The organism is Brevibacillus sp. AF8 (assembly GCF_021270385.1).
In the GTDB taxonomy this organism is placed as follows: domain Bacteria; phylum Bacillota; class Bacilli; order Brevibacillales; family Brevibacillaceae; genus Brevibacillus.
In genome coordinates this window covers 1-57671 of the sequence record NZ_JAGQDN010000025.1, presented here as the reverse complement: position 1 = coordinate 57671, position 57671 = coordinate 1, and the positions used below count along the sequence as shown (strand labels likewise).

54 protein-coding genes and 1 riboswitch (1 of these 55 running past the window's edge) are annotated in these 57671 nt (G+C 47.8%); of the genes, 47 read left to right on the top strand and 7 right to left on the bottom strand.

Annotated features, from left to right (window positions below; translation table 11 throughout):
- The 3 genes in view from fliD to KB186_RS24645 are tightly spaced (at most 15 nt apart) and all read left to right on the top strand, a layout consistent with a single transcriptional unit that may run on beyond the window.
- Positions 1-1161, top strand: partial view of a flagellar filament capping protein FliD gene (gene fliD, locus KB186_RS24655; RefSeq protein WP_232774567.1) — the 3' portion only. The gene continues 315 nt to the left of window position 1, outside the view; the window shows 1161 of its 1476 coding nt (coding positions 316-1476); its start codon lies off the left edge, out of view; its stop codon occupies positions 1159-1161.
- Positions 1162-1176: 15 nt separating this feature from the next.
- The gene (gene fliS / locus KB186_RS24650) at positions 1177-1554 is read left to right on the top strand and encodes a flagellar export chaperone FliS (RefSeq protein ID WP_173612203.1); all 378 of its coding nucleotides are present in this window, start codon (positions 1177-1179) and stop codon (positions 1552-1554) included.
- 10 nt (positions 1555-1564) lie between these two features.
- Entirely contained in the window at positions 1565-1921 is a 357-nt protein-coding gene (locus KB186_RS24645) for a flagellar protein FliT (RefSeq protein ID WP_173612204.1), read from the top strand.
- A 36-nt stretch (positions 1922-1957) separates the two neighbouring features.
- Here the strand turns inward: KB186_RS24645 and KB186_RS24640 are convergent, their stop codons facing one another.
- Positions 1958-2134: a putative motility protein gene (locus KB186_RS24640; protein WP_015893542.1), complete on the bottom strand. Its 177-nt coding sequence runs from the start codon at positions 2132-2134 to the stop codon at positions 1958-1960.
- Between the two features lie 157 nt (positions 2135-2291).
- On the opposite strand from KB186_RS24640, the gene KB186_RS24635 reads away from it, so the two are divergent.
- The 5 genes from KB186_RS24635 to KB186_RS24615 all read left to right on the top strand — a co-directional run bounded on the left by KB186_RS24635 (position 2292) and on the right by KB186_RS24615 (position 6014).
- Positions 2292-3101, top strand: a complete 810-nt coding sequence (locus KB186_RS24635; RefSeq protein ID WP_173612205.1) for a motility protein A — start codon at positions 2292-2294, stop codon at positions 3099-3101.
- Positions 3094-3876, top strand: a complete 783-nt coding sequence (locus KB186_RS24630) for an OmpA family protein (protein WP_232774566.1) — start codon at positions 3094-3096, stop codon at positions 3874-3876. Before KB186_RS24635 ends, KB186_RS24630 begins: the two co-directional genes overlap by 8 nt.
- 291 nt (positions 3877-4167) lie before the next feature.
- Positions 4168-4971 (top strand): basic amino acid ABC transporter substrate-binding protein, encoded by an 804-nt coding sequence (locus tag KB186_RS24625; RefSeq protein WP_221867384.1) that lies wholly within the window; start codon positions 4168-4170, stop codon positions 4969-4971.
- Positions 4972-5059: 88 nt separating this feature from the next.
- The gene (locus KB186_RS24620) at positions 5060-5734 is read left to right on the top strand and encodes an amino acid ABC transporter permease (protein WP_047069746.1); all 675 of its coding nucleotides are present in this window, start codon (positions 5060-5062) and stop codon (positions 5732-5734) included.
- Positions 5735-5816: 82 nt separating this feature from the next.
- Positions 5817-6014, top strand: coding sequence for a cold shock domain-containing protein (locus tag KB186_RS24615; protein WP_047070322.1), 198 nt, complete (start codon positions 5817-5819; stop codon positions 6012-6014).
- Positions 6015-6079: 65 nt separating this feature from the next.
- Here the strand turns inward: KB186_RS24615 and KB186_RS24610 are convergent, their stop codons facing one another.
- Positions 6080-7132 carry an HD-GYP domain-containing protein gene (locus KB186_RS24610; RefSeq protein WP_173612208.1) on the bottom strand — a complete coding sequence of 351 codons (1053 nt, stop codon included), beginning with the start codon at positions 7130-7132 and terminating at the stop codon, positions 6080-6082.
- A 209-nt stretch (positions 7133-7341) separates the two neighbouring features.
- Between KB186_RS24610 and hpf the strand changes: the two genes are divergently transcribed.
- From hpf to prfB, 4 genes are all read left to right on the top strand, one after another.
- Complete coding sequence (hpf, locus tag KB186_RS24605) at positions 7342-7899, top strand: ribosome hibernation-promoting factor, HPF/YfiA family (RefSeq protein WP_015893536.1); 558 nt, start codon at positions 7342-7344, stop codon at positions 7897-7899.
- Positions 7900-8097: 198 nt separating this feature from the next.
- Positions 8098-10617: a preprotein translocase subunit SecA gene (secA, locus tag KB186_RS24600; RefSeq protein WP_173612209.1), complete on the top strand. Its 2520-nt coding sequence runs from the start codon at positions 8098-8100 to the stop codon at positions 10615-10617.
- A gap of 245 nt (positions 10618-10862) precedes the next feature.
- The gene (locus tag KB186_RS24595; RefSeq protein WP_173612210.1) at positions 10863-11324 is read left to right on the top strand and encodes a hypothetical protein; all 462 of its coding nucleotides are present in this window, start codon (positions 10863-10865) and stop codon (positions 11322-11324) included.
- A gap of 113 nt (positions 11325-11437) precedes the next feature.
- Positions 11438-12551 (top strand): peptide chain release factor 2 gene (gene prfB, locus KB186_RS24590; protein WP_173612211.1). Its coding sequence is split into 2 segments (ribosomal slippage): positions 11438-11518 and positions 11520-12551, totalling 1113 coding nucleotides; the frame shifts between segments, so codons are not numbered across the junction.
- Here the strand turns inward: prfB and KB186_RS24585 are convergent.
- Positions 12541-13977: a PAS domain-containing sensor histidine kinase gene (locus KB186_RS24585; RefSeq protein WP_221867386.1), complete on the bottom strand. Its 1437-nt coding sequence runs from the start codon at positions 13975-13977 to the stop codon at positions 12541-12543. The two genes, prfB and KB186_RS24585, sit on opposite strands and share 11 nt — an antisense overlap.
- Positions 13978-14120: 143 nt before the next feature.
- Between KB186_RS24585 and KB186_RS24580 the strand changes: the two genes are divergently transcribed.
- The 10 genes from KB186_RS24580 to KB186_RS24535 all read left to right on the top strand — a co-directional run bounded on the left by KB186_RS24580 (position 14121) and on the right by KB186_RS24535 (position 25757).
- Complete coding sequence (locus KB186_RS24580; RefSeq protein ID WP_047069739.1) at positions 14121-14390, top strand: YciI family protein; 270 nt, start codon at positions 14121-14123, stop codon at positions 14388-14390.
- 76 nt (positions 14391-14466) lie between these two features.
- Positions 14467-14868 carry a c-type cytochrome gene (locus KB186_RS24575; protein WP_232774565.1) on the top strand — a complete coding sequence of 134 codons (402 nt, stop codon included), beginning with the start codon at positions 14467-14469 and terminating at the stop codon, positions 14866-14868.
- 136 nt (positions 14869-15004) lie between these two features.
- The gene (gene argC, locus KB186_RS24570; protein ID WP_173612214.1) at positions 15005-16045 is read left to right on the top strand and encodes an N-acetyl-gamma-glutamyl-phosphate reductase; all 1041 of its coding nucleotides are present in this window, start codon (positions 15005-15007) and stop codon (positions 16043-16045) included.
- Between the two features lie 13 nt (positions 16046-16058).
- Positions 16059-16904, top strand: coding sequence for an acetylglutamate kinase (gene argB / locus KB186_RS24565; protein ID WP_173612215.1), 846 nt, complete (start codon positions 16059-16061; stop codon positions 16902-16904).
- Positions 16867-18048, top strand: a complete 1182-nt coding sequence (locus KB186_RS24560) for an aspartate aminotransferase family protein (protein ID WP_173612216.1) — start codon at positions 16867-16869, stop codon at positions 18046-18048. Before argB ends, KB186_RS24560 begins: the two co-directional genes overlap by 38 nt.
- Before the next feature lie 147 nt (positions 18049-18195).
- Positions 18196-19302 carry a carbamoyl phosphate synthase small subunit gene (locus tag KB186_RS24555; protein WP_173612217.1) on the top strand — a complete coding sequence of 369 codons (1107 nt, stop codon included), beginning with the start codon at positions 18196-18198 and terminating at the stop codon, positions 19300-19302.
- Positions 19295-22537 (top strand): carbamoyl-phosphate synthase (glutamine-hydrolyzing) large subunit, encoded by a 3243-nt coding sequence (gene carB, locus KB186_RS24550; protein ID WP_173612218.1) that lies wholly within the window; start codon positions 19295-19297, stop codon positions 22535-22537. Before KB186_RS24555 ends, carB begins: the two co-directional genes overlap by 8 nt.
- Positions 22482-23453 (top strand): ornithine carbamoyltransferase, encoded by a 972-nt coding sequence (argF, locus tag KB186_RS24545; RefSeq protein ID WP_221867390.1) that lies wholly within the window; start codon positions 22482-22484, stop codon positions 23451-23453. Before carB ends, argF begins: the two co-directional genes overlap by 56 nt.
- A gap of 95 nt (positions 23454-23548) precedes the next feature.
- A riboswitch (cyclic di-GMP riboswitch) is annotated at positions 23549-23629 on the top strand.
- A gap of 255 nt (positions 23630-23884) precedes the next feature.
- Entirely contained in the window at positions 23885-24436 is a 552-nt protein-coding gene (locus KB186_RS24540; RefSeq protein WP_106785319.1) for a DUF5317 domain-containing protein, read from the top strand.
- Positions 24420-25757, top strand: coding sequence for an HD-GYP domain-containing protein (locus tag KB186_RS24535; RefSeq protein ID WP_173612220.1), 1338 nt, complete (start codon positions 24420-24422; stop codon positions 25755-25757). The genes KB186_RS24540 and KB186_RS24535 overlap by 17 nt, the downstream gene beginning before the upstream one ends.
- Positions 25758-25785: 28 nt before the next feature.
- Here KB186_RS24535 and KB186_RS24530 read toward each other — a convergent pair whose 3' ends face one another.
- Positions 25786-26325: a histidine phosphatase family protein gene (locus KB186_RS24530; RefSeq protein ID WP_173612221.1), complete on the bottom strand. Its 540-nt coding sequence runs from the start codon at positions 26323-26325 to the stop codon at positions 25786-25788.
- 276 nt (positions 26326-26601) lie between these two features.
- Here KB186_RS24530 and KB186_RS24525 point away from each other — a divergent pair, with 276 nt between their 5' ends.
- Together KB186_RS24525 and argH are read left to right on the top strand one after the other, a co-directional pair.
- Entirely contained in the window at positions 26602-27861 is a 1260-nt protein-coding gene (locus KB186_RS24525) for an argininosuccinate synthase (RefSeq protein ID WP_056487125.1), read from the top strand.
- The gene (argH, locus tag KB186_RS24520) at positions 27858-29303 is read left to right on the top strand and encodes an argininosuccinate lyase (protein ID WP_221867391.1); all 1446 of its coding nucleotides are present in this window, start codon (positions 27858-27860) and stop codon (positions 29301-29303) included. The genes KB186_RS24525 and argH overlap by 4 nt, the downstream gene beginning before the upstream one ends.
- 60 nt (positions 29304-29363) lie before the next feature.
- On the opposite strand, the gene KB186_RS24515 is transcribed toward argH, so the two are convergent.
- Entirely contained in the window at positions 29364-30275 is a 912-nt protein-coding gene (locus tag KB186_RS24515; RefSeq protein WP_173612223.1) for an acetamidase/formamidase family protein, read from the bottom strand.
- Positions 30276-30414: 139 nt separating this feature from the next.
- Here KB186_RS24515 and KB186_RS24510 point away from each other — a divergent pair, with 139 nt between their 5' ends.
- The 3 genes from KB186_RS24510 to KB186_RS24500 all read left to right on the top strand — a co-directional run bounded on the left by KB186_RS24510 (position 30415) and on the right by KB186_RS24500 (position 32616).
- Entirely contained in the window at positions 30415-31515 is a 1101-nt protein-coding gene (locus tag KB186_RS24510) for a GerAB/ArcD/ProY family transporter (RefSeq protein ID WP_232774564.1), read from the top strand.
- 168 nt (positions 31516-31683) lie between these two features.
- Positions 31684-32052 carry a hypothetical protein gene (locus tag KB186_RS24505; RefSeq protein WP_232774563.1) on the top strand — a complete coding sequence of 123 codons (369 nt, stop codon included), beginning with the start codon at positions 31684-31686 and terminating at the stop codon, positions 32050-32052.
- An 18-nt stretch (positions 32053-32070) separates the two neighbouring features.
- Positions 32071-32616, top strand: a complete 546-nt coding sequence (locus KB186_RS24500) for a hypothetical protein (protein WP_232774562.1) — start codon at positions 32071-32073, stop codon at positions 32614-32616.
- Between the two features lie 96 nt (positions 32617-32712).
- On the opposite strand, the gene KB186_RS24495 is transcribed toward KB186_RS24500, so the two are convergent.
- Positions 32713-33870 (bottom strand): iron-containing alcohol dehydrogenase, encoded by a 1158-nt coding sequence (locus KB186_RS24495; RefSeq protein WP_232774561.1) that lies wholly within the window; start codon positions 33868-33870, stop codon positions 32713-32715.
- Between the two features lie 331 nt (positions 33871-34201).
- On the opposite strand from KB186_RS24495, the gene ftsE reads away from it, so the two are divergent.
- The 6 genes from ftsE to KB186_RS24465 all read left to right on the top strand — a co-directional run bounded on the left by ftsE (position 34202) and on the right by KB186_RS24465 (position 41773).
- Positions 34202-34888 (top strand): cell division ATP-binding protein FtsE, encoded by a 687-nt coding sequence (ftsE, locus tag KB186_RS24490; protein WP_173612226.1) that lies wholly within the window; start codon positions 34202-34204, stop codon positions 34886-34888.
- Positions 34878-35774: a permease-like cell division protein FtsX gene (gene ftsX, locus KB186_RS24485; RefSeq protein ID WP_047069723.1), complete on the top strand. Its 897-nt coding sequence runs from the start codon at positions 34878-34880 to the stop codon at positions 35772-35774. Before ftsE ends, ftsX begins: the two co-directional genes overlap by 11 nt.
- 27 nt (positions 35775-35801) lie before the next feature.
- Positions 35802-37004 carry a murein hydrolase activator EnvC family protein gene (locus KB186_RS24480; protein ID WP_173612227.1) on the top strand — a complete coding sequence of 401 codons (1203 nt, stop codon included), beginning with the start codon at positions 35802-35804 and terminating at the stop codon, positions 37002-37004.
- A 92-nt stretch (positions 37005-37096) separates the two neighbouring features.
- Positions 37097-38566: a S41 family peptidase gene (locus KB186_RS24475; RefSeq protein WP_232774560.1), complete on the top strand. Its 1470-nt coding sequence runs from the start codon at positions 37097-37099 to the stop codon at positions 38564-38566.
- 15 nt (positions 38567-38581) lie between these two features.
- Complete coding sequence (locus KB186_RS24470) at positions 38582-39943, top strand: PDZ domain-containing protein (RefSeq protein WP_173612229.1); 1362 nt, start codon at positions 38582-38584, stop codon at positions 39941-39943.
- Positions 39944-40063: 120 nt separating this feature from the next.
- The gene (locus tag KB186_RS24465) at positions 40064-41773 is read left to right on the top strand and encodes a hypothetical protein (protein WP_221867396.1); all 1710 of its coding nucleotides are present in this window, start codon (positions 40064-40066) and stop codon (positions 41771-41773) included.
- A 63-nt stretch (positions 41774-41836) separates the two neighbouring features.
- Here the strand turns inward: KB186_RS24465 and KB186_RS24460 are convergent, their stop codons facing one another.
- Positions 41837-42769, bottom strand: coding sequence for a flagellar hook assembly protein FlgD (locus KB186_RS24460; RefSeq protein WP_173612231.1), 933 nt, complete (start codon positions 42767-42769; stop codon positions 41837-41839).
- 180 nt (positions 42770-42949) lie between these two features.
- Here KB186_RS24460 and uvrB point away from each other — a divergent pair, with 180 nt between their 5' ends.
- From uvrB to hisIE, 14 genes are all read left to right on the top strand, one after another.
- Positions 42950-44926, top strand: coding sequence for an excinuclease ABC subunit UvrB (uvrB, locus tag KB186_RS24455; protein ID WP_173612232.1), 1977 nt, complete (start codon positions 42950-42952; stop codon positions 44924-44926).
- Between the two features lie 15 nt (positions 44927-44941).
- Complete coding sequence (gene uvrA / locus KB186_RS24450) at positions 44942-47809, top strand: excinuclease ABC subunit UvrA (RefSeq protein WP_173612233.1); 2868 nt, start codon at positions 44942-44944, stop codon at positions 47807-47809.
- 66 nt (positions 47810-47875) lie between these two features.
- Positions 47876-48505 carry an HD domain-containing protein gene (locus tag KB186_RS24445; RefSeq protein ID WP_232774557.1) on the top strand — a complete coding sequence of 210 codons (630 nt, stop codon included), beginning with the start codon at positions 47876-47878 and terminating at the stop codon, positions 48503-48505.
- A gap of 39 nt (positions 48506-48544) precedes the next feature.
- The gene (locus KB186_RS24440; protein ID WP_173612235.1) at positions 48545-48913 is read left to right on the top strand and encodes a phage holin family protein; all 369 of its coding nucleotides are present in this window, start codon (positions 48545-48547) and stop codon (positions 48911-48913) included.
- 155 nt (positions 48914-49068) lie between these two features.
- Positions 49069-50004, top strand: a complete 936-nt coding sequence (gene hprK / locus KB186_RS24435) for an HPr(Ser) kinase/phosphatase (RefSeq protein ID WP_106785335.1) — start codon at positions 49069-49071, stop codon at positions 50002-50004.
- 15 nt (positions 50005-50019) lie between these two features.
- On the top strand, positions 50020-50526 hold the full coding sequence (locus KB186_RS24430; RefSeq protein ID WP_232774556.1) for an acyltransferase: 507 nt from the start codon (positions 50020-50022) through the stop codon (positions 50524-50526).
- Between the two features lie 182 nt (positions 50527-50708).
- Positions 50709-51884: an ATP phosphoribosyltransferase regulatory subunit gene (locus tag KB186_RS24425; protein WP_232774554.1), complete on the top strand. Its 1176-nt coding sequence runs from the start codon at positions 50709-50711 to the stop codon at positions 51882-51884.
- A 3-nt stretch (positions 51885-51887) separates the two neighbouring features.
- Complete coding sequence (gene hisG, locus KB186_RS24420; RefSeq protein WP_173612238.1) at positions 51888-52535, top strand: ATP phosphoribosyltransferase; 648 nt, start codon at positions 51888-51890, stop codon at positions 52533-52535.
- A gap of 19 nt (positions 52536-52554) precedes the next feature.
- Complete coding sequence (gene hisD, locus KB186_RS24415) at positions 52555-53853, top strand: histidinol dehydrogenase (RefSeq protein ID WP_232774553.1); 1299 nt, start codon at positions 52555-52557, stop codon at positions 53851-53853.
- Entirely contained in the window at positions 53850-54449 is a 600-nt protein-coding gene (gene hisB / locus KB186_RS24410) for an imidazoleglycerol-phosphate dehydratase HisB (RefSeq protein WP_017252226.1), read from the top strand. Before hisD ends, hisB begins: the two co-directional genes overlap by 4 nt.
- Position 54450: 1 nt before the next feature.
- Entirely contained in the window at positions 54451-55065 is a 615-nt protein-coding gene (gene hisH / locus KB186_RS24405) for an imidazole glycerol phosphate synthase subunit HisH (protein WP_173612240.1), read from the top strand.
- On the top strand, positions 55062-55811 hold the full coding sequence (gene hisA, locus KB186_RS24400) for a 1-(5-phosphoribosyl)-5-[(5-phosphoribosylamino)methylideneamino]imidazole-4-carboxamide isomerase (RefSeq protein ID WP_221867398.1): 750 nt from the start codon (positions 55062-55064) through the stop codon (positions 55809-55811). The genes hisH and hisA overlap by 4 nt, the downstream gene beginning before the upstream one ends.
- The gene (gene hisF / locus KB186_RS24395; protein ID WP_232774552.1) at positions 55801-56559 is read left to right on the top strand and encodes an imidazole glycerol phosphate synthase subunit HisF; all 759 of its coding nucleotides are present in this window, start codon (positions 55801-55803) and stop codon (positions 56557-56559) included. Before hisA ends, hisF begins: the two co-directional genes overlap by 11 nt.
- On the top strand, positions 56556-57200 hold the full coding sequence (hisIE, locus tag KB186_RS24390; RefSeq protein ID WP_232774551.1) for a bifunctional phosphoribosyl-AMP cyclohydrolase/phosphoribosyl-ATP diphosphatase HisIE: 645 nt from the start codon (positions 56556-56558) through the stop codon (positions 57198-57200). Before hisF ends, hisIE begins: the two co-directional genes overlap by 4 nt.
- Positions 57201-57671: the final 471 nt, after the last annotated feature.

The following is a 57671-nucleotide window of genomic DNA, read 5'->3' as shown; positions in this document are numbered from 1 at the left end:
GGAAAACCTGCTACTGCTGCGTTTACTTCAACTTTACCTGATACGAAGACAGCTATCGGGTCAACATTTGACTTAACACTCAAAAAGGATTCAAGTGCGGCAAGTACAGTTGTTAAAATTGAGGATAAAGATACGATTGAAACGATTATCGGTAAAATTAACAACTCTAACTCAGGTGTGAAAGCTACCTATTTCAATAATCAATTCGTATTGTCTTCAGATGATGGTAGTAATTTTACTGTACAGGCTCCAGCTGGGAATAGTTTAGGATTGAAGGATGCAACCGCGACGAAAACAGATGGCACACCTGCTTCCTTTAAAATTAATGGAGTATCCTACACATCTGATAAAAATACAATTACTTTCGATGGCATGGAAATTTCATTGAAGCAAGCCAACAAAAATGCGCCAATAACGATTAATACGAAGTCTGACGAAGATACGATTTACAACATGGTGAAAGATTTCGTCGACAAGTACAATGCTGTCCTTGAAACGGTTAATAAAAAGATTTCAGAACCAAAGTACAAGGGTTACCAGCCGTTGTTGGATGAGGAAAAAGAAGCATTACCTGAAAAAACGGCTGAGAAAATGGATCTCATGGCAAAAAGTGGTATACTTCTGCGGGATCCCATTCTATCAAGTGCCTTAAGTGAACTTCGCAGAGCTACAAGTACTCCTTTGCAAATCGATGGTGTAAATAAAGCTTTTGATACATTATCCGAAATCGGTATTGGCGGTCCACCAAGCGGGAAAAACGCATATCAAGAAAACGGAAAGTTGTTCATCAATGAAACCAAACTTCGCGAGGCAATTCGGAACAATGGCGAAGATGTAATGAAACTGTTTACAAGTTTCAGCAATGAAAAAAATGACCTTGGAAAAAAATATAATGAGAGTGGCGTTGCTGAGCGCTTGTACGGTCAATTGAGTGAGGTCATGGATAAAATAAAAATCGAAGCTGGGTCATCTGGATCTATTTACGACGATAGCTATCTTTCTAAAAAAATCGAGCAAACCAACAAAGACATAGATCGTTGGGAAGATCGCCTTAAAATGATCGAGAACCGTTATTGGAAACAATTCTCTTCAATGGAAAAAGCTATGTCCAAGTCACAATCACAAGGCTCATGGTTTGCACAAATGCTAGGCCAGCGTTAAGAAGGAGTGATGCAGATGTTACAGAATGCTGCTCAGGCGTACCAATCAAATCAAGCAACAACCGCAACTCCTGCCGATTTAACACTGATGCTCTATAACGGTGCGCTAAAGTTTATCAAACAAGCCAAAAGCGCAATCGAGGAAAAAAATGTAGCGAAAGCTCATGAGGCATCACTCAAAGTACAGAACATCTTGTACGAACTAATGTCTACCTTAAAAAGTGAATACGAAATCTCGAAAGAATTCGGTATGCTCTATGAATATATGCTCCAGCGTACAATCGAGGCAAACATTCGGAAGGATCTCGATATACTGAATGAAGTGGAAGATTTGTTCATCCAATTCCGTGATACATGGAAAGAAGCTATGCAATTAGCAAAAAGGCAAGGGTAAGGAAATACACATGGAAATGACAATAAATGCTCTCTTGGGGGAGTTGCTTCAGGCTACCCAACGCCTAGAGCAGACTGTGACGCTGAAAGATTCAGACGCTGAGGAATGGCTTGCGATACTCGACGAGCGAGAAGTATTGATCGGCACTTTGAAAGAACGTGTAGAAGAGGTGGAGTTGACACCCGCCCAACGTGTGCAAATGGTAGAGATTCACGAGATCAACCAACGCGTAATTCCTTTGATCGAAGGGCGGAAGCAAGGCGTCCAGCAACAACTTAACACCCTCCAACGCAGCAAGCTCGCAATGAATACGTACAACGAAGCAGGTCCAAACGGCTATGGTGCCTTTTTCGACCGCAAAAAGTAAAAACGGCCGGGGAACCGGCCGTTTTCTTTTCACCACTTATGCACGAATATCGATCGTTTTTCCAAGAGATGGATGACTTGCCTGAGCCGCTTGAACATTTTGCTGCGTCTTAGCAAAACCCTCCAACATGATGGAAGCTTGTGCTTGCGCAGTCTCCTGCACTTGCTTCGTCAAGCTAATAGTAACAGCTTGCTTTAATTGTACGGCATTCACAGATGATCACCTCTTTACTAGAATTACTTTCTTTATCATTATCGACATTTTCTATACCAAGCTTCACTATAACCATGACTCTATTCTCTCATCTTTTTACCACCATCTGCTATACTTTAAGAACAACTTGTTGAAAAACTAGGAAGGTGAAACACTTGTGTCCACAAAACGCCGCTCACTCGTCTTAATCGGAGCCGTCCTCCTCATCTTCATACACGCGGTCTACCTAAACGGAACCTTATCGGACCTCCTCAATGTAACCGCCATCGAGCTAGTCGCGCTCTCCGTAGTCATGTCTTACGCAGTCAAACGCAAGCATCTCGACTTGAAAAAAATCTGGCGCCTGCTCATCCACGGCCGGCAAAGCAACGTTGAAGAAACGATCAAGCGCTTTTACTACTACGCGCTCGTCCAGAAGGAACAGGGCTATATCGCGCTCGAAAAGGAACTGCACCAGGAACCCGATTCATTTGTCCAACGCGGATGCTTGCTGGCGGTCGAGGGTGTTCCGGAAGAAGAGCTGCGTCTGATCCTGGAGAACGAACTCAAGGGCGAGCAGTATCGTTACCAACAGTCAGCAGGGTTCTTCCGCCTCATTAGTTTGCTGGCACCAGGGATGGGGTTGGTCGGTACGCTCTTGGGGATGACGGGCGTACTGAAGTCGCTCGAAGACATGGCCTTGACCGGACACAGTCTGAGCGCAGCGGTCGTAGCGACGCTGTATGGCGCGCTCTTGGCGAACTTGTTCGCGCTGCCTTGCTACTACCGCCTGATGGACTTGTACGACCGGGAAATGTTTGAAAAGCGTCTTTTTATCGAAGGTTGTGTTGGTCTCCAGCGCATGGAGACACCACGCTTGTTGTTTGAAAAGCTGAACTCATTCTTGCCAGGTGACCAAAAGCTGGTGCTGATTAAAGAAGCAGGCAGCATGAAGGGCACGATTGAAAGGCAGGACCGCTATGCATGACGAACGGTTATACGACGAAAAAGAGCTAGAAAAAAGCTGGCTGCTTAGCTACAGTGACTTGATTACGCTGTTGTTCGTGATCGTGATTATTATTGCGGCGATGCAGACGAAGAGCATTCAGTCACAAAAGGAAGATGTCCAAAAGGAAAAAGCGAGCTTGAAGCAGGTGCATGAGAGTCTCGACCTGCTCAACCTGCAAAAGCTGGAGCTGCAGCGAGAGGTCTACCAATTGGAGGCTCGCCAGAAGGAGCTCAAGGGCGAAAAAGTAAAAGAAGGCTCCGAAGACACCGTAAACGTGCCGAAGCCGCCAATGGGCATGTCTGACTCGAGTGAGCGCGATATGGAGACGGTACGCAACCAGCTATCCTCCGCTTTGGCTGAGCTGAATCTCGACTACGAGGAGACCGAAGAAGGCTTGCGTATCCGTTTGCCGGAAACGATTTTGTTTACGAGTGGTTCGGCAGACCTACAGGCCCAAGGGAAGCAAGTCGTCGGGACGGTAGCGGGGGTGTTGAAGCGCTTTGAGCACAAGGTGCGAATCGAGGGCTATACAGATGATGTGCCGATCTCGACCAGTTCCTTCCAATCCAACTGGGAGCTGTCTTCGGCGCGTGCGATCTCTGTCATGCGTGAAATGGTGGATGCAAACTCCTTACCGGCGTCTCGGTTTACCGTGGCTGGCTTGGGTGAATACAAACCGCTTGTGGACAACTCCAACGCGGAGAACCGTGCGAAAAATCGTCGGGTAGAGATCGTGATTTTGGGGGAAAAATAATAATTCATTATTTTCAGATAAAAGCAGGATTTTTATATGCAGGATAGAACTATATCCCGTATATATGAATCCTGTTTTTTGCTGCTAGATCCACTTATTCTCCCATTTCGTTCTCCTTACTTTCGTACTAAAGTGGCAGAATATACAGGAAAATAGTTATACCCAGCTTGTGCACAAGGGTATGTGGATAATGTGGATAACTCTGTGGAGAACGCAAAAAATCCGTAATTTCCATGTGGACATTGCTGGGGACAAAATGGGCAGATAGTGAGTCACAAGGGGGATTTCGAAATGCGTATCGGGACAAATTGGTTCAAATCGCTCGCGTTGGTCGTCGGTGTGGGGGTACTCCTCGCAGGCTGTGGATCGGGTGGTCAGCAAACGTCTGGCAGTGGCGGAGCAAGTGGTGGCTCGGGTGACAAGGTGTACGTAGTCGGTACAGATGCGGCATATCCACCGTTCCAAATGCTTGAGGCTGACAAGATTAGTGGCCACGACATCGATGTGATGAACGCGATCGCAGAAGCTGGCGGATTCAAGATTGAGTGGAAAAACACAGGGTGGGACCCGCTTTTTGATGGACTGGACAAAGGGACGGTTGATATTGGGATCTCGTCCATTACGATCACGGAGAAGCGCAAGGAGAAATACGATTTTTCGGACTCATACTTTGAAGCGAATCAACTCATTCTGGTAGCGGAAGATTCTCCAGTGACGAAGCTGGCAGATTTGAAAGGAAAGAAGATCGGGGTTCAAGCTGCGACCACGGGTGAAGAAGTGGTCAAAAAAGCGTTTGGAGATACGTATGAAGGCTTGAAGGGCTATGACGATATGCCATCTTCCGTCGATGACTTCTTTAATGGTCGAGTCGATGCAGTGATTGGCGACAATGGCGTTTTGTCATACTACGTGAATAAAGTAAAAGATAAGAAGTTTAAGCTGATAAAAGATGATTCCTTTGAAAAGGAATTTTACGGAATTATCGTGAAAAAGGGCAATGCCGATGCGATGAACAAAATCAACGACGGATTAAAAAAGATAAAAGAAAATGGAAAGCTGCAGGAAATTTACACCCAGTACTTTGGCAATAAGTAGGAAGCAAAATGGCCGGGTGCGTCTGTCGACGTAGCCGGCGTTTGTTCGCAGCTTGGCTTGCTGACATGAAGAAGGGAGGATTTTGCCATTGGACTGGAGTGTCATCTACGACTACCGTGAACTGTTTATCCGAGGCATTATTAATACGATTTTACTAACGGCAGTGGCTACGGTTTGCGGAACTTTTTTGGGGTTGTTCATCAGCTTGGGCAAAATGTCCTCCAAGCGAATCTTGCGTTGGACCTGTTCGATTTACGTAGAGCTGTTTCGGGGAACTCCGATGCTGGTCCAAATTTTGCTGATTCATTTTGCGGTGATTCCTTCGATTTGGGGTATTCTGTACCCAGGAGCGAGTAGCCCTGAAGCGATTTATTCAGGCTTCGTCGCGCTTTCACTCAATGCGGCTGCCTATATGGCGGAAATCTTTCGAGCTGGTATCCAATCGATTGATCCGGGGCAAATGGAAGCGGCACGATCACTTGGCATGAACAAGGGGCTTGCCATGCGCCAAATTATACTTCCGCAAGCGTTTACGCGAATGCTGCCCGCGATCGGAAATGAGTTTATTGCTCTTTTGAAAGATTCATCCCTTTTGGCAGTAATCGCGACACCGGAATTAAACTATGCAGCCATGAACGTGGCAAAAAGTACATTTGAGCGCTACCCCCCGTATTTAACGGAAGCGGCAGTTTACCTGGTACTTACGCTGTTCTTGTCCCGTGTAGTCGTGAGAGGACTAGAGAAAAAATATTCCACGCGGTAATGCGTGTGTAGAATGATTCGCCTGAATTGGGGAAAGCTAGGCTTGATTTTTATTTTCACAAAAGAAAGGGTTGTGCTGTTTCATGCAAGGCAAAGTAAAATGGTTTAATGCAGAAAAAGGGTTTGGATTTATTGAGCGAGAAGACGGTGATGACGTATTTGTCCATTTTTCGGCGATTCAGTCTGATGGATTTCGTTCGTTAGATGAGGGACAGGCTGTAGAATTCGACATTGTGGAAGGGGACCGCGGTCCACAAGCGGCGAACGTCGTGAAGTTATAAACGAAACAATAGCAAAATCCCCCTGGTTCCTTGATCGGACAGGGGGATTCGTTTTTTCCACGTGTTTAACTGATCATTCTTTGAATGCGTAGGGAACGCTGGAGTCTCAGGTCTATAAAATCATTCCCTCTACGAACGAGAGGCCGCATAGGCTCATCAGTATGAATCATAATGATTTCGACGTGGTCGCCATTGTTCAAAAGCGCATGGGAGCCGACGTAAAGCAAGATAATGTAATGGATAAAACGAGATACAATCATCGGATTTAATTGGCCTGTACAAGCTGACTCCCACAGAACATTCGCGGCTTCAAAGGGAGAGGTTCCCTTCCGATACACGCGGTCTGTGCATATCGCATCAAATGTGTCTGCGACACTGATGATTTGGCATTCAAAAGGGATGCCATCTTTTTTTTGTCCGAGAGGATATCCACTTCCATCCCAACGTTCGTGGTGCATCAGAGCGCATTGTGCCAGCAAGTCGTCGGCATCGTCCATGGTGCGCAGGAGCTCGTAGCCGTATACGGTATGCTTTTTCATAATCGTATACTCTTCGTCTGTCAGACGTTCTGGCTTGGACAGCAGCTCATCGGGAATTTTCATCTTGCCGATGTCATGGAGAAGACCTGCAAGGCCCAAGAAATGAACATCACGTTGCGGCAATCCTATGATTTTTCCGATTAAGGCTGCCACGATACCTACATGCAGGGAGTGGCGATACGTATAACTTTCTGTTCCTTCATTCAAATAAATGAAGCGCAGAAACCTCATGTGATGAAGAACTTGGTCGAGCATCGGATGAACAGCGTCGCTAAATTGTTGCAGTCTGGGAGTATCCCCATTTGCGAGCTGGTTAAATAAATACTCGGTTTTTTGTACGGCTACCATATAGGCCTTTGCAGCCTCTGCCTCACTCCAATGAAGGAGAGGAAAAGGCATTTCGGGTGCTTCCGAGTCAGTCGTAACGTGTACGGCTTCCACTTGATGAGCCTCTAGCAGTCGGATATCACTAAGATGAAGGTTTGCACCAGCGGGTAATAAAAGCAGACCGTATTCATTGTAGACGTCTTGAGCGAGCGTTGTTCCGATAAGTGAATGGGAAGGTTTTACCTCGGCCATGAGGATTCCTCCAGTGCGATGTACGACCGCGATATAAGATAGGATGACTACCTCTCCTATTATAGCATAGGGAATCTAGTAAGTATTGGTAAAATAATGTCGGATATTGATGGTTTGTAAAAGATTTGCAAAGATTTTTTTAAGCAGAGTGGAAGGATTATTTACAGAGGTGGCGAATAAGTATGTATAGACGGAAGGAGGTTGGAACCATGAAATTTAACATTCGTGGAGAAAACATTCAAGTCACCGCTGCACTTAGAGAATATGTCGAAAAGAAAGTCGGCCGTCTGGAAAAATATTTTGAAACGCCACAGCCTACAGAAGTACAAGTCACCATGCATGTACATCGCGGAGAAGGCACGATCGAGGTAACTATCCCGCTGAGTGGGGTCATTATCCGAGCGGAGGAAACGCACGAAGATATGTATGCTGCTATCGATCTGGTAGTAGAAAAGCTGGAACGTCAGATTCGCAAACACAAAACGAAGCTGATGAGGAAGCTTCGAGTGGATTCGACAGGAAGAATCGCACAGCGTGAGAGTCAGCCAGTAGCAGTCATGATCCCTGATGTGGATGAGGAAGATATCGACATCGATATCGTTCGAACCAAACGCTTCGATCTGAAGCCGATGGATGCACAGGAAGCGGTCATGCAGATGGATATGCTGGGACACAGCTTCTTCGTTTTCCAAAACAGTGACACCAATGACGTCAGTGTGGTATATCGCCGCAATGATGGGCGTTACGGATTGATTGAACCAAAATAACGAAACTTTACACATTCTCATTCGTATAAGACTAGGGAGTTGCTATTGGCAACTCCCTTTACTTGTGTAGAGGATGCTCTATTTGATAAAATATCTTTTTAGAAAGTATTATTTTCGTAGAATCGGTATCCTTTTTTATTATTGGACTCATGCCGGCTTGTGCATTTTTGTTTGGCAGTATATGGAAGGGGTGTCCTCATGCTAGGACTCGTTAAAAAGATATTCGGCGACAGCAATGAACGTGAAGTAAAGAAAATGTTTAAGCGTGTAGAAAGCATCAACGCGCTGGAACCAACGATTAAAGCACTCTCGGATGACCAATTGCGGGAGAAGACAGCTGAGTTTAAGGCGCGCTTGGCAAATGGAGAAGAACTGGACAAAATTTTGAATGAAGCGTTTGCTGTTGTACGTGAAGCATCGATCCGTGTACTGGGCATGCGTCACTTCGACGTCCAAATGATTGGTGGTATGGTGCTTCAGGAAGGCCGTATCTCCGAGATGAAGACGGGTGAAGGTAAAACGCTGGTTGCGACACTGGCGACATACCTGAATGCCCTGATGGGAAAAGGCGTCCACGTCGTTACTGTGAACGAATACTTGGCTGAGCGTGACTCGACTATCATGGGTAAGCTGTATAACTTCCTCGGACTGACAGTCGGCTTGAACAAGAATGGACTGAGCCCTGAAGAAAAACGCGAAGCATACGCGTGTGATATTACGTATGGTACGAACAATGAGTTCGGCTTCGATTACTTGCGTGACAATATGGTTCTGTACAAGGAACAAATGGTGCAACGTCCACTCTTCTTCGCTATCATCGACGAGGTGGACAGCATTTTGATCGACGAAGCACGTACGCCGTTGATCATCTCCGGTTCTGCTAACAAATCGACAGAGCTGTACTACATCTGCTCGCATTTTGTGAAGCGTCTGGAAGAAGAAAAAGATTTCACTATCGATGAGAAGTTGAAAATCGTCAGCCTTACAGATGATGGTGTGAGCAAGGTCGAACAGGCATTCAACATCGACAACCTGTACGATACGGCACATACCACGTTGAACCACCACATTACGGCGGCGTTGAAGGCTCAAGTGTTGTTCAAGCGCGATGTTGATTATGTGGTGCAGGAAGGCGAAGTTGTGATCGTCGACGAGTTCACCGGCCGTCTGATGGTTGGACGTCGTTACAGCGATGGCTTGCATCAAGCGATTGAAGCCAAAGAAGGTCTGCGTGTCCAAAGCGAGAGCATGACACTGGCGACCATTACTTTGCAAAACTACTTCCGTATGTACGAGAAGCTGGCGGGTATGACTGGTACAGCGAAGACGGAAGAAGAAGAGTTCAAAAAGATTTACGGTCTCGATGTTGTGGTTATTCCAACGAATAAGCCAGTACAGCGTATCGATTCACCTGACTTGGTTTTCAAAACAGAGGCAGCCAAATATCGTGCGGTTGTAAACGACATTGTCGAGCGCCATAAAAAGGGCCAACCGATCCTGGTAGGTACCATCTCCATCGAAAACTCGGAGCGCTTGTCCCAAATGCTGAAGCAAAAAGGCGTACCGCATAACGTATTGAACGCGAAGCAGCATGAGCGCGAGGCAGAAATCGTTGCGCGTGCAGGTGTGTACGGAGCGGTTACCATTGCCACAAACATGGCAGGTCGCGGTACGGACATTCAGCTTGGCGAAGGTGTTGCGGAGCTGGGCGGTCTTCATATTATCGGTACAGAACGCCACGAGAGCCGTCGGATTGACAATCAGCTACGCGGTCGTGCAGGTCGTCAGGGGGACCCGGGTTCATCCCAGTTCTTCCTCTCGATGCAAGATGAGCTAATGCGTCGTTTCGGTGCGGACAATATCATGAATATGATGGATCGTTTGGGTATGGAAGAGGATATGCCGATCGAGAGCCGCCTGGTGACTCGTGCAGTAGAATCCGCGCAGAAGCGTGTAGAGGGATCGAACTTCGATGCACGTAAAGGCGTTCTCCAGTACGATGACGTCATGAATCAGCAGCGTCTGGTTGTCTACAAACAGCGTAAAGACATTCTGGAACAGGAAAACCTCAGCGAAGTTGCTTTGAATATGATTTATGCAGTGATGGAGCGTGCAGTGTCTCTGCATTGTCCAAAAGAAGAGGTACCTGAGGATTGGGATCTGCAAGCATTGGCCGATGCTGCCAATAATGGATTCCTCCATGAAGAAACGATTACGGCAAAAATGCTGAAAGGCAAGGAAGCAGAAGAAATTCTCGAGCTGTTGAAAGCAGAAGTCGATAAGCAATACAAACAGCGTGAAGAAGAAATCGGTGAATCGATTCGCGAGTTTGAAAAAGTCGTCATTCTGCGTGCTGTCGACAGCAAGTGGATGGATCACATCGATGCGATGGATCAGTTGCGTCAAGGTATTCACCTGCGCGCCTACGCACAAAACGACCCGCTTCGTGAGTACCAGTTCGAAGGATACGAAATGTATCAAGGTATGCTGGCTGCTGTTCAGGAAGAAGTCGCTATGTATATCATGAAGGCTGAAGTCAGCCAAAACCTGGAGCGCCAAGATGTCATTCGCGGTCAAGGAATCGATCCGAGTAACTTGCAAACCTCCGGACCATCTGATCGTCCAGATCCGGAGACCTCCGGTGATGCTGATCCGAAAAACCGTGCACAGCGTCGCGCTCAGGAGCAAGAACGCAAACGCCAAAACAAGAAACACTAAACAATAACAGAGCATTCTTCTCGTATCGGCAAATTCGGTACGAGGGGAATGTTTTTTTCTTGCCCATTCCTAATGCCTTGACAGTATTCGTCCTCATCTATTCTTCCTCGTCTGATAAAAACAATCTATTTGTCTAACACTGGTAAATGTGATCGAACGATTCAGGTGGTAATTATCTGAAAAATAAATAGAATCGTAAGTACAACACTTTTACCAAAAATTCACGAAGACGGGGGAATGAACAAATGAGAACGTCAGTGAACGTGATGGGGATACAAACAAAAAATATAATGGAGCGCATTGCCGTTACTTTAAAAGCAGTCCTAAAGACAGGAAAAGAAAATAAAAAAGTACAGCTCATTGAAAAGGAGGAGGGAATCGAATTACCGAGAGTCATCTCAGCGCAAAACCCGGTCTTTGAGGACAAGCGACTGATGGAGGAAATTCCGGAGCCGAATTGGAATGAGGCTTTGATCGCACCGCCGAATGGAATGGTGGATCGAACGCGTGAAAGTCCGCTAGCCAATAAATATCGAAAAACACACAACTGGAAGCGACAAGCTATCATCAAACGAGCATTCCAGCTAAAAGCAAGCGAAGCTCGGCGTACCCATCTCTATCTGGTTGCTGCACCGCAGGCGGAAAATAAACAACCACTTGAAATCCGAGACCTGAGATCCTCGCCATCACCACCAGTGGCAACGTGAAAAAGATAGCGGCAAAGTCCCTTTTCTAAACGTGACAAGCTGCCGTATTTGCGCATCCGGCAAATTACGTTACAATAAAACATAGCTTACGTAAAGAGAAGGTGATTCGCAACATGGCATTAATCGATATTGCGGACATCAAACAAGAGATGTCTAGTATGGCTAAGCGTTTAGCGGATATCAGGGGGTCTCTTTGACCTCCCAGTAAAACAGGAACGAATCGGTGAACTGGAAGAGCGTATGCTGGCACCCGATTTTTGGGATGACAACGATGCAGCGCAGAAGACAATCAGTGAACTGAATGCAATCAAAAGCCTCGTGGAGACGATGGCCAAGCTGGATTCCCAGTACGAGGATCTCCAGGTAATGTTGGAACTTGTCATCGAAGAAGGGGATTCCTCTCTCATTCAAGATCTGTATGACAGTACGCAGGAGCTGCGGAAATCATTTGAGAGCTTTGAGCTGGAATTGCTTTTGAGTGATGAATACGACAAAAACAACGCCATTCTGGAGCTGCATCCGGGAGCGGGCGGTACGGAGTCCCAGGATTGGGCGTCCATGCTTCTGCGTATGTATACACGTTGGGGGGATGCGAAGGGCTTCAAGGTCGAAACATTGGACTATTTGCCTGGCGATGAAGCCGGCGTAAAAAGTGTCACTCTCCTCATTAAGGGCTACAATGCGTATGGTTACCTCAAATCAGAAAAAGGGGTTCATCGTCTTGTGCGGATATCTCCGTTTGATGCCTCTGGACGTCGTCACACATCGTTTGTGTCTTGCAACGTCCTGCCGGAGATCGAAGACGATAATGCGGTAGACATACGTACTGAAGACCTGAAAATCGATACGTATCGTTCCAGTGGTGCGGGTGGTCAGCATATCAACACGACTGACTCCGCTGTACGTATTACTCACTTGCCTTCTGGAATTGTGGTGACGTGTCAAACAGAACGCTCCCAGATTAAAAACCGGGAGCGTGCGATGAAGATGCTGACGGCACGACTGTTTGAGAAAAAACGGGAAGAACAAGAGAAAACGTTGGCTGCTATTCAAGGGGAACAAAAGGATATTGCCTGGGGCAGCCAAATTCGTTCCTATGTCTTCCACCCATACAGTCTGGTAAAAGACCACCGGACGAATATGGAGGTAGGAAACGTTCAAGCAGTCATGGATGGTGAGATTGATTCGTTTATCGATGCTTATCTGCGCGCGCAGATTAATCGTTAAACGAAACAGTAGGCTTCAAGGCTTTTGGTATGGAGATCGATACGGTGGTTCCTTTGCCGACATCGCTTTCGATGTTGATTGTACCGCCGTGATCGCGAATAATTTTTGTGCTTACCATTAACCCGAGGCCAGTTCCTGTTTCTTTAGTGCTATAAAAAAGCTCTCCTAATCGGGGAAGTAGCTCAGCAGGGATACCTTGTCCTTGATCGCTGATTCGGATGATAACATCGGAAGAACGCTCTACAACCTTGATTGTGAGATTTCCACCTAACGGCATGGCTTCCATGCCGTTTTTTATGATGTTTATAAAGACTTGCTTGATTTGATATTCCTCACACAATATGAGGGACGTGACTTGTGGAAAATCAGTGAGAATGGATACATTTTTAAGAAGGGCTTGCGGTTCCAGGAGCTTAATGACAGACGAAAGCAATGGCAAAAGGCCGTTGGGAGCAAATCGCAACGCTTGCGGCTTCGCCATTATCAAAAGCTCACTGGTAATCGAAGTGATCCGGTCGATTTCGGATCGCATAATTTGCAAGTATTGCTGATTGGCGAACTGGTCCCCTTCCATGAGTTGAATAAATCCTTTCAAGGCCGTAAGTGGATTGCGAATTTCATGGGCAATACCCGCAGCAAGCTCTCCTAGAACGGACAGCTTGTCAGAGTAACGAAGCAATTCCTCTGATTGCCGACGTTCCGTAATATCACGTGCCACAAAAACCGTGCTGAGAATATGACCGTTTGAACAAATGTCAGGTGTCCCTTTCACATCGAACAGCAACATTCGACCGTCTGGGTGCAGGTAATGGTACTCGGCATCGAGTGTAATCTTCCGGTTCATCATTTGAGCAAAATCGCTCTTGGCGTTGGTTACTTGCTCAGGATGAACCAAGATCGAAAAATGCTGATTGATCACTTGATCAATCGTGAGACCAGTAACGGCCTGAACAGATGGGGACGCGTAGGTAATAATTCCATCCACATTTACTATAAAAATCAAATCCATAATGTTTTCGGATATTAACCGAAAGTTCTCTTGCATCTGGTGAAGAGCCTCTTCCACTTTCTTTTGCTGCGTGATGTTTTTGGCAATGGAATAGCGACTGATGATTTCGCCGTTTCGAAAAATGGGAAAGCTGGAAGCGATAATATCCACAACCTGCCCATTTTTATGTAGCAACTGATAATGCTTATCTTTTCTGATTCCTGCAGAGAGGATTTGTTGTTGTTTCTTATTGTCGAGACCCTCAGTAGAAGCGAGAATTTCCCAAATTTGCATGCGCAGCAATTCCTGAGAGGTGAATCCTACTAATGCTTCACCAGCAGCGTTTACGCCTGTGAATCTGCCCTGCATGTCGAACATGAAAACAGCGTCAGGATTGTTGTGGAAGAGAGATGTATATAACTGTATCTGCGTGTCCATACCTATCCGCCTCTCTGTTGCTACTTGCTACCTTTGAATCGTTCGCTGTAGAAAGGAAAAATCCTACCAGACCAAAGTCCGTATTCATAATTATGTTATACTTCATGAAAGAACAAGGTCATGAAAAAGGAGAGAAACCGTCCATGTTGTATGCCGCATTTTTGCCAATCGTGAATCAAGAGCTGAATGCTCAAGTAAGACCAGCGCATCTTACGTATATCAATGATTTATACAAGCAAGGAAAAGTGTTCATGGCGGGACCCTTCACAGACAAGCTTGGCGGATTGGTCATTTACAAAGCGGATTCTCTGGAAGAAGCCCGCAAATTGGCTGAGGCTGATCCAGTTGTCGTGGAAGGCGCACGGACGTTGGAGTTACGTGAATGGAGTCCGTTGGAATTTCCTTTATCCTAAATGGCTGTAGTAAGAATGAGAAGTGGTAGTTGGAGGCATACTTAGCGAAGAAATCCGAATAAAGGAGGGAACAGCCTTGAAACGTATTCCACTCGTTTTAACAGCGGCTGTACTCGCATTTTCGCTAAGTGCCTGTGGTACCAGCAAGCAAACACAGCCGCCAGCACAACAGCCATCCCAACAACCAGCGACAGAAACGCCGGCAACTGAAAAACCAGCGACAGAAACTCCTTCGACGACTCCATCCGGCAGCTATGATGCAGCAACTGCAGAAACCACGTTCAAAAATACTTGTTCAGCCTGCCACGGACAGACATTGGAAGGGGCAGTTGGACCGAACTTGCAAAAGATCGGTAGCGAGTTGAGCAAGGAACAGATATTGGCTATTTTGGAAAAAGGAAAAGGAGCAATGCCTCCGGGTCTCGTCAAAGGAAAAGATGCAGAAAACATCGCTGCATGGTTAGCGGACAAAAAATAAACAGGGCAACAAACCAGCGCTCGAGCAATTGGGCGCTTTTTTCTTTGGGCGTAAAAAAGTTTTTCTGTTGTATTCTATATGGATTTTTATTATTATTCATGTATAAAAATACAGAATAGGATAAAGGGGAGAGAGCATGGTTCGGGTCGGGATTGTTGGAGCAACGGGGTATGGTGGCGCGGAGTTGATCCGTCTTTTGGCTGGACATCCGCATGTGGAGATTGCCAATTTGTATTCAAGTTCATCAGAAGGAGATAGCTTGGAAAAATCGTTTCCGCATGCAGCTGGGCTCGGCTTGCCCACATTGTCACCAATTGATGCAGACAGCATGAGCGGTGTGAACGATTTGATCTTCCTCGCTACACCTGCGGGAGTAAGTAGCGGGCTATCTCCGAAGCTGGTCGAAAGAGGCGTGAAGGTCATTGATTTATCCGGGGATTTTCGTCTGGAAAACGGTGCGGTCTACAAAACGTGGTACAAACATGAGCCGGCTCCGTCCCAATGGGTAGAAGCGGCGGTTTACGGTTTAACCGAGTGGAATCAAGAGCAAGTGGCTGGTGCCAGTCTCATAGCGAATCCAGGGTGTTATCCCACTGCTACACTCCTCGCCTTGCTTCCGCTGGTAAAGACAGGCTGGGTACAGCCTAACAGTTGGATCGTTGATGCCAAATCAGGTGTGTCCGGCGCTGGGCGTGGAGTATCGCTTGGTGTTCATTACAGCGAGATTAATGAAAGCATCCATGCTTATAAAGTTGCGAGTCATCAGCATACACCAGAGATTGAACAGGAGCTGCAAAAACAGGGCGGGGAAGAGACGCTTGTTCAATTTACGCCACATCTGGTGCCAATGACCCGAGGGATTTTAGTCACGGCTTACGGACAACTAACAACTGACGTCACCCAAGCGCAAATCCAGGAGCTATACGAAGCTGCTTATGCGGGTAAGCCTTTTGTGCGTGTACGTCCTGCAGGCAGTCATCCACGTACCAAAGAAGTTCATGGCTCCAATTACTGCGATATCGCCATCCATGTTGATCAGCGCACGAAGCGTGTCATCTTGCTGTCGGTAATTGATAACATGATGAAGGGCGCGGCTGGTCAAGCTGTACAAAACATGAATGTTATGTTTGATTTGCCTGAGAAAACGGGCTTGCCGCTCGTACCTGTATACCCGTAGAGGAGGAGAGCGGATGCAAGGAATTGTTGTGATCAAATGTGGTGGAAGTACCATGGATCAGTTGCCTGACTCCTTCTTTCAGGCCATTGCCGGACTGCAGGCGCAAGGAAAAGAGATCGTCATCGTCCATGGAGGCGGACCTGCCATTAACAGTATGCTCGATCGAGTTCAGATTACTCCGCAATTTGTCGATGGGCTGCGTGTTACTTGCGAGGACACACTGCGTGTCGTAGAGATGGTCTTATGCGGCAGTATAAACAAGGCGCTGGTAAAAAGGCTGACGCAGGCAGGAGCCAAGGCTTGGGGAGTTAGTGGAATCGATGGTCAGACCCTTTTGGCAACAAAAACGTCAAAGCCACTCGGGTGGGTAGGAGAAATCAAGAAGGCTGATACGACTATTCCGAAAACGATTCTTGAGAGGGGCTACGTTCCGGTGATTGCTCCCCTTTCTGTTAGTGAAGACGGCACAGAGACATATAACGTCAATGCGGATGTAGCCGCAGGAGCGATTGCAGCAGCACTTAGCGCCGAAAAACTGATCATGGTGACAGATGTTCCGGGCATTATGCAGCCACAGCCAGACGGAACCAAGGCAGTAGTGCCAGCTACAAGTGCAGAAGAGATACAGGAAATGATTCGGACAGAGATTATTACTGGCGGAATGATTCCGAAGGTTCAGGCAGCTCTCGACGCTCTCGGACAGGGCGTAGAGCAGGTTGTCATCTGCCGGGGAACCGCTGAAGATTTGCTCGGTGTTTGTGCCGGGGAGGCAGTCGGGACAACAGTCCGTATGAAAATGCTCAATGAGGAGGGAAATGAATATGCATACAACAACAGCTCCTGTGCATCTCATGAATAACTATGCGAGATGGCCAATCAGTTTGGTAAAAGGACAAGGAAACCAGGTGTGGGATGATCAAGGCAAGCAATATCTCGATTTTACCTCAGGAATTGCCGTGACCTCGTTAGGGCATGTTCCGCCAAAAGTAACGGCAAAGCTGCACGAACAGCTCGATACGTTGTGGCATTGCTCGAATCTGGTGCATGTTCCTCAGCAAGAGATTTTGGCAGAAAAGCTGAGTCGTCTGTCTGGGCTGGATCAGGCTTTTTTCTGCAACAGTGGAGCAGAGGCGAATGAAGGCTTGATCAAGCTCGCCCGTCGCTATGCACAAAAAATAAAAGGGACCGACCGTTACGAAATCATTAGCTTTAAACAGTCTTTTCATGGGCGGACGTTGGCTACCCTGACGGCTACTGGACAGGAAAAGGTGAAGGACGGATTCGGACCACTGCCGCAGGGATTTGTCAGCGTTCCTTACAACGACCTTGATGCGGTCAAGTCAGCCATTACAGACAAAACATGCGCGATCATGCTGGAGCTGGTTCAGGGAGAAGGCGGCGTTCATCCAGCAGAAGAGGCGTGGGTGAAGGGGCTGCGTGAATTGTGCGATGCGCACGGATTGCTCCTGCTAATCGATGAGATACAGACCGGGATTGGCCGCACGGGTACATGGTTTGCCTTCCAGCACTATGACATGAAGCCAGATGCGATTTCATTGGCAAAAGGCTTGGGAAGTGGTTTCCCGATTGGAGCGGTCGTCGCGACCAAAGAAGCAGCAGAAGCGTTTGATCCCGGTACGCATGGCACTACTTTTGGCGGGAATCCATTGGCAGCAACCGCTGGAATCGCGACGCTTGCGACGATGGAAGAGGAGCAGATTTTGGAGCGGGTAGCCCATATCCATGGCGTATTGATCAAAGAGCTGGAGAAACTCAAGGCAGAGCATCCAGACAAAGTGGTTACGGTTCGGGGAAAAGGGCTGCTTCTCGGTGTGGAGCTAACGATTCCTGCTGGTGAGCCAGTCGCGTATGCACGGGAGAAAGGTGTCATTCTGCTGATGGCTGGCCCACAAGTAGTGAGACTCTTGCCTTCGTTTGTAACGACCGACGATGAAGTAAAGCAGGCCATTACTGTATTAAGCGAGGCGCTGTCGAAGGTTTAGAGGAAAAAGCAAAGAATGCAACGAGTGGAAGAGGTCAAAAAACTCGTTGCATTTTTATAATCCCAAATGTATATTAATACAAAAGGTTGCATAAATTTTCGGTAAGAGGATCAGGCCGGTGCCCATTGGAGAGGAGTGGCTTCATAGATGGATAGAGAGAATCAATCGTTAGGAACAGGATATTTAACGCTGGAGAGCGGTGAGGTTTTTACAGGGAAGCTGTATGGCGCCCCCATTAATGGATTCGGAGAAGTGGTTTTTCATACAGGAATGACGGGATACCAAGAGGTGATGACAGATCCCTCTTTTGCTGGGCAAATTGTTACCTTCACGTATCCCTTGATCGGAAACTACGGGATCAACGAAAAGGATTATGAGGCAGCCAAGCCAGCGTTGACAGGGATGATTGTCAGCGAGCTATGCACGGAGCCAAGCCATTACGAATCAAACATGACTTTGGCCCAAGCCGCAGAAGCATTTGGCTTCCCGATCCTTGCAGGGATTGATACGCGAACGATTACCAAGCGCGTCCGTCAAGACGGTACCGTATTCGGTGTCATTTCCGATCAGCCTATGCAGGTAGAGGAAGTGGTGTCACTGCGCTACAAGCACGCCAAGAAATCATTAGTTGCCAACGTATCCAGACAACAAGTGGAGCGTTATCCGGGAACAGGCGAGCATGTTGTCTTGATTGACCTCGGCATGAAGCAATCGATTTTGGATGCCCTTCTACAGCAGGGCTGCCGTGTTACAGTCGTTCCATTTGATACGAGTTTTGCTCAAATCAATGCTCTCGCACCAGACGGCTTGTTGTTTTCCAATGGGCCTGGCGATCCGGAGCACTTGCTTGCGTATTGCAGTGAATGGCGCAAAGCCGTGGAGCAGTACCCGACGTTGGGCATTTGTTTGGGGCATCAAGTATTGGCGCTGATGTACGGCGGCAAGACAGAAAAGCTCGCATACGGTCACCGCGGCAGCAATCATCCGGTCAAGGATCTGATGACTGGCAAAGTATATATGAGTTCACAAAATCACGGGTACGTGGTCAAGGAAGAGTCTTTGGATAAACGTCAATTAACGGTTTCCTACCGCAATGTCAATGACGGTTCAGTCGAAGGAATGCGTCACGTTAGTTTGCCTGTTTTCAGTGTGCAGTTCCATCCGGAGGCACATCCGGGCCCGAGTGATACATCCCACATTTTCCACCAATTCTTGCAGTCGATGCGCGTAGTAGGAGCGAAGAGATATGCCTAAATTGCCAAACATTCATAAAGTATTGGTCATCGGTTCTGGTCCGATCGTCATCGGGCAGGCAGCGGAGTTTGATTATGCAGGTGCACAGGCTTGCCTTTCCCTAAAAGAAGCCGGCGTGCAGGTCGTGCTGGTGAATAACAATCCGGCAACGATCATGACAGACGAACAAGTAGCGGACAAAGTATATTTGGAGCCGCTCACGGTGGAATCCGTGACAGCTATTATCGCAAAAGAGCGTCCCGATGGTCTCTTGCCTACGTTAGGCGGCCAAACGGGACTTAATCTTGCTGTTTCGCTGGCAGAAGCGGGGGTGCTGGAAAAGTACAGCGTCCAACTGTTGGGTACGCCGTTGGCTGCCATTCAAAACGGGGAAGACCGTGAGCTGTTCAAGCAATTGATGCAACAAATCGGAGAGCCTGTCCCAGAGAGCGATACAGTCGAATCTGTAGAAGCAGCCATCGAGTTTGCGAATACAATCGGCTATCCCGTGATTGTGCGCCCTGCTTATACGCTCGGAGGAGCAGGTGGCGGGATCGCGGGGGATGAAGCGTCCTTGCGAAAGGTTGCAGCAGGTGGTATTGCGGCTAGTCCAATCGGTCAGGTACTGATTGAGCGCAGTGTAAAAGGCTGGAAGGAAATCGAATACGAGGTCATGCGGGACGCAAATGATACCTGCATAATCGTGTGCAATATGGAAAATTTGGACCCGGTAGGTATTCATACGGGAGACAGTATTGTCGTTGCACCTTCTCAGACGCTGACAGATCGTCAGTACCAAATGCTGCGCAGCGTATCAACGAAAGTGATTCGTTCGCTTGGGGTAGTGGGCGGTTGCAATATACAATTTGCGCTCGATCCGAATTCCGATCGGTATGTGCTGATCGAGGTAAATCCTCGTGTAAGCCGTTCAAGTGCGTTGGCTTCCAAAGCGACAGGCTATCCAATCGCGCGGATCGCCGCCAAACTCGCATTGGGCTACGGGCTGGATGAGGTGTTAAATCCAATCACGGGCTATACGTACGCTAGCTTTGAACCAGCGTTGGACTACATCGTGGTCAAAATCCCACGCTTCCCGTTTGACAAATTCCCGCTGGCAGACCGCAAGCTGGGGACGCAAATGAAAGCGACTGGCGAGGTCATGTCGATCGCTCGCAATCTGGAAGCAGGGCTTTTGAAGGCAGTCCGCTCCCTGGAACAGGGCTGCACACATTTGACTCGACCAGAGCTGGCATCCTGGACGCGCGAGGAGCTTGCCCATTCCTTGCAAGAAGCGACTGATATCAGACTGTTTGTTTTTGCTGAGGCGATCCGTAAAGGCTTTACAGAAAGTGAGCTGCATAATCTGACTGGTGTCGATCCGTTTTTCTTGCGGAGCTTGCGTAAAATCGTGGACTTGGAAGTAGAGCTGTCTTGCCACGATAGCAAAACATTGACCCCAGAGCTGTTGTTGGAAGCAAAGCGTCGCGGGTTTGCCGATGAAACCATTGCTTCACTGGTTGGCGCTACACCTGCCGAAATCAAATCACTTCGTCAAGAATCTGGCATTACGCCTACTTATAAAATTGTGGATACTTGTGCGGCAGAATTTGATGCCCAAACCCCTTACTACTATTCGGATTGGCAAGGAGTAGATGAGGTTGAGTCACTGTCTGGCCGCAAAGTACTGGTCCTTGGCTCAGGTCCCATTCGAATTGGTCAAGGAATCGAGTTTGACTATTGCTCCGTGCATGCAGCCAAAGCGCTTCAGGCAAGGGGTATTGCGGCAGTCGTTGTGAACAACAACCCAGAGACGGTCAGCACTGACTATGAAACAGCCGACCATCTGTATTTTGAACCGCTTCACGTAGAAGACGTGCTCCATATCGCAGAGCGCGAACAGGTGGAGGGCGTCATGGTTCAGTTCGGTGGTCAAACCGCGATCAATTTGGCAGCCAAGCTGGAGCATGCGGGGCTGAAAGTAATGGGGACATCGCTTACAGCCATTGAACGCGCGGAGGACCGCGAGCTGTTCTACGCCATGCTGCGCAAGCTGGACATTCCGCATATTCCCGGAAAAGGAGTATCGTCCTTGGAGGATGCAACCGCGATCGCGGAGGAAATCGGCTTCCCTGTTTTGATGCGACCTTCGTATGTCATCGGCGGGCAAGGTATGGTCGTTGTCCACAATATCGACGAGCTGCAGGCTACCATTCACGACTGGTTGAGCCATCCGGACATGAGCATGTTTTTCCCACTCCTCGTGGATAAATACGTTCCAGGCAAGGAAGCAGAAGTAGATGCGGTATGCGACGGACATTCTGTCATCATCCCAGGGATCTTCCAGCATGTGGAGAGAGCGGGCATCCACTCAGGCGACAGTGTAGCCTTGTTCCCGGCTCCTCAGCTGACGGATGACATCAAGCACAAAATCGCGAGCTATACAGAAGCAATCGCGAAGGAAATGGAAGCGGTCGGGTTAATCAATATTCAGTTCGTCATTGATGGCGAAACGGTTTATGTACTGGAGGTAAATCCTCGTGCTTCACGGACAGTACCGATTACGAGCAAAGTGACTGGTATCCCGATGGTTCAATTGGCGGTTCGTGCACAATTGGGTGAGAAGCTGTCGGAGATGGGCTACGGTACAGGGCTTTTGCCAGAGATTCCGTTTGCCGTCGTCAAGGCGCCAGTTTTCTCCACGATCAAGTTGAACGGCGTAGACCCGGTACTAGGTCCAGAGATGAAATCGACGGGCGAAGTTCTCGGCTTGGGTCATTCTTTTGAAGAGGCTGCAGGCAAAGCCTTTGCTTTCAAAGACAATTTGTACGGCGACTGGCAAAAAGGTCAGTTGGTCATGATTTCTTTGGCAGATGGAGATAAGCAGGGCGGCGTGAGAGAGTCAATCGGACAAATACAAGCTGACGGTGCCAATCTGGCGGCGACTCCGGGAACGGCCGAGTGGCTGAAAAACGAAGGAATTGTCGTGAAGCATATCGTTGCAGATGAAGCAGCGTGGATCGATCTGTTGCAAGAGGAACAAGCGGCCTTTGCACTCGTTACTGCGACGAAAGGCAATCGTCATGGCCGGACCGGATTTGCTCTGCGAAGCCGGATGGTACAACAAGGTGTGCCATTGTTCTCCGCTGTCGATACGTTCGAGTTATACGTGAAGTCTATTATGAAGAAAAGAGGTGGCTCGCATGCAGCCAGTGAAGATATTGGAACACTTTCAAAACTTGCCGTTACAAAAGCATAAAGGAAAAGATTTCTTGCGCGTCGATGAATTCAATGGAGAAGAATTGATGGAGCTGCTCCATCTGTCTGCTCACGTCAAGCAATTGCAAAAGCTGGGACAGCCATTCCAGCCTTTGCAAGGCAAGACGTTGGGGATGATCTTTGACAAGGCTTCAACCCGCACCCGCGTCTCCTTTGAAGTAGGGATGCATCAGTTGGGCGGCTTGGGAATGTTCATGAGCGGAAAAGAGCTCCAGCTCGGACGTGGGGAGCCGATCAGCGACACAGCAAAAGTTCTCTCTCGGTACGTGGATGCCATCATGATTCGCACCTTTTCCCACTCCTATGTAGAAGAGCTTGCCGAGCACGCGTCGATTCCTATTATCAATGGCTTGACCGATCTGTACCATCCTTGTCAGGCTTTGGCTGATCTGCTGACGATCTGGGAGCATAAAGGCAAGCTGAAAGGAGTCAAGCTCGCTTATGTAGGAGACGGAAACAACGTGGCGAATTCACTGGTGCTGGGCGCAGCTCTGCTAGGTCTGGATGTGCGGGTAGCAACTCCGGTAGGCTACGAAATGGATGCAACCATTGTCGCAAAAGCTACGGGGTACGCGAAACAAAGCGGTGGAAAAATGATGGTGACCACCGATCCGATAGAGGCTGTCATGGGGGCAGATGCTGTATACACGGACGTTTGGACTAGTATGGGTTTTGAAGAAGAAAATGAGGTACGATTGAAAGCATTTGCCGACTATCAAGTGAATGAAAAATTGGTAGCAGCGGCAGATCGTGATTATCTCTTCTTGCACTGCTTGCCTGCACATCGTGGGGAGGAAGTGACGACCGGGGTTATCGAAGGATCGCGCTCTGTCATTTTTGATCAGGCTGAAAATAGATTGCACGCACAAAAGGCGATTTTGGCGGCGCTGGTGTGAACATAGTTCTAGTTAAATAGAACTAGCCGGAATTAAATCCAATAGACTATGAATCTATGATTGCCGAATTTTGTCACTTATGTGTAAAATAAAGGTAGGAAAGAAGCGAAGAAGTACGGACTGTATCTGGTCGCTTGGTCCGTATGGAGCCAGTAGCGAATCCAACCTTTTTCGTAATGGAAAAGGAAAGGGGAGCAGGGGCTGTACTTGGTCGCTTGGCCTCTGCATCACGGACAGTAGCGAAGCCAGCTTTCTCCACTATGCCTAAAGGGGGGAAAAGAAAATGAAAAAATGGTTCGCGGCAATTATGATGGTGGTAGCAATCGTAGCAGCTACTTCTGCAAACTTCCATATTGGATAAATAAGCGTATTGGAGAAACAAACACCGCTTGGCTGAGTGGTGTTTTTTCTTCAAGCTTGGAGGAAACAACATGCTATTGGATGTAATTGCCCTATCTTTTCTCGTAGCATTGCTGCGAGGGGGAAGAATCAAAGAATTACCTAAGTTCAACCAAAAGAAACTTCTTATCGTTACCATATTGCTGCAGGCTTGTGCAGCCTTCTTCCCTACGATCGGTGGCATTTTCATATCGATCGCGTATGTGTTTATTTTGGCCTTCCTCGTTTTTAATCGAGAATTTGAAGATATGCGGATTTTTTTAATCGGCTGGTTTCTGAATGCGATTGCAATTTGGTCTAACAATGGAAAAATGCCAATCGATTTAGTTCAAGCAGCAAAGCTCCCTTATGATTTAGAGCCAGTTATAAACGGAACGAATTTCAAGCATAGTGTATTGACGGAAAGTTCAAATTTTCCGTTTTTGACGGATGTCATTTACATGCCATCTTTCATTCCTCGGATTATTAGCATCGGCGATATTTTTATTATGTTAGGTGCCTTTTTACTTGTTCAGCGATTGATGAATAAACCGATTTCATTACTACAACTTCGCGAAGGTAAAAGTTATGCGACAAAAAACTGATTTTGCGGTTTGGATAAAAGGGATTGTTGTCAAGGTTGGCTTTGTCATTGCAGCAATCTATATTTTTTACACATCTTCATCGGAATGGGCTGCTCGTGAGCATTGGGGGGTAATATCTACCTACACCCTCCTGACCATTTTTTCCTGTTTTGCTCCCGTGCGTATATCTAATACGATTTTAACAGTGAACAATGCTGTCATCTTTTCGGGTATCTTGTTGTACGGAGTTTGGGTCGGAGTATGGGCTGCTGTTATTGAATCTTTAATCATTGCTTTCCTGGTAAGGTTCAATCCGCTAAAAGCAATTATTAACATTGGGCAATTGTTAATGACTATATGGACAGTAGCGTTTTTGAAGGATTGGATCGAGGGCTTTGGAACTGTTTCTCCCATTATTAGCGATTTGTTTTTGGCTGTTGTGTATTGGTTTGTGAACCTGACTTTATGTGGATTGGGTATCTCCTATTTTCATCAAATGACCTGGGCGCGAACCGTAAAGATGATGGCAAAAGGCTTTACCTCGACTTACTTGTTGCTTTTGATTCTTGCCGGGGTAGGTTCACGATTAGTAGAGTTATATGGTCCGTTAACACTAATTCCTATGATGATTGCGTTTATTACGATCAGCTACGTATTTCATCATTACTATGACAATCTTCAAAGGCTTCAGCAAAAAGTAGAAGAGGTCAAATCATTCAATCACAACTTCTTAACGACGATGGCTGCTTCCATTGACGCACGAGATCGATACACAAGTGGACATTCTCAGCGTGTAGCTTACTGGGGAAGAGAAATTGCGAGAGATATTGGTTTGGCCGAACGAAAAGTGGAGGATGTTTATATCGGGGGAATCCTGCACGACATTGGAAAAATCGGTATCGAAGACGAAATTCTTAATAAAAAAGGAAAGCTCACTCCCGAAGAGTATGACAAGATCAAGCAGCACACGGTCATTGGCTACGAGATCATTTTGCAAGCAGGGATGTTCAATGAATTGCTTCCTGCGATTCGCTCCCATCATGAGCGTATAGATGGCAGGGGATATCCGGATGGTTTAGCCGGGGATGAGATTCCGCTGATGGCGAGAATTTTAGCCATTTCTGATGCTTTCGATGCGATGGTTGCGGACAGGCCTTATCGAAAAGGATTGCCCGTGGAGGAAGCGCTTCAAGAAATCAGACGGGGTTCTGGTACCCAATTTGATCCGATATTGGCGGAGCATTTTATCAGAATCGTTCAGCGACTGCCGTGCGAAGAATTACAGAGCATTATCGGAATAGAGTCCATCCCACAAAAACAGTTACAGGAGGCAATCAGATGAGCTGCCCCTTGTAACTGTTTTTATTCGTTTACGACCATATGCGGACGATCTCTCTGGATTCTAAATGGCAGGTAAGTTTGAAGACATCTGGATTGCTTAATTTCTCCCAATCGTGAAAGCCAAAGCGGTCATCTATTGATTTCATGAGCAAGGCCAGCAGGCATCCGTGGCTGACAAGCACAATATCTTTATGCTCGTCTGCCAAAATCTCAGTGAGCAACGAATTTGCCCGATTTATAGCAGTAAGACTGGATTCGCCACCTTCGAATTCAAGAGTCAGATCATCGAACGTATCGCGCAGTCGCTCGAACCAATCCTCACGTGGTACTCCGCTAAGAACGCGCTCGACCAAACGGGTATCTTCTTCAATCACGATTCCGCGTTCCTGTGCAAGTGGTTGGATGGTGGCAACCGCCCGATGATACGGACTCGAAATGATTCGATCAACGGGGGAACCTGCGAAGAAGGTGGCAAGCTCCCGAGCTTGTACTTCTCCCTTTTCCGTGAGCTGGGCATCGGGTTCTTGGCCAGCAGCCTGACAATGACGGACCAAATAAATTGTTTTCATAATCCCTCCAAGAGCCTTCTCCTATGGAATTCCTCCTTTCACTCATTCGCTACCCTGGATAAGTTTCCCTTTTATCACGCAAACGTTTATGCATAAACAGATGATGAGCATGCATAAAAACAAGATAAGCTTTATACGAGAAGTGCATAATTTCTCTGCATCTCCGTTTTTGTCTGCGAATTCACAAGAAATATACAAGAAAAATAGTTGTATTTTTATTAGTTCGTTTGTATAATTACTCGCATAAGAGAAACTTTGAAACGGGGAGAGAGAATGATGGCAAAAGAAAAAATTGTGTTGGCCTATTCAGGCGGTTTAGATACATCGGTAGCAATTAAATGGTTGCAAGATACGTATAACTACGATGTCATTGCAGTTGCATTGGATGTAGGGGAAGGGAAAGACCTCGATTTCGTACAGAAAAAAGCATTGCAGGTAGGGGCATTGAAATCAATCGTAGTGGATGCCAAAGATGCATTCGCAGAGGAATTCGTATTGCCAGCCCTGAAGGCAAACGCGATGTACGAAGGCAAATATCCATTGGTGTCTGCACTGTCGCGTTACCTGATTTCGCGCGTGCTGGTTGAAATCGCGGAAAAAGAAGGCGCGGTAGCTGTCGCGCACGGTTGCACAGGAAAAGGAAACGACCAGGTGCGCTTTGATGTTTCCTTCACAGCGCTGAACCCGGATATCAAAATCGTTGCGCCGGTTCGTGAATGGGGCTGGACGCGTGACGAAGAGATCGAATATGCGAAAAAGAACAATATCCCGATCCCAATCGATCTGGACAATCCATACAGCATTGACCAAAATCTGTGGGGCAGGAGCTGCGAGTGCGGTGTTCTGGAAGATCCTTGGGCTGCTCCTCCAGAAGGTGCATACGATCTGACGAAGTCGATCACGGATGCACCAGACGAAGCAGAAGAAATTGAAATCACTTTCGTACAAGGGAAGCCAACTGCATTGAACGGCGAAGAGCTCCCACTGGCTGAGTTGATTCTCAAGCTGAACAAAATTGCTGGAAATCATGGTGTAGGCCGTATCGACCATGTGGAAAACCGTTTGGTGGGCATCAAATCTCGTGAAGTTTACGAGACACCGGCGGCGACTACTTTGATTTTGGCGCACCGTGAGCTGGAATTCTTGACCCAACCTCGTGAGGTCGCTCAATTCAAACCGATTGTCGAGCAAAAACTGGCGCAAGTGATTTACGAGGGTCTCTGGTATTCGCCAATTCGTAATGCTGTCCAGGCATTTATTGAAGAAACGCAAAAACACGTAACGGGTGTCGTACGCGTGAAGCTGCACAAAGGACATGCGATTGTTGTAGGCCGTACCTCTGCATCGTCTCTCTACAGCCATGAGCTGGCGACTTACAATGCAGGTGACCAATTCGACCACAAAGCAGCACTCGGTTTCATCAAGCTGTGGGGTCTTCCTACAAAGGTATATGCACAGGTGAACGAGGGTGTACTGCACGAAAATAAAAACACAGCCATTAAGATTTTGGATGAAAAGGATGCGATCAAGCAATGAAACTCTGGGGAGGACGCTTCACGAAGCCGACGAATCAACTCGTAGAAGAGTATACTGCTTCTATTTCTTTCGACCAGAAAATGTGGCGACAGGACATCGTCGGAAGCCTGGCTCATGTTGCCATGTTGGGCAAGTGCGGCATCCTGCCGATGGAGGAAGTAAGACAGATCATCGCTGGCTTGAAAAAAGTAAAAGAGAAAATTGAGCGCGGGCAAGCTGAGTTTCTCGTTGCGCACGAAGATGTGCATATGAATATTGAAAAGATGCTGATTGAAGAGATCGGTCCGGTGGGGGGCAAACTCCACACCGGCCGCAGCCGCAATGATCAGGTTGCGTTGGATATGCACCTGTACCTCAGAGAAAAGCTGATGGAGATTATCCAATTGGCGATGTATTTGCAAGAAGCATTGCTTGAGCAAGCCAGCCAGCATCTCGATACCGTCATGCCCGGGTATACACATTTGCAACGTGCGCAACCGGTATTGTTTGGTTATCACTTGATGGCGTATGTGTCCATGCTGCAACGCGATATCGAACGGATGACCGAGACTTGGAAGCGTGTGAATGTGCTGCCGCTTGGAGCAGGTGCCCTCGCAGGTACGACATTCCCGATCGACCGCACATTTGTAGCGGAATTGCTGCAATTTGACGGAATCTATCAAAACAGCATGGATGCAGTGAGTGATCGCGATTTCATCGTCGAATTTTTGGCAGACGCTTCTTTGGTCATGACCCATCTTTCCCGTCTGTGCGAAGAACTCGTCATCTGGAGCAGTCAGGAATTCTCCTTTGTAGAGCTAGACGATGCATTTTGCACGGGGTCCAGTATCATGCCGCAAAAGAAAAATCCTGATGTAGCAGAGCTGGTTCGCGGAAAAACAGGGCGTGTTTACGGCAATCTGTTTGGATTGTTGACCGTATTGAAAGGATTGCCGCTGGCTTACAATAAGGACATGCAAGAAGATAAAGAAGGCATGTTCGATACGGTAGCTACCATTCATGGTGCACTAGCGTTGCTCACGCCGATGATGAAGACGATGCAAGTCAAAGCAGATCGCATGCGTCAAGCAGTTACCAACGATTTTTCCAATGCGACAGACTTGGCAGATTACTTGGTTCGCAAAGACATGCCGTTCCGTCAGGCGCATGAAGTCGTAGGAAGAACTGTCTTGTACTGCATCGAGCAGCAAAAATATCTTCTCGATTTGACCTTGGAAGAATTCCAGAGCTTCTCAGAGGCTATTGGGGCAGATGTGTATGACGCTCTAGCTGTTGAGACCGTCGTCAATGCACGCAACGTGCTGGGTGGGACCGCTCGTAATCAGGTAGAAGTCCAAATAGATTGGTACCGCAAGCAACTGGTAGAAACACATGCTTGGGTGGACAAAAACAGTCAAAAGGTCATGATCGAATCCTTGATCGATGTCGGTTCACCTGCATAAAAACGTACATGAATGAAGAACAAAAACCCCAAAGCTTTGGGGTTTTTTTGCGTTCTATCCTTATCTACCGACTATTTTCGAATCAAAGCCTACTGCGGTTGCGTATGCAAGAGGCAGCTCCATGCGGGCTGTCTTTAAGGGATCGACGACCTGACAGATACGCAAATCGCCCGCAGCGGAGAGCAGGAAGGTGGCTTCGGCCTTTTCTACGCCCAGCTCTTCGTGTAGAAATTGTACCATGTTGATGACCGCTCGATCCGCAGCCTTGTCCAGCTCTTTTTCCGACGCAATCGTGATCAGGTGCTCTTGGTTGACTGCCATCGGTAACGGCCACTGTTTTCCTTTTATCACATCGAGCTTTACGGTTACTTCCCCTGCGATTTCCACACCACATACAGCTACTTCACCGTCAGCCATTGCAGCATGGAGGTCACCCAGGGCAAATAATGCGCCAGGAACATTTACGGGTAAAAGCAATGTAGTACCTTCCCGCATTTGCTTGCAGTCCATGTTGCCGCCGTGATCGCCAGGCGTACCGCATGAAATGGTTTCTTTGGCAGGAGCTGTTCCAATTACGCCAATCATGGGATTGATCGGAACTTGAAGCTTGTCTGACAAGACAGCTTTTCCATCTTGTATCGGTATCATTTTGATCACATTTTCTTGCAGGGCGAATCCCATTACACCCAGTTCTGGCCCAGTAACCATTACGCCTTGATTTTTAATCTCAATTTTCTGAATATGAACAACCAAAATATCGCCTGGTTCTGTTCCTTCTATATAAATAGGGCCGGAAGCAGGGTTGATCCGATTCCAATCAAGCTCTTGAAACACGGTGTCAGCCGATTGGATTTGGTCCTCGAAGCAATCGCAGGTTTCAAACGTTACGGTACTGCCTGCTTCCACCTTCAAGACCGGCCGATTCTCAGGAGACATGGCATAAATCACATCCTGCTTTTTTACTCTATACATGGTTGCAGTCCTCCAGTCCAATTCGGAATTTACATATATTTCTTTATCGTAGCATGAAATGCCTATGTGTTTAGCGCCGAATCATGGGGGAAATAATTGTACAAAAGGATCGAAGGCCTAAAGAGAGCAGGGAGCAATCATGCAAGAGAGCTATAAGATCAGTCCCCGTCAACTATTGATGCTCGTCACCCTTGTTACCATTGGGGACTCGGTTCTCGTCCTGCCTGGCATGACGGCTGCACTCGCTAAACAGGATGCGTGGATATCCGTCCTGATCGGGCTTTTGGTGGGACTGCTCAATATTGTCTTACTCATAGCTGTGGGGAAGCTGTATCGGAATCAAAGCTTTTTCACCTTCGTTGATCAAACTGTCGGGAGAGTACTGGGAACCATCATTACACTCTCGTTTATTAGCTATACCTTGTTTTCAGCAGGGGCGCATGTCATGGAGATTGGGGACTTTGTTGGTACGCATCTATTAGTTTCGACTCCAAGATTCGCGATACAGCTATTGTTTGTCATTGTGATTATGTTTGGTGTGCGTTTGGGACTGCAAACAGTCGCAGAATCGGCAGAAATCTATTTTGTCTGGTTCTTTTTCTTTTTTGGGTTACTCATGATTACCCTGCTGCCACAGGCGGAAATGTCGAGAATTCAACCTGTTTTTGAAAATGGGTGGAAGCCTATTTTGCAGGGATCTACTGCGGCATTCGCCTTTCCTTTTTCAGAGCTGGTCATTTTTATGGCAGTTCTTCCGTTTGTCTCGCCCATCCAAAAACGGATGAGAGCTTTTTTTCTGGGGACGTTGCTAGGGGGAATTGTGCTGTTAATCATCATGGTGATGTGCATCCTTGTTTTGGGGGCAGATCAGACTGCGCGGCATTTTTATCCGACCTATGTTCTCATCAAACAGCTGAAGCTCGGGGATTTCATTCAGCGGCTGGAGGCAATTATCGCGGTGATCTGGTTTATCGCGGTGAGCGTCAAAATTACGCTGTACTGCCTGTTTTTTCATTTGGGAATCCGCCACGTCTTTCGAATCGACAACTTCAAGGTTCTAATCTTCCCGTACATCGTTTTGCTCATGGTGATGTCTACGATTTTCTCGCCCAATATTGTCGTCTTTGGGGACATCATTGCGAAGTACTGGCCGTTTTATGATTTTACCTATAGCATCATTGTACCGTTGGTGCTGTTATGCGGAGATCTAATTCGGAAAAAATGGCTGAATCAAAACTGATGATGTAAAAAGAAAGCCGCACTCCTTAAGGGAGCACGGTTTTTTGTGTCGTCTTACAGGCGAGAATTATATGTAATAGAGTGGTGTTGGAAAATAACGGTTTTACAATAATTGGAATATAATATAAAATATAAATTGAGGTAAAAAATGTAAAAAGGAGAGAATTAAATGAAAAGAAAATTGTTTTTGACAGTTACTGCCTCTCTATTTGCTGTTACTGCGGTATCTTCAGTTGCATTTGCTGCCTTAGGGTTTAAATCGAGTCAAACTTTTACGGTAGTATCAGCAACATATGATGACAAATATATGAGTGCACTAGGAAGAACAGAAGGGAATTCCGATACAGTTAAGGCAAAGGTCTATGTAGAGATTTATAAAGATGGTAAGTTTCAAGATAGTGCTGTAGATGAAAGAGAAGGGGAATGGGCAGAAGCTCAAGTTGATGTAACTTACGGAAAAGGAAAATATACTGCAAAGTCTAACCACAAAATTTGGGACGCAGCAGGAAAAACAAAGACGACCACTACTAAAGGGTAAACTTTATGAAATAGAGATATGGAAAAGGAAAAATTATTAGGGTGGAATATATTCACTCTTTCTATATGTATTACTCTTGCTGCGGTTACGTCATTAATTTTCATCCATGTAAATTCTTTGAGCGCAGAAGAAACTTTCATTACACAAGAAAAAAAGACGTATATGAGGGACAAGCGATCCAAAGAAATTAATGATATGCTTGAGCAATCTTGGCAAAATGCAATCAATACTTTCGCGTTGAATATGGATGGTCTTGAAAAATTTGATTGGTTTGATAGCGATCATATAACTATGAATCTGCAGGATCCGGAGAGTACCTATTTTTCCGAAGATTTAACTAATGCGCTTAATAGTGTACGAAAACCAGGTGATCTTGTTCCATTGGTGTTGACCACATCAAATCTATCAGAGGTATATATTCTTTTTCAGAGGGAAGAAGGAAATGGGAATTTTGTTAAGATGAAATTAGTTTCGTATGTTAAGAAAGAGAAAATTAACCAGGATCAGCGAAATCCCAGAAATTGGGTGATATCTTCAATAGAAGAAAAATATCCAAGTAGATAGTGATAAACATAGAAAATATAAGAGAAGCCTTAGTTCCGTCTTATACTGGACTAAGGCTTCTTTATATATTTTTAAAACCGAAAAATGAAACTAGATTTACAAACTTAATCGAAGAATCTGTGCCACGTCATCACTCGTCAACGTTTTAAACTGACCAATCGGTCCAAACGGAGTAGCTTTTTCGGCCATGAGCTGCAAATGCTCGTCGGTGATACCGTAATCAGCCAAGCGAGTAGGGGCACCGATGCGCTCAAAGAAAGCTTCTGTAGCGGCAATCCCTTCCAAAGCGATCTCATCGTCTGTCTTGTCGGAAGGATCGACATTCCATACTTCTGTCGCGAACCGCACAAAGCGAGCGACGTTTTCACGGTACACATAGCGCATCCATTTCGAGAAGATGATCGCCAGACCGCCACCATGCGGGATGTCGTAAACAGCACTCACAGCATGCTCAATGGAGTGGGTTGCCCAATCTGTTGTGACACCAACCGGGAGAGTGCCGTTCAATGCCATTGTTCCGCAGTACATAATGTTGGCCCGCGCATCGTAGTCTTCCGGATTGGCGAGGACGCGTTCTGCATTTTCGATGACGGTTTTCATGATCGACTCGGCAAAACGTGTTTGCAATGGAATTTCGGTTGTATGCGTGAAGTACTGCTCGAATACATGGGACAAAATGTCGCTGATTCCGTAGATCGTTTGGTCTCGAGGCACGCTGAACGTATGCTCTGGATCTAAAATCGAAAACGCAGGAAACGTCGTGCCAGCCCCATGCTTTTCTTGTGTCTCCCAATTGGTGACGACACTTCCCCGGTTCATTTCAGAACCAGTAGCAGCAAGTGTCAGTACGGTACCGAGGGGCAAAGCCTCTTGTGCGACCGCTTTACGCGTATAAAAATCCCATACATCTCCCTCGTAAGGCACACCAATCGCGACTGCTTTGGCCGCGTCGATTACACTGCCACCACCTACAGCAAGTATCCAATTGACGCCCTCTTGACGGCATAATTCAATTCCTTTGTTCACGGTACTCAGACGTGGATTTGGCTCCACCCCCGGCAAATCATGCACGCGGCAGCCCGCAGACTGCAGGAGAGAAATAACTTTGTCGTAGAGACCAGTTCGCTTTATACTGCCACCACCATATACCAAAAGAACAGTGGGACCTAGCTGTCTTGCTTTTTCCTCGAGCTGGGCCAATTGACCCCGTCCAAAAATCAGCTGTGTCGGGTTATGGTAAACAAAATTTTCCACGTTATAACCAGCTCCTTTTTTATGATGCCCTCTTGTCACACTCATTGTAGCCAACTGTTTTCCATGATGCTAGTTGGGAATGTGCAGTCTTATTTTCTCTCAAATTCGTGACAGTTGTTAACAATCGAAGCTGTTTCGACAAGAAATGAGAGATTTAGTGGATACCATCCGTGAATCGTGGTGGTATAATGGATAAGATGGGAAATCACGCTGTTTTTCAACAAGGTATAGCAGCGGTTGCTAGAGGGTAGAGGGGTTTTGTCGATTTTTACTTTAAAATTCAGGATCAAGATACATAGACAAGGATCTGACGAAGTAGGATGTGATTGGCTTGATCGAAATGTTCGATGTATGGAAAACATACCCGAATGGAACGAATGCTTTGAAAGGTATCAACATTCGGATTGAGAAAGGTGAATTTGTGTACGTAGTAGGCCCCAGTGGTGCGGGTAAATCTACGTTTATCAAATTGATGTACCGTGAAGAGAAGCCGACGAAAGGACAAATCTTTTTGGGTGGCTTCAATGTCAGCAGAATCAAAGAGCGCCAAATTCCATTAGTCCGTCGCAGTATCGGTGTCGTGTTTCAAGACTTCAAGCTGCTGCCGACGTTAACCGTTTTCGAAAACGTCGCATTTGCGATGGAAGTAATCGAGAGCAATCCGAAACAAATCAAGCCGCGCGTGATGGATGTTTTGGGTCTCGTAAAGCTCAAGCATAAAGCCAAAATGCTGCCAAACGAGCTGTCCGGTGGTGAGCAGCAACGTGTTGCCTTGGCGCGCGCATTGGTGAATAGTCCGGGAATTATAATCGCGGACGAACCGACGGGGAACCTGGACCCAGAGACCTCTTGGGAAATCATGAAGCTGTTTGAAGAAATTAATCAACGTGGAACGACAGTCGTTATGGCTACCCACAATAGGGAAATTGTAAACACCATGAGAAAACGGGTGGTTGCGATCGAAGCAGGCCAAATTGCCCGTGATGAGCAGAGAGGGGAATATGGTTATGAAGATTAGGACGCTGGGGCGCCATGTCCGTGAAGGGGTCAAAAACCTCGGGCGGAACGGCTGGATGTCGTTCGCTTCAATTAGTGCCGTGACCATTACCCTCTTTATCTTGGGCGTTTTCCTCATTCTGGCGATGAACGTCAATTACTTTGCGCAGTCCGTGGAAAAGCAAGTAGAAATTCGGGTCTTCATGGACTTGCTGGCGACAAAAGAAAACATCACACAGGTTGAGAACAACATCAAGAAACTTCCGCAAGTAGAGTCTGTTTCATTTGTTCCGAAAGACGAAGGGCTGAAGCAATTTAAAGAGAGCCTTGGTGAAAAAGCGTATTTGTTCGAAGGATTGGAGGAAAGCAACCCTCTTCCGGATGCGTTTACCGTAAAAACGAAGCAACCGCAAGACACTGCTGCTGTTGCCGCTCAAATTAAAAATATCCAGTATGTCAAAAGCCTAACCTATGGGGAAGGCACTGTGGAAAAGCTGTTTTCCTTGACAGGAGCAGTCCGTAATGTCGGGATTGCCTTTATTATTGGACTTGGTTTTACAGCGATGTTCTTGATTGCCAACACGATTAAGCTGACAATTGTGGCACGTCGCAGAGAGATTGAAATCATGAAGCTCGTTGGTGCCACGAACTGGTTTATCCGTTGGCCATTCTTTGTGGAAGGGCTCATGATGGGTGTGGCAGGGGCATTGATTCCGACCATTATGCTAATGGTTGGCTATTACTACCTCCTGGATGCCATTCACTCCAGTTTTGAAGCTTCCCAACTGTTTAAACTGTTGCCGCTATTCCCGCTCGTGTATCAAGTGGCGTTGGCTTTGCTGGCGATTGGTGCATTCATCGGGATTTGGGGAAGCTTGGTGTCCGTACGTCGCTTCTTGCGAGTTTAATAATTTGAAGAGCGTGGGAGGAGTATCATGAGAAAGAGAATCCTGCTAGCACTCGTAATCACTGGGCTTGTAGTCGGTACTGTGCTCCCGACAAATGTGAGCTTGGCAGCGCCTAGTAAGGCCTCTTTGGACAAGATTAATCGAGAGCTAAAAGAGATCCAAAAGAAGAAGAAAAGCCAGCAGCAGCAAATGAAGAAGACAGAAGAACAGATCAATGTCGTGCAAAAAGAGAAAAAGGGCTTGGAAACGCAATTGATGCAAATCGATTTGCGTCGCAACGATACACAGAAAAAGCTGGACAAGCTTGAGCAGCAAATGGATGAAACCAAGGAAAAAGCAGCAAACGCGCAGGATAAACTGGATGAGGCAAAAGATCGCGTAGCGAAAAGGGATGCCTTGCTCAGAACACGTGTGACTTCCATGTATGAACGCGGTACGGTCTCCTATTTGGATGTCCTTCTCGGTTCCTCTGACTTTGGGGACTTTTTGACGCGTATGCAGGCCTTGCAGCTTATTTTAGAGCAGGACACGCGTATTTTAGAGGATAACATTCGCGATAAGGAAACCATCGAGACTAAAAAGAAAGAAATTGATCATCAACTGACTGTGTACGCCGGGATGTTCGATGAGGCTGAGGAGCTCAAAGTCGAATTGGACAAGCAGTACAAGCAAAGTATGGTGGTCAAGGCTGAACTGGAAAAGAAAGAATCTGCTCTTGAAGTGGATTTGGAGCAGTATGGACAGGAGCTTTTGACTATCACCAAACAAGAGTCAGCCAAATACGCGGAGCGAGTACGTGCAATGAGCGCATCCAGTACAGGGTACAAGGGTGGGAAGTTTGCCTTGCCTGTTGCAAGCGGACAATTTCGCTTCACTTCGGGCTTCGGAATGCGGTCAGACCCGTTTACAGGCCGCTCGGCTGGGCATAATGGTGTAGATATGGCAGCACGGAAGGGAACGCCAATTTTGGCTGCGGCTGACGGAATCGTTCTCTTTGCAGGATATAACGGCGGCTTCGGGAATACAGTAATGATCAAGCATAACGCGGAATATACCACTCTGTACGGTCATATTCGCGAGGGAGGTATCAAGGTTTCTGTTGGGCAATCCGTATCGAGAGGTCAAAAGATCGCAGAGGTAGGATCAACAGGTCGCTCAACCGGAAATCACGTACACTTTACCGTCTATAAAAACGACGTAGCAGTTAATCCAATGCCGTACTTGAAGTAGACCCTCGTGCGACCAGACAAATATTGTGATCGGAACATGCATACACTAGCAGCATATCTTTTTCCGGTAGCACAAAGGATGGTGACGTAACAGTGAGATGGAAAGGACGTACCGTAATCGCGCTTGTACTCATCTCGATGGTAGCCAGTAGTTTTATTACGATGGCGATCATGAAGACATCGGCTAGCGCCAGTTCGAGTCAAGGTGGTGCTTTAACAGCATCCAGCATGGCGCTGTTTTCTGGGAGCGGAGATTATCCGAAAGAGTTCCAGAAGCTGTACGAGGCGTTTTCAGCAATCAAGAAAGATTACATCCAAAATGTCACCAACGAGCAGTTAGTAGAGGGTGCAATTGGCGGAATGGTCGGGTCGCTAGAAGATCCGTACAGTGATTATATGGACCCTCGTTCTGCTGAGGAGTTCACATCTACCCTACACTCGACTTTCCAAGGGATCGGGACAGAGGTAACGATGCAAAATGGTCGGGTAACGGTTGTTTCGCCATTCAAAAACTCTCCAGCGGAGCGTGCAGGGCTGCGGCCAAACGACCAAATTTTGAGCGTAAATGATGAATCCCTTGAAGGATTGGACCTGCATCAGGCAGTGACGAAGATTCGTGGTCCAAAAGGAACGAAGGCGGTTCTCAAAGTAGTGAGAGCCGGGGTGCCAGAGCCTCTTACCATCGTGTGTGTGCGTGACGATATCCCGATTGAGACGGTAAACAGTCAGATTATCGAGAAGAACGGTGTTAAAGTAGGGTTGATCAACATTACCCAATTCTCTACAGACACGGCTAAACACTTCAAAGAACAGCTGGCTGCTCTCGAGCAGAAGGGGATTGGCGGTCTGGTAATTGACGTTCGAGGCAATCCGGGCGGATATTTGTTAGCTGTGAAAGAAATCGGAGAAATCCTCGTGCCGAAAAAAGGCAAGATCGTGCAGATCGAGTATGGAAATGGCGGACAGCAAAAAGAAGAGTATTTCTCGACTACAGAAGCTGGCAAGCCTTATCCAATCTCGGTACTGATTAATGGCGGAAGCGCCAGTGCATCGGAGATTCTGGCGGGTGCTCTGCGGGATAGCGGAAACTACAAGCTGGTTGGTGAGAAGACCTTTGGTAAAGGAACCGTTCAGAGCACTATGGAAATGAACGACAAGAGCCAATTGAAGCTGACGATTGCCAAGTGGGTCACACCGAGTGGTGAATGGGTCCATAAAAAAGGCATTAAGCCAGACTTTGAAGTCAAGCAACCAGACTATTTCAATGCAACTCTGTTGCCAGCAGATAAAGTATTGCAGCGCGACATGGCTGGTACTGATGTGAAAAACCTGCAGCTCATCCTGAAGGGCTTGAATCTGTCCCCAGGACGAGAAGATGGCTATTTTGATGAAAAGACAGAGGAAGCAATCAAGCAGTTCCAAACCTCCAACAAACTTGAGGTAACTGGCAAAGTAGATGCGAAGACACGCTCTTCGCTGGAAGAAAGTCTCCGTAAAACGATGACGAAGCCAGAGAATGACCTGCAATTGCAAAAAGCTCTGGATGTAGTCACGGGCAAGTAATGAATAATCAAGAAAATGGAAGCAGGTAAATACCTTCTATCCGTAGAAATGATAACCACGGCAAATCAAATGCCGTGGTTTTTCTTTCTTTTAGTTGAGGTGAGGCAATTGGCGATACAGGCAGATATGCTTACCATTGCATATGGCTTTGCCGCATTTTTTATCAATCCTGTCTTCTATCTCTTTCTGGTGTTTATTTATTTGCATTATCGCAGACAGATGAACCTGGAAAGACAGCTTTTTTCTGCACGCATTCAGTCCCCTTTGCTCTCGACGATACGGGCTGTAGGGATGGGCTTGGTGGGAGGCTTGCTGATTTCTCTTCTTAGTGCAGGACTCGGCGTGGTCGTGCAAGCACAGGATTTGTGGATACTATGGGGATTGGCGCTCATCTTGGCGCTGATTCGTTTACGGTTTCTCTGTTTTGCATATGCTGCAGGGGTATTGGCGATTTTACACGCGATCACACTGGTCATTCCACCGGTTACGGATGTTCCTGGATTGAGCTATGTCTGGGAATTGATTCATCAAGCGAAACCTTTGCCGTTGCTTGCGTTAGTTGCGGTTATGCATCTGATTGAAGCGATGCTCGTACGCTGGAATGGCGGGCGGGATGCTTCTCCGCTGTTTGTAGAAGGGCAACGTGGTCGGATCGTGGGTGCCTATTTGCTTCATTCTTTTTGGCTGACGCCAGTCGTGCTGTTCGTACAGATGGAGCCAAGTGCTATCAGTGGCGCGTTGTATCCAGGGTGGCCGTTCTTTTCACCGGAAGTCGCTTCTTTCGGATTGATGCTTTTGCCAACAGTGACCGGATTCTCTGACATGACGCAAACGATGACTCCGTATAGAAAAGCAACGCAGGTTGCGAAAAATTTGACGCTGTATGCGATTATTTTGTTGGGGTTGTGTGCTCTGGTAGTATGGTTTTATCCGTTGATCTTGCTGGCTGCGATCTTTGCACTATTCGGTCATGAGGCGCTGTTTTTCTGGAGTCAGTATCAAGAAAGAAAGCGTTCGCCTTATTTCATCCAGTCTTCGCGTGGTGTAAAAGTGATGGGTGTCATTCCGGGTACGAGAGCAGAGGAGATCGGTATCACGCCTGGTGAGATTATCGTGAAAGTAAATGGCATTGCGGTGCGGGAAAAAGAAGATCTGTATCCAGCGCTACAAGCCAATCCTGCCTTTTGCAAAATGGAAGTACTCACGCGTGAAGGTGAGCTGAAGTTCGTACAGTGTGCGGTCTATGCGGGCAATCATCACCAACTGGGGATCATTGTGGTTCCGGATGCAAATACCCGTGCATTTGTTGATTTGAAACGCTCCAGTGTAGTCGAGCTGATCAAGCAAAAGCTGGAGAAACTGAATGTTGGAGCTTAAGGATAGTGGGGAGAAGGTATGCAGACAAACATGCATACCTTCTTTTTTTCGAGAAAAGCTTGTCCATTCGGAAACTTACTGGTGGCTGTTGCGTCTCAATGTAGGAGGAAAAAAAAGGGAGTGGGGTCGGTGTTCAAGGTAAAAAGAACGGTCTCGTGGTTTTTGTCGGGTACATTAGCTGCTGCCACGGTTTTTGCCGCACCCTTATCAGGAGCTGGCGCAACGACTTCTGTGACCGTAGCACAGGCACAATCAGTTGTGGCTGTGCCGATGCATGTGACCAAAGGTGTCCAAAAGCTAGTCAAACTTTTACCGGAGTTGTCTTCGCGTTATGTCGTTTACGGTGGCGATGTGGATGGGCCTGGTGTGAGTGGGGTGGCGGTCACGTTTGCGCTGTCTGCGGCTGAGGCTGAATCGTCCATGGATGATGCGATTTTTGACGGACAAACAGGTGAGCTGCTCAGACTGAATCTTACCCCGAAAGCAGCAACAAAGCCTGCCTACCCGACTGAGCAGCAGGCAAAAGCACGTGCGCTGGCTTTTGTCGCTGGATTGCAGGGAACTGCCACAGGAAATGCTTACCAAGCAAGAGAGGTTTTTAAAAATAAGGACCTATTGACGGTTCGGTTGGTGCGAGTCCTGAATAATGTGGTGCTCGATGACGATTATGATTGTCTCGTCAGTTTTGATGCCTCGGGAAGAATCGTTTGGTTTTCTACGTTTGATGGCAGGCTATACGAAAAAGTAAGTCCCTCTTCACTCCCATCTCCGCAGCGCATCATCTCCCCCGAACAAGCTGTTCGAAAGTGGCAAGAAAGCCGTCCATTGGAGCTCGTTTATTTATTGCCCATTCATAATCAAAGCGATCAGGTAGAAGCAAAGCTCGCTTATGTCCTGAAAAATGGAATTATCACGCAACAACATACAGGTAGTGCATTGGATGCCTTTAGTGGCAAACGATTGGTCACAACGAATTCCCGAGCGACAACCAACCCCTCTCAGATCATCAATGTGACCGGAACAGGTGAGAGGTGGGTAGCGCAAACAGAGACGCAAGCGCGTGATTTGTTACGCATGTTGTTTAGAATCGAAACAGAAAAGCTGCCGCTGTCCATCTACGAGGCGAGTTACGATGATGGTCCAGCCCTTCGTTATTTCATATGGGGAAATTTTGGTGAAGGGGTTCCCGATGCTGACAAGATATCTCGAATGGCTACCTTTCCTGAGGGAAGCAATAACGGCGAGCAGCATCATCTACTCGTGACAGATGCAAAGACTGGTGAACTGCTTGAATTTTCCACAAAGGTGAACAATCCACAATGGTCTAATGTGAAAACGGATAAGAAGCGGGATCGGATGGAAGCGGATAAGCTTTTGAAAAGACTGGCTCCGTCTGGAAGCAATCAGATCCAAATAACGGAGGATGGAGATGAAAGGTACACCTCGATCATAGCTGATCCCCTTGTAAACGGCATTCCAGTTTATGGGGTCAATCAAAGTGTGGAGAACGGGATGTATACGATTCAGATCGATTCATGGACGGGTACATGGGAGCAGGTGAGCATAAACAAACCGGCCAGTGTCAAATACCCGGCCCGTTCCCAAGCCCTTAAAGAACAAGTGGCCATGACCCGATTACTGCAAACCTATCCACTTGAGCTGACCTATATCCACCAGCCAGATTATAAGAAAGGCACGATTACATGGAAGCTCGGCTATGACCTTTCGTTTCGCCAAACTCGCTCGCATTGCTTCTGCGGGGGAGAATTTAAAGTAGATGATACGTTTTATGTGGATGCGATAACCGGAAAAGTGATCGTAAACGAATAGGTATTTGCAAAAGAAAAAGCCGCCTTCTCCGATTTCGAAGATGTGCGGCTTTTTGTATAGGTTCTAGGCAGTTGCTTCGAATCCTGTGATTTGATTGAGAGCAACTTTCTTATCATCCTGGAGGACGAATTCGACGACTCCGTTTTTCATGCTGACAGCCTTAACTACTCCGGTAAGAGGAGTAGTGCTAGTGGTGCCATCCGGATTCGTTTGAGACTGGTTGTACGTGATGTTGTAGCCGATCATTTGCGCGTAGGCAAGGGAGTTGCCCATTGTTCTGTTTTCAGGTTTCACCGTCATGCCTACGATTTCTTCGGCTTTTACGGTTGATCCATTATCCAGTTGGAATTGTGCGGTACCGTTTTTGGTGGTAAAACCAGTGATGACGCCATTCAAGATTTCATCAACTTTGGAAATGTCGTTTTTGGTATCTGGATTGCCATCCCGGTCGACTTCCTTTGTTACTTTATAGGAAATCTCACGACCGATCATTTCCATGTACTTCACGCTGTTGTCGAGCGTATTGCCGGCCAGACCTTGCGATTCCAATCCGGAGACGTCTGCCAGCGGAATCGGCGTCGATTCGCCTGCAATACGGAAGTAGATTTTGCCTTGATCCATGTAGACGGCATCAAGTACGCCTTCTTTCTTCTCCGTCTTGGTTTCTCCCGTCATCTCGTCTTTTGTAGTAAGGGAATACGAGGCAGTACGACCTACCAGCTTTTCATACTTTTCCAAAGTGACCATGCTGTTGTTCGATTGCTCCATCAGCGTGGTCATTTTTGTGATTTTTTCTACCATGGTCAGCATACTTGTTTGTTGGATGAACTGAGAGTTGTCCATGGGGGACATAGGGTCTTGATGCTTTAACTGCTCCAGCATGAGCTTCATAAAGGCATTTTGGTCGAGCTCTGTGGAGAATTCTTTTTTGCCTTTATAGCTCATATGCGGTTGTATATAAGGGTTATTTTTGACGGTTGTTCCGGTATCTGACATGTCAATCCTCCCTGAAGGTGGCGAGTGTATCTGCGTATGTTTGTGCTTCCTTCATCTTATATCGGAAAAATTGGTGGAAAGATGAAGACAAACGTTTGTTCGAATTTTGGGCTTAAACTAGCCGGAATTGTGTTATAATGGAAGTAGAAACAGTCATGCTATGAGGAGATGAACGAGGGAATGGAGCGTTTTGAATTGGTATCGGAGTTTCAACCGTCCGGTGACCAGCCGACTGCCATTGCCGAGCTGGTGGCAGGGTTAAAGGCTGGCAAGCGACACCAGACATTGCTGGGTGCGACGGGAACGGGAAAGACTTATACGGCTGCCCAGGTAATTGCTCAGGTGAACAGGCCGACACTCGTGATGGCTCACAACAAAACTCTGGCCGCTCAGCTGTGTGCAGAGTTTAAGGAGTTTTTCCCGAACAACGCGGTGGAATACTTCGTCAGCTACTACGATTACTATCAACCCGAAGCATACATTCCCCAATCGGATACGTTTATTGAAAAAGACTCGAGCATCAACGAGGAGATCGACAAGCTCCGTCACTCGGCTACCAGTGCGCTGTTTGAACGCCGAGACGTGATCATCGTTGCCTCCGTCTCCTGCATTTACGGATTGGGTTCGCCGGAAGAGTATCGCGAACTGCTCTTGTCTTTGCGTGTTGGCATGGAAAAAGGACGGGACGAGATTTTGCATCGGCTGGTCGATATCCAGTACACACGCAACGATATCAACTTTACACGTGGTACGTTCCGCGTGCGGGGTGACGTGGTGGAGATTTTTCCTGCTTCACAGAGTGAGCAGGCGATTCGCGTAGAGTTTTTCGGAGATGAAATTGAGCGGATTACTTCGATTGACGTACTGACCGGGGAGATTTTGGGACAGCGTGATCACATTGCCATTTTCCCTGCCTCTCACTACGTGACGCGCGAGGAGAAAATGAAGCTGGCTATCCAAAGCATCGAGGCCGAACTGGAAGAAAGACTGAAAGAATTCCGTGATGCGGGCAAGCTTCTGGAAGCACAGCGACTGGAGCAACGCACACGGTACGATATTGAGATGATGATGGAGATGGGCTTTTGCTCCGGTATTGAAAACTACTCACGTCATCTGACGGGACTTCCTGCCGGGCATGCTCCGTATACCTTGCTGGATTACTTCCCAGAAGATTTTATCGTCATGATGGATGAGTCGCATATGACCTTGCCGCAGGTTCGGGGGATGTATAACGGTGACCGCGCACGAAAGGATGTACTCGTCGATCACGGATTCCGTCTGCCTTCTGCACGCGATAACCGCCCACTCAAGTTCGAAGAGTTTGAAGGAAAGCTGAAACAAGCGATTTACATTTCAGCTACGCCTGGTCCTTATGAGCTGGAGCACAGCCCGGAAATGGTGCAGCAGGTGATTCGTCCGACAGGCTTGATTGACCCAACAGTTACGGTACGTCCGATCAAAGGACAGATTGACGATTTGATTGGCGAGATTCAGGCTACGATTGCAAAAAATGAGCGAGTTCTCGTCACGACTCTGACGAAGAAAATGTCTGAGGATTTGACGGACTATCTGAAAGAAATCGGAATCAAGGTCCGCTATCTTCACTCGGATATTAAAACGATTGAGCGGATGCAGATTTTACGTTCGTTGCGTTTGGGCGAGTTTGACGTGCTTGTCGGGATCAACCTCTTGCGGGAAGGTCTAGACCTGCCGGAGGTATCGCTTGTGGCGATTTTGGATGCAGACAAGGAAGGGTTCCTGCGCAATGAGCGCTCGCTGATTCAGACGATCGGTCGGGCTGCGCGGAACGCAGAGGGACGCGTTATCATGTACGCGGACAAAATGACAGATTCGATGGCTTCTGCGATTCGAGAGACAGAACGTCGTCGTTCCATTCAGATGGCGTACAATGAAGAGCACGGCATCACGCCGCAAACCGTGAAAAAGTCCGTCCGCGACGTGATCGAGGCGACCAAGGTAGCGGAGGAAAAAGCGGATTATTTGCCACATGCAGACTTCAAAAAAATGCCGAAGAAGGATCGCGTAGCTGTCATAGAGCGTATGGAAGAAGAAATGAAGGAAGCGGCACGCAACCTCATGTTCGAGCGTGCGGCCGAATTGCGTGATTTGATTCTCGAGCTGAAGGCGGAACTCTAAGGAGAGGTTTTTTTCATGCCATTAGAACATATTGTCGTAAAGGGTGCACGTGCCCACAATTTAAAAAATGTTGATGTAGTCATTCCGAGGGACAAATTCGTCGTTCTGACGGGTTTGTCTGGCTCGGGTAAGTCCTCGCTTGCTTTTGACACAATTTACGCAGAGGGGCAACGACGCTATGTCGAGTCTCTGTCTGCATACGCCCGTCAATTTCTTGGGCAGATGGACAAGCCGGACGTGGACTCGATTGAGGGACTTTCCCCTGCGATCTCGATTGACCAGAAAACGACGAGCCGCAACCCTCGTTCCACGGTAGGGACGGTTACGGAAATCTACGACTATTTGCGCCTTTTGTATGCGCGTGTAGGTAGAGCGGTTTGCCCGGAGCATGGTATCGAGATCCAATCCCAGACCATCGAACAAATGGTCGATCGACTGATGGAGTATCCTGAGCGCACGAAAATGCAGATTCTAGCTCCCATGGTGCAAGGTCGCAAGGGAGAGCACGTCAAGCTGTTGGAGGACATCCGCAAGCAAGGCTTTGTCCGCGTGCGGGTCAATGGTGAAATTACCGATTTGTCGGAAGATATCAAGCTGGAAAAGAACAAGAAGCATAACATTGAGGTTGTCGTTGACCGGATCGTTGTGAAGCCGGATGTGCAGGCGCGTCTGGCAGACTCCTTGGAAACGGCACTTCGCTTAGCAGATGGCAAGGTCATCGTCGATGTGATGGAGCAAGAAGAGCTGCTGTTCAGTGAAAAACATGCTTGCCCGGTGTGCGGATTCTCCATCGGAGAGCTGGAGCCGCGGATTTTCTCCTTCAACAGCCCGTTTGGTGCCTGCTCGGAGTGCGACGGATTGGGTGTCAAACTGGAGGTAGACCCGGATATGGTCGTTCCTGATGCGACGAAGACGCTCAATGACGGGGCGATTGGCGCATGGGAGCCGAAGACTTCGACTTACTATCAACAATTATTGGAATCAGCTTGCCGCCACTTTAACATTCGGATGGATGTACCTTATGAAGAGCTTACTGCAGCGCACCGACAAATCTTGATGTACGGTAGTGAAGGCGAAAAAATTCACTTCCGCTATGAGAACGAGTTTGGGCAAGTGCGCGAGGCGGTCGTACCGTTCGAGGGTGTCGTCATCAACCTGCAACGACGTCATCTGGAGACCAGCTCGGATTACATCCGCGAGCAAATCGAAGGCTTCATGAGCCAGAAGGCGTGCCCTGTCTGCAAAGGTCAACGTTTGCGTCAGGAGAGCTTGGCGGTAAAGGTAGGGGAGCGCAGTATTTCCGAGCTGACTACGCTGTCGATTCTCGATGCGCATCAATTTGTCGATGGACTGGAATTGACAGAGCGGGAAACAAAGATCGCGAACCTGATCGTAAAAGAAATCAAGGCACGACTGAACTTCTTGATTGATGTCGGACTGGATTACTTGACGCTGAGCCGTGCGGCGGGAACACTGTCCGGGGGAGAAGCGCAGCGGATTCGACTGGCTACGCAGATCGGTTCTAGTCTGATGGGCGTTCTCTACATTTTGGATGAGCCGAGTATCGGACTGCATCAGCGGGATAACGCGCGTCTGATCAAGACGCTGGAGCATATGACCAAGCTGGGGAATACATTGATCGTCGTCGAGCATGACGAGGATACGATGATGGCCTGCGATTATATTATCGATATTGGACCAGGAGCTGGCATACATGGCGGTCAGATCGTAGCGGCAGGGACTCCGGAAGAAGTCATGAAGGACCCTAACTCTTTGACGGGTGCCTATTTGAGCGGACGCAAATTCATCCCTGTTCCGATGGAGCGTCGCAAGCCTTCGGACAAATGGATCAAGATTGAGGGCGCGAAGGAAAACAACCTGAAAAACGTCACTGCGAAGCTCCCTCTAGGCGTTTTTGTTGCCGTAACAGGTGTATCTGGCTCAGGAAAGAGTACGTTGATCAATGAAATTTTGCAAAAGACATTGGCTCGCGACTTAAATAAGGCAAAGGTGAAGCCTGGAGAGCATCGCCGCATCCTGGGACTGGAGCATCTGGATAAGGTGATCGACATCGACCAATCTCCAATTGGACGTACACCACGTTCCAATCCGGCGACATATACAGGTGTCTTTGACGATATTCGCGACCTGTTTGCTTCCACTAATGAAGCCAAAGTGCGCGGCTATAAAAAAGGTCGCTTCAGCTTTAACGTCAAGGGCGGCCGTTGTGAAGCATGCAGCGGTGACGGGATTATTAAAATCGAGATGCACTTTTTGCCGGATGTGTATGTGCCTTGCGAAGTTTGCCACGGCAAGCGTTACAACCGCGAGACGCTTGATGTGAAGTACAAAGGCAAGAGCATTGCGGATGTTTTGGAAATGACGATCGAGGATGGGGTAGAATTTTTCCGCAATCTGCCGAAGATCGAGCGCAAGCTGCAGACCATCGTAGACGTGGGGCTGGGATATATGAAGCTTGGGCAACCTGCTACCACGCTCTCTGGCGGGGAAGCACAACGCGTCAAGCTAGCCTCTGAGCTATATCGACGCAGCACAGGACGTACCCTGTACATCTTGGATGAACCGACAACCGGTCTGCATACAGACGATATCGATCGTTTGCTAAAAGTACTGCAACGATTGGTGGATAACGGTGATACAGTGCTGGTCATCGAGCATAATCTGGATGTCATCAAAACGGTTGATTACATCGTAGATTTGGGGCCTGAAGGTGGTACCCGTGGCGGAGAAATTGTCGGTACGGGAACACCGGAAGAAGTGGCAAAAATGGAAGGCTCTTATACGGGTATCTATTTGAAGCCGATTTTGGAACGCGATAGAGAACGGACGAATGCCAAGCTAGAACAATTCGTTGCGAAGTAATCGAGAGGCTGCCTCCCTGAATCAGGGGGGCATCTTTGCTTGGTGAACGCAAAGGGGGAGGAAAAGATGGATTACGTGAAAGATTCTCTTGCCGCACTGCCTGCCGATCTGGTGGCAGAAGCACAGAAGCGCTTTGATGGACAAGATCCTGCACATGATTGGCAGCATAATTTGCGTGTGATGGCGATGTGTGAGCGGATTGGCCGCGAGGAAGGAGCGGATATGGAAGTGCTGCGCCTCGCTGCTTTGCTGCATGACATCGGGAGAGCAGAAGAACGGCAAACAGGAGAGTGCCATGCCGAAATCAGCGCAAGACTAGCAGGGGAATGGCTCTCCGCACGCGGTATGACGGAAGCATTCATCTCACGTGTACAGTCTGCAATTCTCGCCCATCGTTTTCGTAAAGAACGACCTCCACATACCTTGGAAGAAAAGGTCTTGTTTGATGCAGACAAGCTGGATTCGATTGGGGCTATTGGAGTAGCTCGGGTTTTTGCTTATACTGGGGTTATTGGGCAACCCATACAATCGGATGACCCCAATCAGCATACACCTTATAAGGAATACACTTGGAAGCTGCAGCGCATCAAAGACAAGCTTTTCACCAAGACTGCCCAGAAAATCGCCGAAAACAGGCATCGATTCATGACAACGTTTTTTGAGCAATGGGAATGGGAAGTAACGGGGATTCGTTAATCGTTGCGCGAAGGCTAGACTGTACAGGGGGAATGCACCATGAGCCGCTGGATAATCAAAATGCTTTTAAATGGGGCTGCGCTGCTTCTGATCAGCAATTGGTTCCATTCCATTTATGTCGCGAATTTCACAGTAGCATTATGGGCTACGTTGATTTTGGGGATGGTGAACACAGTGATTCGGCCGATTCTGCTGTTTTTTACTTTTCCCTTGCAAGTATTAACGATCGGCTTGTTCTGGTTTGTCATTAATGCCGTGACGTTTGCGTTGACTGCCTACTTTATTGATGGATTTGAAGTGGGGCCATGGCCTGACAACATTGGCACTGTCATCGTGGCAGCAGCACTGATGAGTATTTTTGGCTACCTCATTGAGGTTGTGGTAGGCATGAAAAGAGAAAAGAGGTAGTATGTGCGAAAAAGCCCCGTATTCTCTCAAACGAGTCGCGGGGTTTTTGCCTAATAAGGATGCTCGGTCTTATTAGGTTGTCGTAAGCACAGAGGTTTCGATACAATAGAGACACAACCATCGGGACAGAAAATCCCATGTGAGGGGGAAGCTTCATGCGTAAGACGAATGTGAGCCATTTAGTGGACCATTTCAATATGACGATCTTGAGCGGGGAAGAGGGCTTGGGGCGTGAGATTACCGTTACGGATTTGAGTCGTCCGGGCCTGCAGTTAGCCGGTTACTATTCGTATTATGCGCAAGAGCGGATTCAATTGTTCGGCTTGACGGAAATCAACTTTTTTCAAACGCTGACTCCAGAGGAACGGCTGGAACGGATGAATTTTCTCATGCAAAGTCAGGTTCCCTGCTTCTGTGTGACCCGTAATCAAATGGTGCCGGAGGAGATGATTGACGTTTCCAATCGGTTGGGGGTACCTGTACTTCAGTCCCCGCTGGCAACGACTACGCTAGTCGGGAAAGTAACCAACTTCCTGGAGAATCGTCTTGCACCAACGACGACGATACATGGGGTACTCACAGACATCTACGGGGTCGGCGTTTTGATTATGGGATCGAGCGGGATCGGGAAGAGTGAGGCTGCACTTGAGCTAGTAAAGCGCGGACACCGACTCGTAGCAGATGACGCAGTAGAGATTAAGCAGACACAGGGCGGGCAGCTAAGCGGTAGTGCCCCTGAGCTGATTCAGCATCTTTTGGAGATCCGCGGCGTGGGAATTATCAACATTATGACGATGTTTGGGGCAGGTGCTGTGCGCAATGTGAAAAACATCGAGATGGTTGTTCAGCTAGAGCTGTGGGAGCCTCATAAAATGTACGAGCGGTTGGGGCTCGATGAGGAAACATTGAAGATCATGGATACCGAAATTCCGATTATTACCGTTCCTGTTCGACCAGGACGAAATTTGGCAGTCATCATTGAGGTTGCAGCGATGAATTTCCGTTTGAAACGGATGGGTTACAACGCAGCGATGCACTTCACACGGAAACAGTCGAATGCCATTTTAGAAGATGCCGATTCTGACTTGTAGGAGAAAGAGACGCATATGAGGAAGACAACACGTTATCCCGTAAATGGGGTAAACCCGCTTTGGCACATGTATCGAACGGTAAGCTTCTGGAAAGTCATGAAAAATTTTATTGTCATCCAACTCTCCAGGTATACGCCGATCGTTTCGTGGAAGAACTGGATGTACCGCACATTTTTGCGTATGGAAGTAGGACAGCATAGTGCGGTTGCGTTGATGGTGATGATGGATATCATGTTTCCCGAGAAAATCAAGATCGGTCGTAATTGCGTGATCGGGTACAATACGACCATACTTGCCCATGAATATTTAATTGATGAATACCGTTTGGGAGAAGTGGTTATTGAAGATGCTGTCCTGGTGGGGGCCAACACTACCATTTTGCCGGGAGTAACGATTGGCAAAGGGGCCATTGTCGCCGCGGGAACGGTTGTTCATAAAGATGTCCCGCCTGGCGCCTTTGTAGGTGGGAATCCCATGCAACTCATTCGAACGAAAGCTTCAGAGGAAGAAGAAGGCATGTAGCGTCTCTTCCCTTGTGATCAGCCGTCAGGTGTTTATCCTGGCGGTTTTTTGTTTTGTGTTAAATTTTCCGACTATTCTTATCTTGGTTGACCTAAGATTCTCGACGTGGTAATCTTCTTCATAACACTTTAGTTTGTTACCATATTAGCAGAGTAAAGCGAATGTTATGGAGGGGAACAAGGATGGCAAAACCCTTGGGATTCGAAAAGCCGCTCGGGATGCGGGATATACTGCCGGAATCGCTGGCGAAACAACGGCACTTGGAGCGGGAGCTGCGGCAGTGTATCGAGAGGTGGGGCTATGACGAAATTTCCACACCCTCTCTGGAATACTTCGATACGGTAGGAGCAGCAAGTGCGACACTGACAGACCGGATGTTTCGCCTCCTGGATAAACAAGGTCACACGGTAGTTCTGCGTCCGGATATGACAACGCCAATTGCAAGGGTTGTTTCCTCCCTTTATAAAGATGTTCCATTGCCAATACGGTTGTATTACCAGGCAAATGTGTTTCGGGCACAAGAAAAGGAAGCGGGGCGGAATGCAGAGTTTTCTCAAACCGGGATTGAACTGATCGGAGATGCGTCTGTCGATGCGGATGCGGAAGCCATTGCACTTGCTGTCTTTTGCTTGCGGGCAGCGGGTGTGGAAACGTTTCGTATTGCCATTGGGCATGTCGATTTCGTAGACGGTCTTTTGGAGGAGGAGATTGAGGATGAGCCTATTCGCAATCAATTCCGCCAGTTTTTGTACGAGCGGGACTTCGTTGGCTTCCGGCAACTACTTGCGACAGTAGACATTCCGACAGAGGCAAAAAGCCGATTGGAAGCCTTGCTGCGGCTGCAAGGGGGAAAAGGGAAAATCGAAGTAGCCCGTGATTTGGCAGGCAACGGAAAAGCAGGGAGGGCAGTCGAGACGATTGCTTCCTTGTGGGAATCGTTAGAAGCCTACGGGGTGACGGAAGATTTGTTGATCGATTTCAATCTGATCATCAATTTGAACTACTATACAGGGGTCGTTTTTGAAGGATACGCGGCAGATTTGGGCTCCCCGCTATTGGGCGGAGGACGCTACGATCAATTGCTCTCCCAATTTGGGCGGGCTGCATCCGCCACAGGCTTTGCGATCAAGATGGATCGGCTACTTCAGGTCACTCCTTCCGTAAAAAGGCAAGCACCTGCGCGCGTTTTGCTCGTTTACACGGAAGATTGCAGAAGCGCCGCTTTGGCAGAGGCACAGCAATTGCGTGAGGAAGGGCTCGTAGTAGTGACACGTCTCGTCTCCAAAATAGATGAGAAACAGGTTGGACAAGAAGCGGGATTTACCAAAGTCATTTGCATAACACAACAGGAGGAGTAGGAGATGGCACTCACGAGAAACGATCAAAAGCTGACGATCGCCATGCCAAAAGGGCGGATTTTTGAAGAGGCTGTCCACTTCCTTCAACAGGCTGGCTTGCAGGTCACTGCGGATCTACAAGATTCACGCAAACTGATCATCCCTGTGGAAAATGCCAAGCTTGAATTCATTATGGCGAAGCCTACCGATGTTCCTACTTATGTCGAGTATGGGGTGGCTGACGTTGGCGTGGTTGGCAAGGATGTTTTATTGGAAGAAGAACGAGATGTTTACGAGCTATTGGATTTGCATATCGGCTATTGTCGCATGATGGTAGCGGGTCTGCCAGACTGGAAGCCGACGGAAGCTCCCCGTGTTGCGACGAAATATCCGAAGATTGCGTCACGTTATTTTCGTGAGCGTGGACAGCAGGTTGAGGTAATCAAGCTGAATGGTTCAGTAGAGCTTGCACCGATGATTGGGCTGGCTGATCGTATTGTGGATATTGTTTCGACAGGTAGGACATTGCGGGAAAATGGCTTGGTCGAGCTGGAGAGCATTTGTGAAATTACGACGAGGCTCATTGCTAATCGAGCCAGCTATCGGATGAAAAGTGAAGCAGTGGATGAGATCGCCGGAAAATTTTTAGAGGTCATTCCTCACGGGAACTAGAGAAAAAGGGGAGACAGCTATGCGTATCATGTCAGCCAGTCAGTATGACGGGAAACGATCAGTAGATGCAGGAACGAGAGAACAGCAAGAAGCGGTGAAGGCGATCCTCACCTCGGTTCGCCAGCAAGGAGACGAAGCGCTGCGCTATTACACGGAGCGATTTGATCGTGTGCTACTACAAAACTTCCGTGTGAGCGAGAGCGAGTTTGCTGAAGCAAGTGAGCTCGTGTCTCCACAAGTAAAGGCGGCATTGACGGAAGCAGCCGAAAATATTCGGGCGTTTCATGAGCGGCAAGTGCGTCAGTCCTGGTTTACCACCAAAGAAAGTGGCACATTGCTAGGCCAACTAATACGTCCATTGCAGCGCGTAGGTCTGTATGTTCCAGGCGGAACGGCAGCTTATCCTTCCAGTGTTTTGATGAATGCTATCCCTGCCAAAATTGCAGGTGTTCCTGAAGTAGTCATTACAACACCTCCAGGAGCGGATGGGAAAATCAATCCGGCGATACTCGTTGCAGCTCAAATTGCAGGAGTAAGTGAGATATACAAGGTAGGCGGAGCGCAGGCGATTGCGGCATTGACCTATGGGACGGAGCAAATCAAAGCGGTTGATAAAATCGTTGGTCCCGGTAATATTTTCGTGGCACTGGCAAAGCGAGAAGTTTTCGGATTGGTCAGTATCGACATGGTGGCAGGGCCCAGTGAAATTGCGGTGATCGCAGATGAGACGGCCAACCCGCGTTACGTCGCGGCAGACCTTCTTTCTCAAGCCGAGCATGATCCAATGTCAGCCGCTATATTGGTTACGACATCGCAAGCGTTGGCGGAGCAGGTATCACAGGAAGTCGAGCGACAGCTTGCCGATCTTCCACGCAAATCAATTGCAGAAACGGCGATACGCGACTACGGTGTTATTTTACTCGTCGACGATTTGGACGAAGGTTTTGCCGTAATCAACCGCATCGCCCCCGAGCATTTGGAAATCATGATAGCCGAGCCTTTTGAGCGTCTCGGAAAAGTGGAAAATGCAGGTGCAATTTTCCTCGGCCCATACAGCTCAGAGCCAGTCGGAGATTATTTTGCCGGAACCAATCATGTGATTCCTACGAATGGAACGGCGCGTTTTTCCTCGCCATTATCCGTCGATGATTTTATTAAGAAGTCGAGTGTTGTTTCCTACAGCAAACGAGATTTGCGGGAAAATGGACATAAAATTGTGGCGCTGGCAGAGCAGGAAGGATTGTCTGGACACGGTCGAGCGATCCTTGCGCGATTGCAAGATTTTGAGACAGAAGAGCAGGAGAGTGAAAAGAGATGAGTGAAGGGAAACAACGTGCAGCACAGATCGAACGCAATACGAATGAGACGCAGATCGCGCTTTCCTTTGGTGTAGACGGCGCGGGTGAGAGCAAGCAAAACTCGGGTGTTCCATTTTTAGATCATATGCTTGACCTGTTTACCCGCCATGGACATTTTGACCTGACTGTAAAGGCAAAGGGGGATATCGAAATCGACTATCACCACACGGTGGAGGATATCGGGATTTGTCTTGGGCATGCTCTACGGGAAGCGTTGGGAGACAAAAAAGGCATCAAGCGTTATGGAAATGCGTTTGTCCCGATGGATGACGCACTCGCGCAGGTCGTCATTGATATCAGTAACCGTCCTCATCTGGAATATCGCGCTACGTACCCTACGAATATGGTTGGTCAGTTTCCGACGGAGCTGGTGCACGAGTTTTTATGGAAGCTCGCACTGGAGGCGCGGATCAATCTACATGTGATTCTGCACTACGGTCACAATACGCACCACATGATCGAGGCGATTTTCAAAGCGCTGGGCCGTGCACTGGATGAAGCGACGACGATCGATCCGCGTGTAAAAGGGGTCCCGTCAACAAAAGGGGTTTTGTAACATGATCGGCATCATCGATTACGGCATGGGGAATCTGTACAGCCTGAGCAAGGCGTTGGAAAGATTGGGCTATTCGTACGAATTCGTCTCTCAAGCAGAGCGTCTGCAAGAATATAGCGGAGTGATTTTGCCGGGAGTCGGGGCGTTCGGGGATGCTATCGTCAACATACGTGAGCTTGGATTAGAGCAAGCGATCAAGGGATACGCAGCAACAGGTCGCCCGATCTTGGGCATTTGTCTCGGCATGCAGCTTTTATTTGAGAAAAGTGCAGAGCATGGCGAGCATACAGGCTTGGGATTACTTGGTGGTGAGGTCGTTCGTTTTCGCGGGGATTACAAGGTTCCGCACATGGGCTGGAATCAATTGATAATAAAGCAAAAGCAACCGTTACTAAACGGTGTACAGGATGGCGATTACGTCTATTTTGTCCATTCGTATCATGTCTTGTGCCAGTCTGATGTCTTGCTCGCGACGAGTGACTATCACCAGGAGGTCACAGCTATTGTGAATCGTGACAACGTATACGGTATGCAGTTTCACCCGGAAAAGAGCGGAGAGACAGGAATGCTGCTGCTACGTAATTTTGCCGTTCAATGTGAGGGGGTTTTGACATGAGCTTTATCGTTTATCCGGCGATCGATATTCGCGGGGGCAAGTGTGTTCGACTTTTCCAAGGAGATTACGGTCAAGAGACAGTGTACGCTGATTCACCGCTCGCGATGGCGAAACGATGGGTAGAGCAAGGTGCGTCCTGGGTCCATCTCGTAGATTTGGATGGGGCAAAGGAAGGCAAGCCTGCCAATGCAGCGCTCATCAAGGAGATAGCGCGCTCGATCCCTGTACCCGTGCAGGTTGGAGGCGGCATTCGAACAGAAGAGCAGATTGCGGACTATTTGGAAGCAGGTGTCGCGCGAGTGATCGTCGGGACTGCTGCTATCGAAGACGAGCCTTTTACGAAGCGAATTCTTCAAAACGATGGAGACAAGATTGCGATAGGTCTGGACTGCCGGAATGGGCTGGTGGCTACCAGAGGTTGGTTGACCACGACAGATGTGCAAGCAACGGAGCTTGCCAAGCGGTTGGTTACGTATGGCGCGGAGACGTTTATTTACACCGATATCGCTCGTGATGGCACGATGACAGGACCCAATGTAGAAGAAATTGCAGCCTTGGCGATGGCTACAGGAAAATCGGTGATAGCTTCGGGAGGTGTCAGTCAACTGGACGACTTGTTGACACTGGCTACCCATGCTTCGGACGGAGTCTCTGGCGCCATTGTTGGCAAAGCACTCTACACGGACGCTTTTACATTGGAAGAGGCGCTCCAGCGTATGGAGGGGCGTGAATCGCATGCTGGCTAAACGAATCATCCCGTGTCTCGATGTAAAAGACGGACGGGTAGTAAAAGGTGTGCAGTTCGTGGGACTGCGCGATGCAGGCGACCCGGTTGAACTGGCAAAAAAGTATAGCGACGAGAGAGCAGACGAGCTGATCTTTCTCGATATTTCTGCGTCCCACGAAGGGCGCAAGACGATGGTAGATGTCATCGAAAAAACAGCCGCAAACATTACGATTCCTTTCACGGTTGGTGGCGGCATTAACAGCGTCGACGATATGAAAAGGATTTTGCGTGCAGGTGCGGACAAAATCTCGTTGAATACTGCGGCTGTTTTGCGTCCGGAATTAATCCGTGAGGGAGCGACGGTCTTTGGCTCACAATGTATCGTCGTGGCGATAGACGCAAGAAGTGTCGGGGAAGATCGCTGGGAAGTGTATACCCACGGTGGACGGAATGCGACGGGGAAGGACGTCATCCGCTGGGCGCAGGAAGCAGAAGCGCTCGGAGCGGGCGAAATCCTTTTGACCAGCATGGACGATGATGGGGAAAAGAAAGGCTTTGGACTCGAATTGACCAAGCGGGTATCAGAAGCGGTCAGAATTCCGGTCATTGCTTCTGGTGGAGCGGGCTCGAGGGAGCATTTTTACGATGTGCTGACGCAAGGAAAGGCAGACGCCGCGCTGGCCGCATCCATTTTTCACTATGACGAGACGTCGATTCAATCGGTTAAGGAGTATTTGCAAACCAAAGGAGTTGTCGTACGACCATGACAGGAGCAGGAGCATTTGCAGTAGATAAATTGCGTTTTGACGAAAAGGGTTTGATTCCTGTCATCGTGCAGGATGCCGGAAGCAAGACCGTTTTGACGCTTGCCTATATGAATGAAGAATCGCTACAAAAGTCATTGGCTACCAAAGAAACATGGTTTTGGAGTCGTTCCCGACAACAGTTGTGGCACAAGGGTGAGACCTCGGGTCATACACAGCGGATCGTCTCTATGCGGTATGATTGCGACGGAGATGCACTGGTTGTGATGGTCGAGCCGAATGGGCCTGCTTGTCATACGGGAGCATACAGCTGTTTCTCGCAGGAAGTTCTCACCGAGACAGATGATGAGTCAGTACAAGCAGATCGATTTGCGATCTTAAGTGAGCTGGAGGAACTAATTGCTGCGCGGGAGGCAGAACGCCCGGAAGGCTCCTACACCACCTACTTGTTCGAAAAAGGCGTAGACAAAATCCTGAAAAAGGTTGGGGAAGAGGCTGCCGAGGTCATTATTGCAGCGAAAAATCGAAGTCGTGAGGAGCTGCGATATGAGGCATCTGATCTGATCTTTCACTTGATGGTTTTGTTACGGGAGCAAAAGCTGCCATTAGATGAAGTGCTGACGGAGCTTCAGAGACGTCGTTAACCACTAAAGTAATAACCACCGTTGCTTCCAGAGCGTGGTTTTTCTTGTTAGAATGATCGGTATCTTACTCGCGAAAGGGGTAGGAACCTAATGATCAAAGGCAATTTAGTAGAATTACGGCCATTTACTGCTGAGGACGTGGTGAGACTGTTCCATTGGATATAGTAGAGATATTTAATAGAAAGAGCGGGATGTTTTTCTCGCTCTTTTTTTCTTTCGTATCGCGATATTTTAGCTGTTTCTCGTTTTTTGATAAAAAAACTTTTAAAATCACCCTTGATTTAGAGTTTTATATGTGATAGATTATTCCTTGTCGCCAATAACGACGACAAAATACGAGAAAAGAAAACGAGATTCGATAAAAAACTTCTTGACTCGCAAATAGCGAACGTGATAAGATGTAAAACGTTCGACAAAAAATGCTCTTTGAAAACTGAACAGCGAAAGCGTTAATGAGTCTATCATTAAATG

Coding starts and splice junctions, on each gene's coding strand:
- KB186_RS24610 (WP_173612208.1), bottom strand. CDS start 7,132: ATGGCCGAGGTAAAACCTTCCCATTCACTTATCGGAACAACGCTCGCT.
- argF (WP_221867390.1), top strand. CDS start 22,482: ATGCAGCCAGTGAAGATATTGGAACACTTTCAAAACTTGCCGTTACAA.
- KB186_RS24540 (WP_106785319.1), top strand. CDS start 23,885: ATGCTATTGGATGTAATTGCCCTATCTTTTCTCGTAGCATTGCTGCGA.
- KB186_RS24580 (WP_047069739.1), top strand. CDS start 14,121: ATGTTGTATGCCGCATTTTTGCCAATCGTGAATCAAGAGCTGAATGCT.
- KB186_RS24530 (WP_173612221.1), bottom strand. CDS start 26,325: ATGAAAACAATTTATTTGGTCCGTCATTGTCAGGCTGCTGGCCAAGAA.
- KB186_RS24460 (WP_173612231.1), bottom strand. CDS start 42,769: ATGTCAGATACCGGAACAACCGTCAAAAATAACCCTTATATACAACCG.
- argC (WP_173612214.1), top strand. CDS start 15,005: ATGGTTCGGGTCGGGATTGTTGGAGCAACGGGGTATGGTGGCGCGGAG.
- fliS (WP_173612203.1), top strand. CDS start 1,177: ATGTTACAGAATGCTGCTCAGGCGTACCAATCAAATCAAGCAACAACC.
- hisH (WP_173612240.1), top strand. CDS start 54,451: ATGATCGGCATCATCGATTACGGCATGGGGAATCTGTACAGCCTGAGC.
- hisA (WP_221867398.1), top strand. CDS start 55,062: ATGAGCTTTATCGTTTATCCGGCGATCGATATTCGCGGGGGCAAGTGT.
- hpf (WP_015893536.1), top strand. CDS start 7,342: ATGAAATTTAACATTCGTGGAGAAAACATTCAAGTCACCGCTGCACTT.
- KB186_RS24445 (WP_232774557.1), top strand. CDS start 47,876: ATGGATTACGTGAAAGATTCTCTTGCCGCACTGCCTGCCGATCTGGTG.
- KB186_RS24510 (WP_232774564.1), top strand. CDS start 30,415: ATGCAAGAGAGCTATAAGATCAGTCCCCGTCAACTATTGATGCTCGTC.
- KB186_RS24555 (WP_173612217.1), top strand. CDS start 18,196: ATGGATAGAGAGAATCAATCGTTAGGAACAGGATATTTAACGCTGGAG.
- carB (WP_173612218.1), top strand. CDS start 19,295: ATGCCTAAATTGCCAAACATTCATAAAGTATTGGTCATCGGTTCTGGT.
- argH (WP_221867391.1), top strand. CDS start 27,858: ATGAAACTCTGGGGAGGACGCTTCACGAAGCCGACGAATCAACTCGTA.
- uvrA (WP_173612233.1), top strand. CDS start 44,942: ATGCCATTAGAACATATTGTCGTAAAGGGTGCACGTGCCCACAATTTA.
- KB186_RS24515 (WP_173612223.1), bottom strand. CDS start 30,275: ATGTATAGAGTAAAAAAGCAGGATGTGATTTATGCCATGTCTCCTGAG.
- KB186_RS24440 (WP_173612235.1), top strand. CDS start 48,545: ATGAGCCGCTGGATAATCAAAATGCTTTTAAATGGGGCTGCGCTGCTT.
- KB186_RS24480 (WP_173612227.1), top strand. CDS start 35,802: ATGAGAAAGAGAATCCTGCTAGCACTCGTAATCACTGGGCTTGTAGTC.
- ftsX (WP_047069723.1), top strand. CDS start 34,878: ATGAAGATTAGGACGCTGGGGCGCCATGTCCGTGAAGGGGTCAAAAAC.
- KB186_RS24525 (WP_056487125.1), top strand. CDS start 26,602: ATGGCAAAAGAAAAAATTGTGTTGGCCTATTCAGGCGGTTTAGATACA.
- KB186_RS24560 (WP_173612216.1), top strand. CDS start 16,867: ATGCATACAACAACAGCTCCTGTGCATCTCATGAATAACTATGCGAGA.
- hisIE (WP_232774551.1), top strand. CDS start 56,556: ATGACAGGAGCAGGAGCATTTGCAGTAGATAAATTGCGTTTTGACGAA.
- secA (WP_173612209.1), top strand. CDS start 8,098: ATGCTAGGACTCGTTAAAAAGATATTCGGCGACAGCAATGAACGTGAA.
- KB186_RS24595 (WP_173612210.1), top strand. CDS start 10,863: ATGAGAACGTCAGTGAACGTGATGGGGATACAAACAAAAAATATAATG.
- hprK (WP_106785335.1), top strand. CDS start 49,069: ATGCGTAAGACGAATGTGAGCCATTTAGTGGACCATTTCAATATGACG.
- KB186_RS24615 (WP_047070322.1), top strand. CDS start 5,817: ATGCAAGGCAAAGTAAAATGGTTTAATGCAGAAAAAGGGTTTGGATTT.
- KB186_RS24505 (WP_232774563.1), top strand. CDS start 31,684: ATGAAAAGAAAATTGTTTTTGACAGTTACTGCCTCTCTATTTGCTGTT.
- KB186_RS24425 (WP_232774554.1), top strand. CDS start 50,709: ATGGCAAAACCCTTGGGATTCGAAAAGCCGCTCGGGATGCGGGATATA.
- KB186_RS24430 (WP_232774556.1), top strand. CDS start 50,020: ATGAGGAAGACAACACGTTATCCCGTAAATGGGGTAAACCCGCTTTGG.
- KB186_RS24645 (WP_173612204.1), top strand. CDS start 1,565: ATGGAAATGACAATAAATGCTCTCTTGGGGGAGTTGCTTCAGGCTACC.
- uvrB (WP_173612232.1), top strand. CDS start 42,950: ATGGAGCGTTTTGAATTGGTATCGGAGTTTCAACCGTCCGGTGACCAG.
- KB186_RS24500 (WP_232774562.1), top strand. CDS start 32,071: ATGGAAAAGGAAAAATTATTAGGGTGGAATATATTCACTCTTTCTATA.
- KB186_RS24470 (WP_173612229.1), top strand. CDS start 38,582: ATGGAAGCAGGTAAATACCTTCTATCCGTAGAAATGATAACCACGGCA.
- hisD (WP_232774553.1), top strand. CDS start 52,555: ATGCGTATCATGTCAGCCAGTCAGTATGACGGGAAACGATCAGTAGAT.
- hisF (WP_232774552.1), top strand. CDS start 55,801: ATGCTGGCTAAACGAATCATCCCGTGTCTCGATGTAAAAGACGGACGG.
- KB186_RS24535 (WP_173612220.1), top strand. CDS start 24,420: ATGCGACAAAAAACTGATTTTGCGGTTTGGATAAAAGGGATTGTTGTC.
- KB186_RS24585 (WP_221867386.1), bottom strand. CDS start 13,977: ATGGACACGCAGATACAGTTATATACATCTCTCTTCCACAACAATCCT.
- hisB (WP_017252226.1), top strand. CDS start 53,850: ATGAGTGAAGGGAAACAACGTGCAGCACAGATCGAACGCAATACGAAT.
- argB (WP_173612215.1), top strand. CDS start 16,059: ATGCAAGGAATTGTTGTGATCAAATGTGGTGGAAGTACCATGGATCAG.
- hisG (WP_173612238.1), top strand. CDS start 51,888: ATGGCACTCACGAGAAACGATCAAAAGCTGACGATCGCCATGCCAAAA.
- KB186_RS24630 (WP_232774566.1), top strand. CDS start 3,094: ATGCATGACGAACGGTTATACGACGAAAAAGAGCTAGAAAAAAGCTGG.
- KB186_RS24625 (WP_221867384.1), top strand. CDS start 4,168: ATGCGTATCGGGACAAATTGGTTCAAATCGCTCGCGTTGGTCGTCGGT.